The 55,284-nt window shown below is 62.2% G+C and carries 57 protein-coding genes, 1 other RNA gene and 2 pseudogenes (2 of these 60 only partly in view); 17 read left to right on the forward strand and 43 right to left on the reverse strand.

Features of this window, described 5'->3' with window-relative positions:
• From NKH60_RS00840 to NKH60_RS00850, 3 genes are all read right to left on the reverse strand, one after another.
• Positions 1–651: the 5' portion of a DUF3592 domain-containing protein gene (locus NKH60_RS00840; RefSeq protein ID WP_352831147.1), read on the reverse strand. 327 nt of this gene lie to the left of the window's left edge; the window shows 651 of its 978 coding nt (coding positions 1–651); it begins with the start codon at positions 649–651; its stop codon lies beyond the left edge, outside the window.
• A 257-nt stretch (positions 652–908) separates the two neighbouring features.
• Positions 909–1,928, reverse strand: a complete 1,020-nt coding sequence (ilvC, locus tag NKH60_RS00845) for a ketol-acid reductoisomerase (protein ID WP_352831149.1) — start codon at positions 1,926–1,928, stop codon at positions 909–911.
• Between the two features lie 23 nt (positions 1,929–1,951).
• Positions 1,952–2,605 (reverse strand): TetR/AcrR family transcriptional regulator, encoded by a 654-nt coding sequence (locus NKH60_RS00850; RefSeq protein WP_352539587.1) that lies wholly within the window; start codon positions 2,603–2,605, stop codon positions 1,952–1,954.
• Positions 2,606–2,761: 156 nt separating this feature from the next.
• On the opposite strand from NKH60_RS00850, the gene NKH60_RS00855 reads away from it, so the two are divergent.
• A complete protein-coding gene (locus NKH60_RS00855) occupies positions 2,762–3,190 on the forward strand; it encodes an anthrone oxygenase family protein (RefSeq protein ID WP_352768909.1) in 429 nt (142 codons plus the stop codon).
• A 38-nt stretch (positions 3,191–3,228) separates the two neighbouring features.
• Here the strand turns inward: NKH60_RS00855 and NKH60_RS00860 are convergent, their stop codons facing one another.
• Positions 3,229–3,681, reverse strand: coding sequence for a MarR family winged helix-turn-helix transcriptional regulator (locus NKH60_RS00860; RefSeq protein WP_352539585.1), 453 nt, complete (start codon positions 3,679–3,681; stop codon positions 3,229–3,231).
• A gap of 100 nt (positions 3,682–3,781) precedes the next feature.
• Here NKH60_RS00860 and NKH60_RS00865 point away from each other — a divergent pair, with 100 nt between their 5' ends.
• Both NKH60_RS00865 and NKH60_RS00870 read left to right on the forward strand, forming a co-directional pair.
• On the forward strand, positions 3,782–4,087 hold the full coding sequence (locus NKH60_RS00865; RefSeq protein WP_352470198.1) for a Rieske (2Fe-2S) protein: 306 nt from the start codon (positions 3,782–3,784) through the stop codon (positions 4,085–4,087).
• A 1-nt stretch (position 4,088) separates the two neighbouring features.
• Positions 4,089–4,814: a glutathione S-transferase family protein gene (locus NKH60_RS00870; RefSeq protein ID WP_352870873.1), complete on the forward strand. Its 726-nt coding sequence runs from the start codon at positions 4,089–4,091 to the stop codon at positions 4,812–4,814.
• Here the strand turns inward: NKH60_RS00870 and NKH60_RS00875 are convergent.
• Entirely contained in the window at positions 4,762–6,000 is a 1,239-nt protein-coding gene (locus tag NKH60_RS00875) for an FAD-dependent oxidoreductase (protein WP_352768915.1), read from the reverse strand. The genes NKH60_RS00870 and NKH60_RS00875 overlap by 53 nt on opposite strands.
• A 74-nt stretch (positions 6,001–6,074) precedes the next feature.
• Complete coding sequence (locus NKH60_RS00880; protein WP_352466906.1) at positions 6,075–6,485, reverse strand: winged helix-turn-helix transcriptional regulator; 411 nt, start codon at positions 6,483–6,485, stop codon at positions 6,075–6,077.
• A gap of 136 nt (positions 6,486–6,621) precedes the next feature.
• Between NKH60_RS00880 and NKH60_RS00885 the strand changes: the two genes are divergently transcribed.
• Positions 6,622–7,512, forward strand: coding sequence for an SDR family oxidoreductase (locus NKH60_RS00885; protein WP_352870876.1), 891 nt, complete (start codon positions 6,622–6,624; stop codon positions 7,510–7,512).
• 43 nt (positions 7,513–7,555) lie between these two features.
• Here NKH60_RS00885 and NKH60_RS00890 read toward each other — a convergent pair whose 3' ends face one another.
• The 3 genes from NKH60_RS00890 to NKH60_RS00900 all read right to left on the reverse strand — a co-directional run bounded on the left by NKH60_RS00890 (position 7,556) and on the right by NKH60_RS00900 (position 12,384).
• The gene (locus NKH60_RS00890; RefSeq protein ID WP_352450049.1) at positions 7,556–9,475 is read right to left on the reverse strand and encodes a potassium transporter Kup; all 1,920 of its coding nucleotides are present in this window, start codon (positions 9,473–9,475) and stop codon (positions 7,556–7,558) included.
• Positions 9,476–9,633: 158 nt separating this feature from the next.
• Entirely contained in the window at positions 9,634–11,547 is a 1,914-nt protein-coding gene (locus tag NKH60_RS00895; protein WP_352815360.1) for a potassium transporter Kup, read from the reverse strand.
• Between the two features lie 96 nt (positions 11,548–11,643).
• Complete coding sequence (locus NKH60_RS00900; protein WP_352471639.1) at positions 11,644–12,384, reverse strand: pyridoxine 5'-phosphate synthase; 741 nt, start codon at positions 12,382–12,384, stop codon at positions 11,644–11,646.
• Between the two features lie 115 nt (positions 12,385–12,499).
• Between NKH60_RS00900 and NKH60_RS00905 the strand changes: the two genes are divergently transcribed.
• Positions 12,500–12,904 carry a SpoIIAA family protein gene (locus NKH60_RS00905; RefSeq protein WP_352450052.1) on the forward strand — a complete coding sequence of 135 codons (405 nt, stop codon included), beginning with the start codon at positions 12,500–12,502 and terminating at the stop codon, positions 12,902–12,904.
• Positions 12,905–12,923: 19 nt separating this feature from the next.
• Here the strand turns inward: NKH60_RS00905 and NKH60_RS00910 are convergent, their stop codons facing one another.
• From NKH60_RS00910 to NKH60_RS00945, 8 genes and pseudogenes are all read right to left on the reverse strand, one after another.
• Positions 12,924–14,051 (reverse strand): ATP-dependent DNA helicase, encoded by a 1,128-nt coding sequence (locus NKH60_RS00910; RefSeq protein WP_023720791.1) that lies wholly within the window; start codon positions 14,049–14,051, stop codon positions 12,924–12,926.
• 148 nt (positions 14,052–14,199) lie between these two features.
• A complete protein-coding gene (locus NKH60_RS00915) occupies positions 14,200–14,532 on the reverse strand; it encodes a nitrile hydratase accessory protein (RefSeq protein WP_156937343.1) in 333 nt (110 codons plus the stop codon).
• A gap of 19 nt (positions 14,533–14,551) precedes the next feature.
• Complete coding sequence (nthB, locus tag NKH60_RS00920; protein ID WP_352767821.1) at positions 14,552–15,211, reverse strand: nitrile hydratase subunit beta; 660 nt, start codon at positions 15,209–15,211, stop codon at positions 14,552–14,554.
• Positions 15,208–15,813 (reverse strand): nitrile hydratase subunit alpha, encoded by a 606-nt coding sequence (gene nthA, locus NKH60_RS00925; RefSeq protein ID WP_352501008.1) that lies wholly within the window; start codon positions 15,811–15,813, stop codon positions 15,208–15,210. Before nthA ends, nthB begins: the two co-directional genes overlap by 4 nt.
• Positions 15,814–15,869: 56 nt before the next feature.
• Complete coding sequence (locus NKH60_RS00930; RefSeq protein WP_352831153.1) at positions 15,870–19,028, reverse strand: efflux RND transporter permease subunit; 3,159 nt, start codon at positions 19,026–19,028, stop codon at positions 15,870–15,872.
• Positions 19,025–20,192, reverse strand: a pseudogene (locus tag NKH60_RS00935) (efflux RND transporter periplasmic adaptor subunit). Before NKH60_RS00935 ends, NKH60_RS00930 begins: the two are co-directional and overlap by 4 nt.
• A gap of 168 nt (positions 20,193–20,360) precedes the next feature.
• Entirely contained in the window at positions 20,361–20,957 is a 597-nt protein-coding gene (locus NKH60_RS00940) for a LysE family translocator (protein ID WP_352539576.1), read from the reverse strand.
• 131 nt (positions 20,958–21,088) lie between these two features.
• A complete protein-coding gene (locus NKH60_RS00945) occupies positions 21,089–22,045 on the reverse strand; it encodes an acyl-CoA desaturase (protein WP_352870880.1) in 957 nt (318 codons plus the stop codon).
• A gap of 186 nt (positions 22,046–22,231) precedes the next feature.
• On the opposite strand from NKH60_RS00945, the gene NKH60_RS00950 reads away from it, so the two are divergent.
• Positions 22,232–22,636 (forward strand): metalloregulator ArsR/SmtB family transcription factor, encoded by a 405-nt coding sequence (locus NKH60_RS00950; protein ID WP_352539574.1) that lies wholly within the window; start codon positions 22,232–22,234, stop codon positions 22,634–22,636.
• Here the strand turns inward: NKH60_RS00950 and NKH60_RS00955 are convergent.
• The 7 genes from NKH60_RS00955 to NKH60_RS00985 all read right to left on the reverse strand — a co-directional run bounded on the left by NKH60_RS00955 (position 22,633) and on the right by NKH60_RS00985 (position 28,877).
• On the reverse strand, positions 22,633–22,782 hold the full coding sequence (locus NKH60_RS00955) for a hypothetical protein (RefSeq protein WP_352539573.1): 150 nt from the start codon (positions 22,780–22,782) through the stop codon (positions 22,633–22,635). The two genes, NKH60_RS00950 and NKH60_RS00955, sit on opposite strands and share 4 nt — an antisense overlap.
• Before the next feature lie 542 nt (positions 22,783–23,324).
• Complete coding sequence (gene ilvN / locus NKH60_RS00960; protein ID WP_023676680.1) at positions 23,325–23,897, reverse strand: acetolactate synthase small subunit; 573 nt, start codon at positions 23,895–23,897, stop codon at positions 23,325–23,327.
• A gap of 66 nt (positions 23,898–23,963) precedes the next feature.
• A complete protein-coding gene (locus tag NKH60_RS00965) occupies positions 23,964–25,715 on the reverse strand; it encodes an acetolactate synthase 3 large subunit (RefSeq protein ID WP_352471629.1) in 1,752 nt (583 codons plus the stop codon).
• A 352-nt stretch (positions 25,716–26,067) separates the two neighbouring features.
• Positions 26,068–27,228, reverse strand: coding sequence for a PcfJ domain-containing protein (locus tag NKH60_RS00970; protein WP_352539572.1), 1,161 nt, complete (start codon positions 27,226–27,228; stop codon positions 26,068–26,070).
• A gap of 219 nt (positions 27,229–27,447) precedes the next feature.
• Positions 27,448–27,975, reverse strand: coding sequence for a GNAT family N-acetyltransferase (locus NKH60_RS00975; RefSeq protein ID WP_352471627.1), 528 nt, complete (start codon positions 27,973–27,975; stop codon positions 27,448–27,450).
• Positions 27,976–27,997: 22 nt separating this feature from the next.
• A complete protein-coding gene (locus NKH60_RS00980) occupies positions 27,998–28,309 on the reverse strand; it encodes a hypothetical protein (RefSeq protein WP_352870884.1) in 312 nt (103 codons plus the stop codon).
• 1 nt (position 28,310) lies between these two features.
• Positions 28,311–28,877, reverse strand: a complete 567-nt coding sequence (locus NKH60_RS00985) for a helix-turn-helix domain-containing protein (protein ID WP_352768935.1) — start codon at positions 28,875–28,877, stop codon at positions 28,311–28,313.
• 151 nt (positions 28,878–29,028) lie between these two features.
• On the opposite strand from NKH60_RS00985, the gene NKH60_RS00990 reads away from it, so the two are divergent.
• Entirely contained in the window at positions 29,029–30,855 is a 1,827-nt protein-coding gene (locus NKH60_RS00990; RefSeq protein ID WP_352820447.1) for an ATP-binding protein, read from the forward strand.
• A 36-nt stretch (positions 30,856–30,891) separates the two neighbouring features.
• Here NKH60_RS00990 and NKH60_RS00995 read toward each other — a convergent pair whose 3' ends face one another.
• From NKH60_RS00995 to miaA, 3 genes are all read right to left on the reverse strand, one after another.
• A complete protein-coding gene (locus tag NKH60_RS00995) occupies positions 30,892–31,278 on the reverse strand; it encodes an ester cyclase (RefSeq protein WP_352539569.1) in 387 nt (128 codons plus the stop codon).
• Between the two features lie 131 nt (positions 31,279–31,409).
• A complete protein-coding gene (locus NKH60_RS01000; protein WP_352501016.1) occupies positions 31,410–32,204 on the reverse strand; it encodes a GGDEF domain-containing protein in 795 nt (264 codons plus the stop codon).
• Positions 32,205–32,308: 104 nt separating this feature from the next.
• Positions 32,309–33,277 carry a tRNA (adenosine(37)-N6)-dimethylallyltransferase MiaA gene (gene miaA, locus NKH60_RS01005; RefSeq protein WP_352831288.1) on the reverse strand — a complete coding sequence of 323 codons (969 nt, stop codon included), beginning with the start codon at positions 33,275–33,277 and terminating at the stop codon, positions 32,309–32,311.
• Here miaA and serB point away from each other — a divergent pair.
• Entirely contained in the window at positions 33,267–34,154 is an 888-nt protein-coding gene (serB, locus tag NKH60_RS01010) for a phosphoserine phosphatase SerB (protein ID WP_352820445.1), read from the forward strand. The genes miaA and serB overlap by 11 nt on opposite strands.
• Positions 34,151–34,723, forward strand: coding sequence for a GNAT family N-acetyltransferase (locus NKH60_RS01015; protein WP_352831160.1), 573 nt, complete (start codon positions 34,151–34,153; stop codon positions 34,721–34,723). Before serB ends, NKH60_RS01015 begins: the two co-directional genes overlap by 4 nt.
• 46 nt (positions 34,724–34,769) lie before the next feature.
• Here the strand turns inward: NKH60_RS01015 and NKH60_RS01020 are convergent, their stop codons facing one another.
• The 5 genes from NKH60_RS01020 to NKH60_RS01040 form a co-directional block, all read right to left on the reverse strand.
• A complete protein-coding gene (locus NKH60_RS01020) occupies positions 34,770–36,287 on the reverse strand; it encodes a DegQ family serine endoprotease (protein WP_352539566.1) in 1,518 nt (505 codons plus the stop codon).
• Positions 36,288–36,432: 145 nt separating this feature from the next.
• Positions 36,433–37,395: a protease modulator HflC gene (gene hflC / locus NKH60_RS01025; RefSeq protein ID WP_352471620.1), complete on the reverse strand. Its 963-nt coding sequence runs from the start codon at positions 37,393–37,395 to the stop codon at positions 36,433–36,435.
• Positions 37,395–38,489 (reverse strand): FtsH protease activity modulator HflK, encoded by a 1,095-nt coding sequence (hflK, locus tag NKH60_RS01030; protein WP_352471619.1) that lies wholly within the window; start codon positions 38,487–38,489, stop codon positions 37,395–37,397. The genes hflC and hflK overlap by 1 nt, the downstream gene beginning before the upstream one ends.
• Before the next feature lie 161 nt (positions 38,490–38,650).
• Positions 38,651–39,169 (reverse strand): dihydrofolate reductase, encoded by a 519-nt coding sequence (locus NKH60_RS01035; RefSeq protein WP_352471618.1) that lies wholly within the window; start codon positions 39,167–39,169, stop codon positions 38,651–38,653.
• Positions 39,169–40,179 (reverse strand): DUF4424 domain-containing protein, encoded by a 1,011-nt coding sequence (locus NKH60_RS01040; protein ID WP_352471617.1) that lies wholly within the window; start codon positions 40,177–40,179, stop codon positions 39,169–39,171. Before NKH60_RS01040 ends, NKH60_RS01035 begins: the two co-directional genes overlap by 1 nt.
• A 141-nt stretch (positions 40,180–40,320) precedes the next feature.
• Between NKH60_RS01040 and cobF the strand changes: the two genes are divergently transcribed.
• Positions 40,321–41,094, forward strand: coding sequence for a precorrin-6A synthase (deacetylating) (gene cobF / locus NKH60_RS01045; RefSeq protein WP_352539563.1), 774 nt, complete (start codon positions 40,321–40,323; stop codon positions 41,092–41,094).
• Between the two features lie 33 nt (positions 41,095–41,127).
• On the opposite strand, the gene NKH60_RS01050 is transcribed toward cobF, so the two are convergent.
• The 6 genes from NKH60_RS01050 to NKH60_RS01075 all read right to left on the reverse strand — a co-directional run bounded on the left by NKH60_RS01050 (position 41,128) and on the right by NKH60_RS01075 (position 45,676).
• Positions 41,128–41,469 (reverse strand): winged helix-turn-helix domain-containing protein, encoded by a 342-nt coding sequence (locus NKH60_RS01050; protein WP_023676697.1) that lies wholly within the window; start codon positions 41,467–41,469, stop codon positions 41,128–41,130.
• Positions 41,470–41,550: 81 nt separating this feature from the next.
• Positions 41,551–42,663, reverse strand: coding sequence for a molybdenum ABC transporter ATP-binding protein (gene modC / locus NKH60_RS01055; protein WP_352850177.1), 1,113 nt, complete (start codon positions 42,661–42,663; stop codon positions 41,551–41,553).
• Positions 42,660–43,364, reverse strand: coding sequence for a molybdate ABC transporter permease subunit (modB, locus tag NKH60_RS01060; protein ID WP_352831164.1), 705 nt, complete (start codon positions 43,362–43,364; stop codon positions 42,660–42,662). The genes modC and modB overlap by 4 nt, the downstream gene beginning before the upstream one ends.
• A gap of 15 nt (positions 43,365–43,379) precedes the next feature.
• Positions 43,380–44,171 carry a molybdate ABC transporter substrate-binding protein gene (modA, locus tag NKH60_RS01065; protein ID WP_352831166.1) on the reverse strand — a complete coding sequence of 264 codons (792 nt, stop codon included), beginning with the start codon at positions 44,169–44,171 and terminating at the stop codon, positions 43,380–43,382.
• Positions 44,172–44,456: 285 nt separating this feature from the next.
• Complete coding sequence (locus NKH60_RS01070) at positions 44,457–45,251, reverse strand: thymidylate synthase (protein WP_352471610.1); 795 nt, start codon at positions 45,249–45,251, stop codon at positions 44,457–44,459.
• 113 nt (positions 45,252–45,364) lie between these two features.
• Entirely contained in the window at positions 45,365–45,676 is a 312-nt protein-coding gene (locus NKH60_RS01075) for a DUF2853 family protein (RefSeq protein ID WP_023676702.1), read from the reverse strand.
• A 161-nt stretch (positions 45,677–45,837) separates the two neighbouring features.
• Here NKH60_RS01075 and ssrA point away from each other — a divergent pair.
• Positions 45,838–46,193: a transfer-messenger RNA gene (ssrA, locus tag NKH60_RS01080) on the forward strand.
• Between the two features lie 98 nt (positions 46,194–46,291).
• Here the strand turns inward: ssrA and NKH60_RS01085 are convergent.
• Positions 46,292–48,082: an acetolactate synthase 3 large subunit gene (locus NKH60_RS01085; RefSeq protein WP_352831168.1), complete on the reverse strand. Its 1,791-nt coding sequence runs from the start codon at positions 48,080–48,082 to the stop codon at positions 46,292–46,294.
• 405 nt (positions 48,083–48,487) lie between these two features.
• Here NKH60_RS01085 and NKH60_RS01090 point away from each other — a divergent pair, with 405 nt between their 5' ends.
• Positions 48,488–49,228, forward strand: a complete 741-nt coding sequence (locus tag NKH60_RS01090) for an SDR family oxidoreductase (RefSeq protein WP_352831170.1) — start codon at positions 48,488–48,490, stop codon at positions 49,226–49,228.
• Here NKH60_RS01090 and NKH60_RS01095 read toward each other — a convergent pair.
• Together NKH60_RS01095 and NKH60_RS01100 are read right to left on the reverse strand one after the other, a co-directional pair.
• Entirely contained in the window at positions 49,182–50,117 is a 936-nt protein-coding gene (locus tag NKH60_RS01095; protein ID WP_352831172.1) for a LysR family transcriptional regulator, read from the reverse strand. The two genes, NKH60_RS01090 and NKH60_RS01095, sit on opposite strands and share 47 nt — an antisense overlap.
• Before the next feature lie 101 nt (positions 50,118–50,218).
• Positions 50,219–51,424 (reverse strand): multidrug effflux MFS transporter, encoded by a 1,206-nt coding sequence (locus NKH60_RS01100; RefSeq protein WP_023676705.1) that lies wholly within the window; start codon positions 51,422–51,424, stop codon positions 50,219–50,221.
• A gap of 168 nt (positions 51,425–51,592) precedes the next feature.
• On the opposite strand from NKH60_RS01100, the gene NKH60_RS01105 reads away from it, so the two are divergent.
• From NKH60_RS01105 to NKH60_RS01120, 4 genes are all read left to right on the forward strand, one after another.
• Positions 51,593–52,282, forward strand: coding sequence for a TetR/AcrR family transcriptional regulator (locus NKH60_RS01105; RefSeq protein WP_352815396.1), 690 nt, complete (start codon positions 51,593–51,595; stop codon positions 52,280–52,282).
• Positions 52,283–52,416: 134 nt separating this feature from the next.
• Complete coding sequence (locus NKH60_RS01110) at positions 52,417–52,953, forward strand: SspB family protein (protein ID WP_023676707.1); 537 nt, start codon at positions 52,417–52,419, stop codon at positions 52,951–52,953.
• An 18-nt stretch (positions 52,954–52,971) separates the two neighbouring features.
• Positions 52,972–53,175, forward strand: coding sequence for a DUF4169 family protein (locus NKH60_RS01115; protein ID WP_023676708.1), 204 nt, complete (start codon positions 52,972–52,974; stop codon positions 53,173–53,175).
• A gap of 20 nt (positions 53,176–53,195) precedes the next feature.
• Entirely contained in the window at positions 53,196–53,417 is a 222-nt protein-coding gene (locus NKH60_RS01120; RefSeq protein WP_352450079.1) for a ribbon-helix-helix domain-containing protein, read from the forward strand.
• Between the two features lie 3 nt (positions 53,418–53,420).
• On the opposite strand, the gene NKH60_RS01125 is transcribed toward NKH60_RS01120, so the two are convergent.
• Complete coding sequence (locus NKH60_RS01125) at positions 53,421–53,825, reverse strand: hypothetical protein (RefSeq protein ID WP_352831174.1); 405 nt, start codon at positions 53,823–53,825, stop codon at positions 53,421–53,423.
• Here NKH60_RS01125 and NKH60_RS01130 point away from each other — a divergent pair.
• Positions 53,792–54,079, forward strand: a pseudogene (locus NKH60_RS01130) (MarR family winged helix-turn-helix transcriptional regulator); the annotation flags it as partial. The gene NKH60_RS01125 and the pseudogene NKH60_RS01130 overlap by 34 nt on opposite strands.
• A 29-nt stretch (positions 54,080–54,108) precedes the next feature.
• Here NKH60_RS01130 and NKH60_RS01135 read toward each other — a convergent pair.
• Positions 54,109–55,284, reverse strand: the end of a protein-coding gene (locus NKH60_RS01135) for an AsmA family protein (protein ID WP_352831176.1). 2,898 nt of this gene lie beyond the right edge of the window; the window shows 1,176 of its 4,074 coding nt (coding positions 2,899–4,074); its start codon lies off the right edge, out of view — the gene reads right to left on this strand; the stop codon is at positions 54,109–54,111.

Genomic DNA, 55,284 nt, shown 5'->3' on the forward strand with positions numbered 1-55,284 from the left:
CTGCAGGCCCGAAGCATCGATGCGTCCTGCCGTGATCGGCCATTTGGCCGCCTGTTCCGCAAGTGACTTCTGGGCAAAGCCCATGCGCAGGACAAACAATCCCATGAAAAGCAGCAGGGCAGCGGCGCCGAGGTTCTGCGGCCTGGGCAAAAACGGCCGGATCGCTTCGAGGACGCCGCCGACGGAGAAGACCAATACAAGCGCGCCGACCACCAGCCCGGCCGAAAGCTGGACCATGAACTTGAAGGAGCCGTCGGGCATGGTGCGTTCGATCACCGCCTTGGCTGGATCGGCCGGATTGTAGAAGACGGTTACGCCGGCCCCGTTTGGAAATTTCGCAAGGGTTTCCGCCACTGCAAAGTTTCCAAGGTTCTCCTGCACGCTGTAGTGCGAACTGCGAAATGTCTTGCCGTTCACCTTGTATTCGAAGGTGATTGCCGGGAAGTTGCGGATTTCGGTCGACCCTCTGCTGTCCGAACCGGATCCCGAACTGGTCACCTCGCGGGCCTCGACCCGCGACGAGATGATTTTTCCCGGCGTCGGAGACCAGCGGCTGACCGCCCTCACCTCCCACCATTTCAGCAAGGTGACGAGGGAGAGCATGCCGGCAACCGCGCAGGCAAACCCGATCAACAGAAATTTGAGTTCCAACTCTCACCCCCTTGGCACTTTTGTGCCATGCCCCGCACAGGCATATCACGGTGATGAGGATAGTGCGCCTGTCCAGAAGCCTGGAAACCACACGATCTTGATGCGAAAAGGCCGGCGGATCGCTCCGCCGGCCTTTCTTGATCGGCAATGAAATTGCGATCAGTTCTTGGCCTTGTCGACCAGCTTGTTCATGGAAATTCCCACGCGCCCGCAGGGCGAAGCCCGAGGACGGGTAACGAAACGAACGTGGACGTCCTTCAGTTCTTGGCCTTGTCAACCAGCTTGTTCTTCGAAATCCACGGCATCATCGCGCGCAGCTTGGCGCCGACTTCCTCGATCTGGTGGCTGTCGTTGTTGCGGCGGATGCCCTTGAAGCGCGACATGCCGGCGCGGTATTCCTGCATCCATTCCGAGGTGAACTTGCCGGTCTGGATATCCTTCAGCACGCGCTTCATCTCGGCCTTGGTCTCGGCGGTGATGATGCGCGGGCCCGAGACATATTCGCCCCATTCGGCGGTGTTCGAGATCGAGTAGTTCATGTTGGCAATGCCGCCTTCATAGATCAGGTCGACGATCAATTTGACCTCGTGCAGGCACTCGAAATAGGCCATTTCCGGCGCGTAGCCGGCTTCCACCAGTGTCTCGAAGCCGGCGCGGATCAATTCGACCAGGCCGCCGCACAGCACCACCTGCTCGCCGAACAGGTCGGTCTCGCACTCCTCGCGGAAATTGGTCTCGATAATACCCGAGCGGCCGCCGCCAACGCCGCAGGCATAGGAGAGCGCCAGGTCGAGCGCATTGCCCGAAGCGTCCTGGTTGACCGCGACCAGGCACGGCACACCACCGCCCTTCTGGTATTCGCCGCGCACCGTATGGCCAGGCCCCTTCGGCGCGATCATCACGACGTCAACCGAAGCTTTGGGCTCGATCAGGCCAAAATGCACGTTGAGGCCGTGGGCAAAGGCGATCGCTGCGCCATCGCGGATGTTCGGCGCGATCTCGGATTTGTAGATGTCGGCCTGCAGCTCGTCCGGCGTGGCCATCATCATCAGGTCGGCCCACTTGGCGGCATCGGCTACGCTCATCACCTTGAGCCCGTCGGCCTCGACCTTCTTGGCGGTCGCCGAGCCGGCTTTGAGGCCGACGGCGATGTCCTTGACGCCGGAATCCTTGAGGTTGAGCGCATGCGCCCTGCCTTGGCTGCCATAGCCGATGATGGCGACCTTCTTGCCCTTGATCAGGTTGAGATCGGCATCGCGATCGTAATAGACACGCATTTTTGTTCCTTCCCGTTTTGAATTCAGAGGCCTTGCGGCCCGGTTTTTGCCCCGTAAAGAGCGAGAAACTGCTGCGTCGCCCGGACGGCATCGCCGCCGATCGCCGCATCAGTCAATTCCAGCCGGTCGCCAAGCAGCAGGCGGATCTGCACGTCGCGGGCGACCAGCCCGAAAAAGGTGCGGAACGCCGTCTCCGCGTCGGAAAACTCGAGGAAACCAGCTTCCTTGCCTGCCTCCAGCACCGGTTTAAGGCGCCGGGCCAGTGCGAAGCGGCCGTTCTCCAGCACGATGGCGCCGAGATCGTCCTTCCCCGAACTAGCATGGCCGACCGCCACCCTGTTCAGCGCGATCGAGGTGTCGCTCGAAATTACCTTGAGCCAGTCCGAAGCGAAGCGTTCGAGGCTCGCCGTCAGCGAAGGGAGGTCGAGCCCCTTGCGGTCGACCGGCACTACCCGCACCTTAGACGCCTGCCATTGTACCGTTGCCGTCAACAGCCCGTCGCGATCGCCGAACCATTTGTAGAGCGTCTCCTTCGAGCAGCTCGCCCGCCGCGCCACGGCGGTCATGGTCAACTGATCGCCCTCTTCGACCAGCAGGCGAAGGGCGGCGTCGAGCACGTCCTTCTGCCGCTCCGTCAGCGCCTCGCTGGTTTCGATGTCGGTCACAGCGTGCAACACAGTTTTTCCTCAGGACGCGAACTCACCCGCAGTTCAGATACGAGCTCGATGGCGTACCGTACGTTACGGTTCGGCTTTATGGCGTATTGCCCGACCCGACGCAAGCCTTTATTTCTGTAGCTTGCTCCATGCGGGGCATCACGGGAGACACTGATCATGCTCGCCGGATTGCTTGCGTTGACCGTTACCGCAGTGTTCGCGGGTGCGGCTATCTACGTCAGCGTCGCCGAACAGCCGGCGAGGCTTCGCCTCGAGGACAAAGCATTGCTGCAGGAATGGCAGCCTTCCTACAAGCGCGGCGCCGCCATGCAGGCCTCGATCGCCGTCATCGCCTGTATTCTAGGCCTCGTCGCGTGGTGGCTGACCGGCAATCTCGCTTTTCTGGCCGGCGCTGTGCTGATCATCCTGCCTTGGCCATGGACGCTGCTGGTGATGATGCCGGCAAATAGGTTGCTGGAGGCGATGGACGCGAACTCCGTCAATCCTGAAGCTCGGACATTGATCGCCAAATGGGGCAATCTGCATCTGGTCCGCGTCGGGCTTGGCGTTCTGGCGACGTTGGCATTCCTCTTGGGCAGTGCCTGACCTCGCCAATCGGTCGCCATCTTCGTCATGAAGGCGTGTCACTCCAGGGCGGGCGGATCTCGCAGGCGCCCAAGCAGAGCTGACAGCGCGTCCAGTTCAACATTGGAAAGCCGGGAGCCGACCAACTCCGCGATCGACCGGCCGTAGACAGCCCACATGCGGCGGCGCGTCTCGCGTCCCTTGTCTGTGACGCGGACTGTTTGCCCGCGGCCGTCATCGGCAACTGGAAGCTTCTCGACCTGCCCGTCGGCTTCGAGCCGCGCCAGCAGCCGGGAGATGTTGTACTGCGCAAACAGGGTGCGCTCGGTGAGTTGGAACGGCCGCAATCCGCCCTCGCCCGCCTCGGCAAGCTCGTGCAGGATGTCGTACCAGGCAAGCGGCGGCAGGCCACTGTCCTTCAGCGCGTCCTCGGCTCTTTCCAACAACTGGCGCGAAACCCGCATCAGGCGGGCCCAGGCCTTGATGGCTGGAGGTGAAGGAATCCCGGTCATGATTGCATCGTAGGCGATAGATGCAATTGCATCAAGCTTGACGATCGATGCAAATGCATCTATATAGATGCAATCGCATCAATCACGAGAGGCAATTCCGATGAAGCATGAAATCTGCAAGATCGCCGACATTCCGGAAACAGGCAGCCTCATCGCTCCGTTTTTCGGCCGCGAGGTCCATGTCTACCGCAGCGGCGAGCGTATCCGCGCCGCCGCCAACGTCTGCCTGCATTTCGGTGGCCCGCTCGACTGCAAGGACGGGAAGCTCGTCTGCCAGTGGCACGGCGCCTCGTTCGACATGGCGAACGGTGATCGCCTCGAAGGCCCGGCGCCGAAGGGCTCCCGCCTGATGTTCCTCTCCACCCGCGTCGAGGACGGTGCTTTGAACTATGTCTGGGGGGAGTGAGATGACCGACAAGCTCACTCTCGTCAGCCATCATCTTTGCCCCTATGTGCAGCGCACGGCGATTTCGCTTCGCGAAAAGGGCGTGCCATTCGAGCGCATCACGGTCGATCTCGCCAACAAGCCTGCCTGGTTCAAGGCGATATCGCCGCTCGGCAAGGTGCCGCTGCTCCGCGTTGGGCATGACGGCCAGGAAACGGTGATCTTCGAATCGCTCGTCATCCTCGAATTCCTCGAGGAAACCCAGCCCAATCCGCTGCATCCCACCGACCCCTACGCCCGTGCCCGGCATCGCGCCTGGATCGAGTTCGGCTCGGCAATCCTCAATGCCATCGGCCGCTTCTATTCAGCTCTCACCGAAGCCGCCTTCATCGCCGAACGCGGGGCTCTGGCAGCAATGTTCGATCGCCTGGGAGTGGAACTGGCGAACGGCGCGGCTGGGCCATGCTTCGACGGCGAGCGCTTTTCACTGGTCGACGCGGTCTACGGCCCGATTTTTCGCTATTTCGACGTCTTCGACCGGATCGGCGATTTCGGCATCCTGGACGGAAAGCCGCATGTCCAGGTGTGGCGCGAGGCGTTGCGCAAACGCCCATCCGTGAAGGGCGCGGTCGCTCCCGATCATCCGCAACGCCTCCATGCATTCTTGCAGGCTAAGGGTTCGCACCTTTCGGAAATCATCCGCCAAGGCGATCCGGCCACAGCGCTTCCGCAAGCCCTATCGGCTTGAATGGATTGGGCACCGTTCCTGTAACCATGGAAGCAAGAAACTGCGGCGCCGGCGGGACTTTTGCCAGCGTCGCCACCAGCCTGTCGCGGACGAACGGCATCACAATCGAATCCGATTGATAAAACGGCGTCAGCACCAGCGACAGCGTCTGGAAGACCCGCACATGCCATCGCCGCGCCCGAACGTAAGCTTCCAGCGCAGTATCGATACGGTCCGTTCCTATGAGCGCGTAGTTGAGCGCGGCTGCATCGAGCAGCGCCATGTTCGCGCCCTGCCCGAGCTGCGGGCTTGTCGAATGGGCCGCGTCGCCGATAACGGCCAATCGCCGTCCGGCTGGCGTCTTCATCGTGTGATGGCCATAGCGCGCCAGCGAGAGCTGCTCGAAACTGTCGATCTGGTCGATGAAGGCCGCGCATTCAGGCCACAGCCCGACCAATCTCGCCTTCCATGCCTCGAGACCTGCCGCCCAGACGCGCTCGGCATCCGCCGGCTTGAGGCTCCAGAAGAATGCCGCCATCTTCTGGGCATCCGGCTCGGGCCGGCCGATTGGCAGCACGCCGATCATCACGCTCGCGCTGTCGTAGCGCTGCAGCAGCGCGTGCTCGTCGAAACCCTCGCCGCGCCAGCCAAGCGATGCCCAGAACGCGCCATAGGCGAGCGATCGCGGTTCGCCCGGATTGTTCACGCACCGCCGCAGTTTGGAGCGCGAACCGCTGGCATCCACTACCAGGTCGAACGACCCTATCCGTTGTCCGTTGCCGCAGATCAATGTTGCCCGCTCGCCGGTTTCCAGCGTCTCGAGCTCGATACCTGTCTCAATGGTGAGCGCCTGGCGCCGGGCGGCGCGGAAAAGCACGCCGAACAGAGCCGCGCGGTGCACCGCCAGCCCGAAGCGGCCGCCACTCCGGGCATCGTAGCGGACGTCGAGCACTGTGCGGCCGGTCTTGGCATCTGCACCATGCAGGCGGTCTATGCGGCTGCCCAGCGCCAGAATGTCATCGAGCAGGCCGAGATCGGCAAGCACCGTCAGCCCGGTCGGCTGCAGGATCAGCCCGGACCCGACCGGTTGTGGCTGGTCGAAGCGCTCGAAGATGGTGACCCTATGTCCGGCGCGCGTGAGATAGAGCGCGGCGGCAAGTCCAGCCGGCCCGGCGCCGGCAATCGCGATGTCCAGAGAATTGCCCATCTGCCCGCCCCAACCCAGGCCGGACAATCCTTCAGCACCGCCGCTAAATCAAGCCGCCGTCTCGGCCTGGAGGCTCAGCCTTCGGCAGCATCGAAAACCTTCCGTGCCTCGCGTACAGCGCCGTGATTGAGCTCGGCCCATTGGATCAGCTGATGCAAGGGTCCAAACATCGAGCGCCCGAGATCGGTGAGGCTGTATTCGACGCTCGGCGGTTTGGTCGGGAACACCTGGCGATGCACATAGCCGTCGCGCTGCAGATCGTGCAGCGTCTGGGTGAGCATGCGCTGTGAAATATCGGGCACCAGCCGCCGCAATTCGCCGAAGCGGTACGGCTTCTCGGCCAAGGCCTCCATCAACAGTGAACTCCATTTATTGCTTATGCCCTGGATCACGTCGCGAACCGGGCAATCCGCAAGGTTTCCGCCACCGCTGCCTGCTTTGTATATCTCGAGCTTCGATCTCAGATTGACGATCTTGCCGTCCATGGCTGGTTCCCTGGGTGTGCCTACCTCCCGCAAAACTGCCTTCTTTACGAGGATGGGTCAATTCCTATTTTAGTGCTGGTCTCTTTTTGAGACTAACATATGCACCCGCCGCTCCGGCGCAACGTCAGGACATCTCATGACCGACACCCTTCTCGTCACCGGCGCCTCCGGCCAGCTTGGCCGCGGCGTCATTAATCATCTGCTTGACACGCTCAAGGTCTCCCCTCAGCGCATCATCGCCGCCACCCGCAACCCGGAAAATCTGGCCGATCTGGCAGCCCGAGGCGTCACCATCCGGGCAGTCGACTTCGACGACGCCACGTCGTTGGCCAGTGCATTTACCGGTGCGGACAGGGTTCTGATCATTTCGACAAACGAGCTCGCCGTTCCGGGCAAGCGCCTGAAGCAACATGAGGCTGCGGTCGCCGCAGCAAAAAGCGCCGGCGTTTCGCATCTGCTCTACACGTCGATGCCCAGTCCGGAGCCAGGATCGCCGGTACTGTTTGCGCCTGATCACCACGGCACCGAGCAGGCGATCAAGGCGAGCGGTATCCCCTACACCATCTTCCGCAACGGCTGGTATCAGGAGAACCTGTTCATGGCGCTGCCGCACGCCATCGCGTCGGGGCAGTGGTACACATCCGCCGGAGACGGCCGCATTGCCCATGGCGCGCGCGACGACATGGCCGCGGCGATCGCCGCCAGCCTTGCTTCGAGCGGAACCGAAAGCACGACATACACGCTGACCGGCCCCAAGGCCCACACGATGGCCGAGATTGCAGCCCTCGTCACCGAAGTTACCGGCAAGCCGATCGAGGTCGTCCAGCTTTCGGACGAAGCGCTGACCGGGGGATTGAAGGCAGCCGGCGTCCCCGAAGGTTTCGCGCCTGTCATCGTTTCCTTCGACACCAACACACGCTCCGGCCGCATCAGCATGGTGACGGACGCGACCGAGACGCTGTCCGGCAGGAAGCCGCGGCCGCTGAAGCAATTTCTTGAAGCAAACAAGGCGGCTCTGGTGAGCTGAGCCTGACAAATGGCGGTGCCCTTCGAAGGGCACGGCCGTTTGCTCAGATAGCCACCTGCGTTCCGATCTCGACGACGCGTCCGGTCGGGATCTGGAAATATTCCGTCGCATCGGCCGCCGTGCGCGCCAGCCCGATGAACAGCTTGTCCTGCCAGACCGGCATGCCGGAATTGGGCGAGGCCTTGAGAGAGCGCCGCGACAGGAAGAAGGACGTCGTCATGATGTCGAACTTCCAGCCCTGTTTGCGGCAGATCGCCAGCGCACGCGGGATGTTGGGCTGCTCCATATAGCCGAAGGTCAGCGTCACCCGCATGAACAGCTCGTTGACCATTTCCATCTTGACGCGCTCGCTGTCGGGCACGACAGGCTGCGGCGCAGTCACCACCGAAAGGATGACGTTCTGCTCGTGCAGCACCTTGTAGTGCTTCAGGCTGTGCATCAGCGCGGTCGGCGCGCTCAGCGGATCGCTGGTCAGGAACACCGCGGTGCCCGACACCAGATGCGGCTTCTTCTTCAGCAGATTGCCGGCGAGGAAATCCAGCGGGATCTCGTTCCGGCGCGTCTTGTCGAACAAATAGCGGCTGCCGCGGATCCAGGTCCACATAGTCATCACGATAACTGCGGCGATGGCAAGCGATGCCCAGCCACCTTCAAACACCTTGACTATGTTGGCGGCAAAGAAGCCGGTATCGACGAAGGCGAACACGGCCATCAAGGCGATCGCGACGCCGAGCGGCCATTTCCAGATGCGCGTCATCACAACAAAAAGCAGCACATTCGTCACCAGCATGTTGCCGGTCACCGAAATGCCGTAGGCCGAGGCCAGGCGGCTGGATTCGCCGAAGCCGACCACCAGCAACATCACTACCAGCGCCAGCATCAGGTTGATGCGCGGCAGATAGATCTGGCCCGACTGTTTTTCCGACGTATGCTGGATAACGAAACGCGGCAGCATATTGAGCTGCACCGCCTGTCTGGTCAGCGAAAAAGCGCCGGAGATCACCGCCTGGCTGGCGATGACGGTCGCCGCCGTCGCCAGCACGACCATCGGAATAAGCGTCCAGCCCTGGTTCATCTCGAAGAATGGATGACCGACAACGCCGCCATTTGCCAGCACGAAGGCGCCTTGCCCGACATAGTTGAGCAACAGACAAGGAAACACGATTGCCAGCCAGGCGAGTACGATCGGCTTGCGGCCGAAATGGCCGAGGTCGGCATAGAGCGCCTCGGCGCCGGTGACGGCGAGGAAGACCGCACCAACCGTGACGAAGGCGACATCGGGCGAGTTGACCAGGAACGACACGATGTAATGCGGGCTGATCGCCAGCAGGATTTCCGGATCGGCGATGATGTGGTTAATGCCGGAAAGGCCGATGGCCAGGAACCACAGCGCGGTGACTGGCCCGAACACCAAACCTACGCCGCCGGTGCCGAATCGCTGTACCGCAAACAGGATCGCCAGGATGGCCAGTGTCAGTGGCACCACATAGGGCTGGAATGTCGGCGTGACGACGTTCATACCTTCGACCGCCGATAGCACCGAGATCGCCGGCGTGATGACTGCGTCGCCGAAAAAAAGCGCCGCGCCGACGATGCCGATGCCGAGGATCACCGCCGAGCGCGTCGGGAAGCTGTTGCGCGCCAGCGCCATCAGCGACAGCACCCCGCCCTCGCCTCGATTGTCGGCGCGGAGCACGAACATGATGTATTTGATGGTGACGGTGATCGTCAGCGACCAGATGATCAGCGACAACACACCGAGGATGTCGCCACGGTTGGCGACGTTGCCACCGGCCGATGCGTGCAACGCCTCGCGAAATGCATAGATCGGGCTGGTACCGATATCGCCGTAAACCACGCCGAGCGCGCCCAGCATCAGCACCTTGGTGCTGTGCTGCTCGACCTCAGAATGGCTGGATTGTTCGACAGGTTCTGCCTCGTTACCAGCATTGGTAAGGGCCATGGACGACACTCCGGTAAGCGGGCGGTGCTCTACGCTTGCTGCGCTGCAATATCAAGTGCCGTCACGTAATGGCTCCGTCCCGATATTGCGAGCCCTCCACGACTTGGCAGACTCAGTCCGATCGGCAGACCACCTGGAATGTCGCAACGGACACGTTTTTAAATAGCCACCTGCGTCCCGATCTCGACGACGCGTCCGGTCGGGATCTGGAAATATTCCGTTGCATCGGCCGCCGAGCGCGCCAGCCCGATGAACAGCTTGTCCTGCCAGACCGGCATGCCGGAATTGGGCGAGGCCTTGAGAGAGCGCCGCGACAGGAAGAAGGACGTCGTCATGATGTCGAACTTCCAGCCCTGTTTGCGGCAGATCGCCAGCGCACGCGGGATGTTGGGCTGCTCCATGTAGCCGAAGGTCAGCGTCACCCGCATGAACAGCTCGTTGACCATTTCCATCTTGACGCGCTCGCTGTCGGGCACAACCGGCTGCGGTGCCGTCACCACCGAAAGGATGACGTTCTGCTCGTGCAGCACCTTGTAGTGCTTCAGGCTGTGCATCAGCGCGGTCGGCGCGCTCAGCGGATCGCTGGTCAGGAACACCGCGGTGCCCGACACCAGATGCGGCTTCTTCTTCAGCAGATTGCCGGCGAGGAAATCCAGCGGGATCTCGTTCCGGCGCGTCTTGTCGAACAAATAGCGGGTGCCGCGTATCCATGTGGACATGATCAGCCCCATGCCGCAGGCGACCGTGATCGACACCCACCCGCCTTCGAGGATCTTGACGACGTTTGCGAGGAAAAATCCGGTATCGATCGTGCCGAACAGCAGTGTGAGCGCGGCCGCCAGTGCAAGCTGCCATTTCCACCGGAACCGCATCACCACGAACAGCAGGATGGTCGTCATAAGCATTTCGCCAGTCACCGAAATGCCATAGGCGGAAGCCAGCGCACTCGAACTGCCAAAGCCGACAACCAGCAACATCACGCCCAGCGCGACCACCAGATTGACCCGCGGCATGTAGATCTGGCCGGATTGCATCTCGGAAGTATGCTGCACCTCGATGCGCGGCAGCAGATTGAGCTGTACCGCCTGGCGAGTCAGCGAGAACGCGCCGGAGATCACCGCCTGGCTGGCGATCACCGTCGCTGCCGTCGCCAGGCCAACCATGGGCATCAGGGCCCAATCAGGCAGCATTTGGAAGAACGGATTGGTGGGTTTGCCGCCATTGGCCAGGACGAACGCCCCTTGTCCGAAATAGTTGAGGAGCAGACAAGGGAACACGACGGAGAACCACGCCAGCACTATTGGCCTGCGGCCGAAATGGCCGAGATCGACATAAAGGGCTTCGGCCCCGGTGACCGCCAGGAACACAGCCCCGACCGTGACGAACGCACCGGTGGGCGTATTGGCCAGATAAGCGACCGCGTAATAGGGATTGATCGCCAGCAGGACCGACGGGTCGTCCAGCAGATGGTAGACCCCGGCGGCACCGATCGCCAGGAACCACGCTGCCGTCACCGGTCCGAACACGGCCGCCACCCTGCCGGTGCCAAAGCGTTGCACGGCAAAAAGCATTGCCAGGATGATCAGCGTGATCGGAACAACATAAGTTTCCAGCGTCGGGGTCACCACTTCCAGGCCCTCGACCGCCGAAAGCACGGAGATGGCCGGCGTTATGATGGCGTCGCCGAAAAACAGCGCCGCGCCGCAAAGTCCGATCCCCAGAATGAACCGGGCTCCCTTTGGATAAGCGTTGCGCGCAAGCGCCATCAGCGACAGCGTGCCGCCCTCACCCTTGTTGTCGGCTCTGAGCACGAAAGCGACGTACTTTATCGTGACGATGATCGTCAGCGCCCAGACGATAAGCGACAGCACGCCAAGGACGTCGTTGCGCGCTACCGGTCCCGACGATGCGTGCAGCGCTTCCCGAAACGCGTAGATTGGGCTCGTGCCGATATCGCCGTAAACCACGCCCAACGCGCCCAGCATCAAAACTCTGGTGCTGTGCTGTTCGGCCTTGGAGTGGCTGGATTGTTCGATGGGTTCTGCCTCGCTACCGGCGTGGGCAAGAGCCATGGACGACACTCCCATAGACGTGCGGCGCTCGACGCTGCGGGATGGAAAGGACGCGCTGCCGTGCCCGGAACGCATGGCCTATCGGCTCGCCTTTCTCTACCAGCCACAAGCCTTCAGAAACCGCCTGACCGTTGCGGCCATGCCATACTCCAACGCATCGGCTGTCAACCCATGTCCGATCGACACTTCGGCCAATGCTGGGATGCGCCTGGCCAGCGCCGGCAAATTGCTCACCACAAGGTCGTGCCCGGCGTTGACCTGGAGCCCTGCCGCCAATGCGGCATCCGCCGTCTTTCCCAATTTCTCCAATTCCTTCGCCGCTTTTGCCGAATCGGAATGATAGCTGCCGTATGGACCCGTATAGAGTTCGATCCGATCGGCGCCGGTGTCGCGAGCGGCGTTCACGCCAGCGGGATCCGGATCCGAAAACAGCGACACGCGAAAGCCTCCCTTCTTCAGGCGCTTGACGACCGGTGTCAGGAACGCAGCCTCGGCGGCGAAGTTCCAGCCATGGTCGGAAGTCGCCTGCGCCGGGTCGTCGGGCACCAGCGTCACCTGCTCGGGCTGATGCTTTTCCACAAGCGCCAGGAACTCCTCGGTCGGATAGCCCTCGATGTTGAATTCCGCATTCGGGAACTCGTCGTCGATCAGCGCCCTGATCTCAGGCAGATCGGAATGCCTGGTGTGCCGCTCGTCGGGTCGCGGGTGCACCGTGAGCCCATGCGCGCCGGCGGCAAGGGCGATGCGTCCGAGCCCCGTCACGCTTGGCCACGGCAGGTCGCGCCGGTTGCGCAGCATGGCGATCGCATTGAGATTGACGGAAAGCTTTGCAGGCATTTGCACGGCTCCAGGCTGATCTTGGCGCGCATCTATACCGCCTTTAATGGGAACAGACAGAGGGTTTCAGGTGTTCCAAGGTGTGCGAAGGAAATCGAGCGCAAGGAGTTCCCTGTTGAATTTTCTCGAGGCCGTGCCGGCGGTTCGCCGCATCGACACCGATCGCGAAGACCTCTTCGCCATCGATGTCGTCGGCCATGTCGCAGCGGCTGACGCCGAAAACCTGTTCGGATTGCTGGAGGCGGCCTATGCGCTGCATCCGAAGATCGACGTGCTGGTGCGCCTGATCGACCATGAGGGTGTCGACTGGGCCGACGTATCGGACGAGACGATCGAACAGGGCATAGCTCATGCCGTGGAGCATATCGGCCGCTGCGCGGCGATCGGTGAGCCGAACTGGATACCGGAGGCAAGAGCCTTTTTGCCTGCCTCTTTGCCTATCGAACTCCGGCATTTCGAGGCCAAGGACGAAGCCGCCGCCTGGGAATGGCTTGACGCCAGACCGATCGCCCAGCGCTGATACGACGGACCTGACAGCCCTATCGGACGATCGTCAACCGTTCGGCCGCGCGCGTGATAGCGGTATAGAGCCAACGCTGGCGAGTTTCCTTGAATGCCCAGCTTTCGTCGAAAAGCACGATCTCGTTCCATTGCGACCCTTGCGCCTTGTGCACGGTCAGTGCATAGCCATAGTCGAAATCGTCGAAACGTTTCTTCTGCTGCCAGGGAATGTCGGCGTCCGGATCTTCGAATGCCGCCTTGAGCAGCTTGATCTTGGCGACGCCGCGATCCGGGTCGTCTTCCTCCGGCGAAACCAGCAGATTGATGCCAGGCTTGACCGTCTCGCGCGACGAGGTCATCACCTTCCACAACGAGCCGTTGAGCAGTCCCTTGGCCGGATCGTTGCGCAGGCAGACCAGCTTGTCGCCGGCTTGCGGATAATCGGCGTTGAACCCCTTCAGCTCGCGCAGCCGCTGGTTATAACGGCGGCGCGTACGGTTGGTACCGACCAGCACCTGGTCCGCCTTCAGCACCAATTCCTGGGTGACGTCTTCCTTGCCGATCACTTGCGCCGCGCCATAGTCGCCGCGCATGAACTCGCGGCCCTCGCGCACGTCAAGCGCCAGCCGGATGATCGGGTTGTCTCGCGCTTGGCGATGGATTTCGGTGAGCAGAATGTCCGGCTCATGGTCGGTGAAAAAGCCGCCGCCGGAGATTGGCGGCAACTGGCCGGGATCGCCGAGCACCAGGATCGGCGTGCCGAAGCTCATCAGGTCACGGCCGAGCTGCTCGTCGACCATCGAGCATTCGTCGATGACGACGAGCTTGGCTCGCGAGATCGGGCTCTGCCGGTTGAGCGAAAATGTCGGCGACATCGATGTCTTGCCGGTCACCTCGTCCGCTACCGATTCCTCGCCCTTCGGCCGGTAGATCAGCGAATGGATGGTGCGGGCATTGACCGCCCCCTTGGAACGCAGCACCTGCGCCGCCTTACCGGTAAACGCGGCGAACTGCACCTGGCCGTCGACATGCTCGGCGAAATAGCGCGCCAGCGTCGTCTTACCGGTGCCGGCATAGCCGAACAGCCGGAACAGCTGCGGCTTGCCTGCTTTCAGCCAGCCGGCCACCGCCTTCAGCGCCTCGTCTTGTTGAGGAGAGAATTCCATCAGCGCGACAGACCGGATTCGCGAGGGAAAGACAAGGTGACTGCCGTCACCGGCAAATTTTCATCGCCGGCAATCACGCCGCTGCGACAGGGTCAGGCTATCAGTGACGAACAGGAACGTAAAGAGAACAAGGCCGGGCGGCCGCAGCTTACCCGGCCCGCTGTGGATCGTTCTCCAGCTGGATCGGCTTGCCATGCGGCGTTGCGTGCGCGGCGCGTTCCCAGGCAGCGGCGAGCGCATCGACGTCGCGCTTTCCGGCAACGCCCTTGGCCAAAAGCAGCTTTTCCAGCGCTGCCAGCCAGTGCTCGTAGTAATCGTGACCGTCGCGCGCGGCGCCCGGCCGCTTCACCTCTGCCGACAAAGCATCCGCCCATTCGCTCCACGAAAACAGCCCGTTGTCGTGCAGTGCTACCGTCATGGCAAAGGCCTCTGCTTGCCACGGCTCGGCAAACACAGGCGCCTCGACACCGGCGGGCAGCATGGCGGCAACTGAGCCCGTCTCACGCCGGCTCAAGGTAGCTCTCCCAGGCGTCGATCGACACGACAAGTGTCGGATCGGCGCCCTCGCCCCAGATTTCGCCGCCGGTGAAGGCCACCGTATAGACCCATTGCGGGTTTTCGCCCTGGCCGTGCGCATTGGTGTCGGGAAAGACAAAGCCGTCGCGCACAGCCTCGACGACGCCTCGCTTGCCGCGTGCATAGCGCGGCAGTCTGGTGTGGCCGGTCGGATGAAAGTTCTTGGTTCGCACGGGGTCGCCCGCCTTGAACCGCGCAGGCGCGGCGACAGGCCGGTCGCAGTGCCCGCCCTTGGCCAGCACCGCCGGAACGTCCTTAGCCTTCAGCACCCGTTTGGGTGTCGCTGCCGGGTCGACTGCGTCGCCCGTAGTCAGGTCCCGGTCGCTGACGAAACCATGGCGTTTGAGCAGCACCTCCAGCGCCTTGATCCATATCTGGTAGTAGCTGGAGGCATAATAATCCGCTGGATGCAGCGATTCCCGCGCGTGCCGGCTCTCGTCGATGGTCCAGGCGCCCATGGCGCCGGCGCACAACGTCACGCCCAGCGCCCGCCTTTCCCAATCGGCATGGAAATAGGGTTCGTCAGGTTCGGGCGCGACCGGCCCGAAACCCATCTGGCCGCCGAGATCCTGCGGCCCGTTCATGCCGGTTCCCGCACCAACGCCGTGCCGATCATGGCATCGCGCGTCACCAGATCGGCGAGCCTTGCCTCATCCCAGCCCTCCGTACCCCGGGGGCGCATCGGCACCACCAGATAGCGCAGCTCGGCGGTCGAATCCCACACCCGGATTGTCGTCCTCGCCGGCAAGGTCAGACCGAATTCCTCGAGCACGCCGCGCGGATCGATCACTGCGCGCGAACGGTAGGGCGGCGCCTTGTACCAGACCGGCGGCAGGCCGAGCACCGACCACGGATAGCAGGAGCATAGCGTGCAGACGACGAGGTTGTGCGTGTCGGCCGTGTTGAACACCGCCTGCATGTGCTCGCCTTGCCGGCCGGTGTAGCCGAGCGATTCGATTGCCGCCGTCGCATCACGCTTCAGCCATGCGGCAAACCCGGGATCAACCCAGGCCTTCGCCACCACCTTTGCGCCGTTGCGCGGCCCGATCTTAGTCTCATAGGTGTCGACGATAACATCGATCGCCGCCGGATCGATCAGGCCTTTGCGGGTGAGAATCGTCTCCAGCGCGCGCACCCGCGCCGCAAAGGGATCAAGCTCGTTGTCGTGGTCGTGATTGTGCGGCATGGCGTCAAATTACGATCGCGGACCCCCGGCCGCAAGCACCACGGCTTGGGCCAGCGCTATTCGGCTGCCGCCTTTTGCGGCACCGGTTCTTCCTCCTCGTCGAACAGTGACGGCTGGTCGACCGCTTCGACCGGGCTCGGCTCGCCCCGGCGCCGCGCCCACAGCCTGACCAGCCAGCCGGAAAAATGCTCCATGTAGACGTAAATGACGGGTGTGACGAACAGCGTCAGTGCCTGCGAGGCGACAAGACCGCCGACCACCGCCACGCCGAGAGGCTGGCGCAATTCCGCGCTGGCGCCGGTGCCGAGCGCGATCGGGATGGTACCCATCAGCGCGGCAAGCGTGGTCATCATGATCGGCCGAAAGCGCATCAGGCAGGCCTTGTGGATGGATTCGACGGGCGACATCCCCTCGCGCCTGAGTTCCAGCGCCACGTCGATCATCATGATGCCGTTCTTCTTGACGATGCCGATCAGCATCAGGATGCCGATCACCGCGATCACCGACAGATCCATCCCCGCCAGCCGCAGTGCCACCAGCGCGCCGAGCACCGCCGATGGAAGCCCGGTCAGGATGGTGAGCGGGTGGATGAAGCTCTCATAGAGCATGCCGAGAACGATATAGATGGTCAGAATCGCGCCGCCGATCAGCAGCCCCTGGTTGGAAAGCGAATCCTGGAACGTCTTGGCCGTCCCCGAGAAGGCGGTCGAGATCGTCGGCGGCATGCCGATCTTGTCCTTCAGCGCGTTGATGTGGCTCACGCTGTCGCCGAGGGCCACGCCTTGCGGCAGATTGTAGGAGATGGTCACTGCCGGAAGTTGGCCGAGCTGGTTGACGGTCAAAGCACCGGCGGTCCGATCGACGCGGGCGAACGCACCGAGCGGCACTAGGCTGCCGCTCGCCGTTCTCACCTTGATGGCCAGCATCCGCTCGGGCGACCACTCGATCTTCGGATCGAGCTCCATGATCACGTCGTAGCTGTCGGCCGAACCGAAGATGGTCGACACCTGCTGGGTGCCGAAACCGCCGTAGAGACTGGAGCGCAGCGTGTCGGTATCGACGCCGAGGTTCGCCGCCTTGTCGCGGTCGATCACCAGCGTCGCCTGTAGCGCGTTGTTCTGCAGGTCATTGGTGACGTCGGTGAAGGCGGCATGATCGGCAGCCATCGCGTCCGTCAGCTTCTGCGCCCAGACGTTCGTCAGGCCGGTATCGAGGCCCTGAACGGCAAGCTGGTAGGCACTCGCCGAAGAACGCGCGCCGAGCCGCAGGTTCTGCACCGGCTGCATGTAGGTTTCGATGCCGGGCACATTGGCCAGCTGGCGCCGCAGGTCCGTAAGCACCTTGTCGATGTTCGGTCGGTGGTCCTTGTCTTTCAGCTGCACAAACAGCTGGCCCTGGTTGAGCGCATTATTTCCACTGCCCGCCGACCAGCCGACATGCGCGACGTAGGGCGAATGGGTGAAGACATCCGCCACTTGCCCCTGCAGCTTCACCATCGCGTCAAACGAAATGTCCTGGCGCGCGATGGTCGTCACCGAGACCTGGCCGATATCCTCCTGCGGGAAGAAGCCCTTCGGCGAAATCTGGATCAGCCACACCGACAGCCCGGCGGTCACGAGGAAGACAAGGAAGACAAGGAAATTGTGGCGCAGGCAGAATGTCAGCAGCCTGTCATAGCCCCGCATGAAGACGTTTTGTCTATGGCCTTCACCGTGCGCTGCTTTCTGCTCGGCTTTCGATAATGACAACAGCCGCGAGCACAGCATCGGCGTCAGCGTCAGCGAGACGAACATCGACGCCAGGATGGCGACCGTCACCACCACCGCGAATTCGTTGAAGATGCGCCCGATCACGCCGCCCATCAAAAGCACCGGAATGAACACGGCGACCAGCGAGATCGAGATCGAGATGATGGTGAAGCCGATCTCGCGCGCGCCCTTGAGTGACGCCTCGAGGGCCGAGAGCCCGTCCTCCTCCATATGGCGGAAAATGTTTTCGAGCATGACGATTGCATCGTCGACGACAAGGCCGACCGCCAGCGTCAGCCCCATCAATGAGACGTTGTCGATGGAAAAGCCGAACAGGTACATTACACCCAGCGTGGCGATGAGCGAAATCGGTACCGCCACCGCCGGAATGACCGTCGCCGTCACTCGGCGCAGGAACAGGAAGATCACCATCACCACCAGCGCGATGGTGAGCAGGAGCGTGAACTGCACGTCATCGACCGCCTCGCGGACCGATGTCGAGCGGTCGTTTAGCAACTGGATGCTCGCCGCTGCCGGCATCTGATCGTCGAAGGAAGGCAGCATCGCCTTGACGCGGTCGACGACGTCGACGGTATTGGCATCCGGCTGGCGCTGCACCGCCATAATGATGGCGCGGGTGCCGTCATACCAGCTTGCCGTCGTCGTGGTCTCGACCGAATCGATGACGCGGGTCACCTCGCCGAGCCGCACCGGATGGCCGTTCTTGGTGGCGATGATGATGTTGGAGAATCCCGCCGCATCGTTCAGCTGCGTGTTCGCGGTGATCGTCAGCTGCTGTTTGTTGTTCTTGAGCACGCCGAGCGGCGTGTTGCTGTTGGCTGAGGCAATGGCCGTCTGCAGCTGGTCGATCGAGATGCCGCGTGCGGCGAGCGCCGTCGGATCGATCTGGACGCGCACGGCATATTTCTGCTGCCCGTAGATCGACACCTGCGCAACGCCGTCAATCGTCGACAGCGACGGCGAAATCACATTCTCGGCAAACGCGTCGAGATCAGTCAGCGGAATTGTGTCGCTGACCAGCGACATCAGCAGGATCGGCGCGTCGGCTGGATTGACCTTGCGGTAGCTCGGCGGGCTGGTCATCTCCGGCGGCAATTGTCGTTGCGTACGTGCGATCGCTGCCTGCACGTCGGCGGCGGCTGCATCGATGTCGCGGTTGAGTACGAACTGAATGGCGATCGAGGTCGAGCCGAGCGAGTTGGTCGTCGAGATCGAATCGATGCCAGCGATAGTGGCAAACTGCTTGATCAGAGGCGTTGCCACCGAGGTCGCCATGGTTTCCGGCGAAGCCCCGGGCAGCGAGGCCGAGACGTTGACAACCGGAAATTCGGCGCTTGGCAGCGCCGCGACCGGCAGGAATTTGTAAGCAAATAGTCCGCCCAGAACCAGGGCGAACGACATGAGCAGCGTGGCGACGGGCCTGCGGATGCAGAATTCGGAAATCATGGCTGTGTTCCGCCCGTCCGGTCAGCCTCGGCAACCTTCGGAGCCGCCCGATCGCCTGTGCCGGTCGAAGCCTTGCCTTCGCGCACCGCCGCGCCGTTCTTCAGTTTGGTCTGACCCTCGACGACGACACGCTCGCCGCTTTTCAATCCTTGGCTGATTGCGGTGTTGGTGCCTTCTGTCAGCGCGACCTGCACGGGCCGCATTTCAACGGTGTTGTCCGGCTTGATTACATAGACGAACGGGCCCTTTTGGCTGGGCTGGACGGCGACCGTCGGAACGGACGTCATTTGTGGCATGATGCCGGCATCGAGCACGACGTTGACGTATTGGCCCGGCCATAGCGAAAGATCGGCGTTGGGCACACTGGCCCGCGTTGCGATCGTGCCGGACGCCGTGTTGCCGCGGCGCTGCCAGCGCCTTGTGCAGCAAGGCAAGATCGCTTTCGGGGAGATTGAAGTTCACCTGCAGCGGGTCGACCTGCGTGATCGTCACCAGTGGAGTCGACGTGCTGCTGCCGTTGCTGGTGGTGACGAGATCGCCGACGGCGACGCTGACTGCGCCAAGCCTGCCGGAGATCGGCGCCCTGATCGTGGCGAAGCCAAGCTGGATTTGGTCCGCATCGATCGTTGCCTTGTCGGCGTCGACGGTGGCCGCGGCGGATTTCTGTGCCGCGACGGCCTGATCGTAGGTCTGCTGTGTTCCGGCCTGCCTGGCGACGAGATTTTTGGCGCGCTGAAGATCGGCCGTGGCGCTGGCAAGCAGCGCCTGGTCTTTTGCGAGCGTCGCCTGATCGCGTGCCAGTTGCGCCTTCAACGAGCGATCGTCCAGCGAGAAAAGAAGGTCGCCGGCCTTCACCATCTGTCCGTCCTTGACCGCGATTGCGACGATCTGGCTCGAGACCCGCGCGTTGATGCTGACCACGGCAGGAGAGGACACAAAGCCGATGGCATAGCGCCGGACCGGGAAATCGGCCGTCGTAGCGGTGGCGGCAACCACCGAAGTCGTACGCGCGGCATTTGCCGCTGCAGCGGGCTTGTCCGCCGTCGCCGTCTGCTTCGCCGACAGCATCTGCTGAAGACCGCTCATTGCGCTGGGCGAAAGATAGAGCCACGCCGCGGCAACGCAGGCTGCAGCGATCACCGCTAATACGATCTTTCCGCGCATCGACAAAAGACCTCTCGATCCGACACGCCGCTATCCGGTGGCCGTAGTCTAGCTCAACTCGCAGCCTCTTGCCGCGCTTTTGCCAGATAATAGAGGATGCCGAAGGCGAAAAAGGGCCAAAACCCGTCATTACGAAGATTTAATGTGCAGTGCACAATAGAACGGCAGCTAACGCAGCATCGGCCACAGCGTCGCCGCAAGCATCACACCCATGACGATGTTGAACCATTTGAGCCGCACCGCATCCGCCAGAAAGCCGCGCAGCGCCATGCCGAAACCGGCCCAGGTCGAAATGCTCGGCAGCATGACGACGGCGAAAGCGGCTGCGATCAGCACCACCGACACAAACGGGCGTTCCGGACTGGTATAGACGGCCATGGCTGTAATCGCCATCACCCAGGCCTTGGGATTGACCCACTGGAATGCCGCAGCCTCGATGAAGCGCATCGGCTGGCCCTTCGTCTTGTCTTCGCCGCCGAGCGAGCGCGACATGGCGATCTTCGAGGCGAGATAAAGCAAGTAGAGGCCGCCGGCGATCTTCAACCCGGTATGCAGGACCGGAAAGGCCGTCAACACGGCGCCAAGCCCGAAGCCTACGGCAAGCAACAGCACGAGGAAGCCGATGCCGATGCCGAGCATGTGTGGCACGGTTTTGACCAAGCCGAAATTCACGCCCGAGGCCAAAAGCATGAAATTGTTCGGACCCGGCGTGATCGAGGTCACGAAGGCATAAACCAGCAGAGCAAGGAATGCATCGAAGGTCATGGAGGATCGCAAAGATCAATAATACTGAAATACTGACTTAAATCGATGAGGTGCTGAGTGCAATTGCAATTCGTTGGTCCACGCGCCCCAAGCGTTCCTTCATATCTTAGGCCAATATCCGCTGAGAACATCTATCTGCGGTAGGGCTGCACCGACCATAGATCTGAATTCGGGGCAGTTTCGCGCTGACGGCGCACGCGTCGCAGCCCTTTTCGTCTCGGCGTATTCTCCGGAATCTTGACGCTGTGCGCCAGACCCAGGATCGCCAGAACCTGAATGAATAGCCAGCCGAGATCGATCTGTCCGTGTTCCAGACCAAGCCGTGCAGACTCGGGAAACGCGTGATGGTTGCCGTGGAAACTCTCGCCGAACGTTACCAGCCCGAAACGCGGCAAATTGTATCCTTGCACGGCAACGTCGTCGACGCGCCATCCTTGCTCCCCATCTCGGTGCGCAAAATGCCCAACCAACCAATGCCCGGTAAGCGACACTGAAACGCGCACCGCGATTCCCCATACCACCCAATCCCAGCCGCCAAGCGCGAAAAAGAGGATCGCCCAGGGCAGTTGTTGCAGCATCCAGGTGCGCTCGACGAACTTGTAGAACCGGTCATTCGTGATCGAGTGTTCGATGACGAAGGTGGGTGGATTGCGCAAAGCGACCGCGCAATGCATCTGCCAGAAGGCATCGGTGAAAAATGGCCGACGATGGGCATGGAGATCGTGACATGCGGTCTGGCGCTGAGCCCAGTCACGAATATCGTGAGCATAGATCATCCCAAAAGGACCGGCCATGCCGACGAGCACGCCAAGGTAGACCAGCGCATGCTCGACCCAGATATGAACCTTGAACGACCGGTGGACGAGCAGACGGTGCATCCCCACCGAGTGTCCGGCGCAGATTGTCGCCGCCGTTGTCGCAACGAATAAGGCGAAGGCACTCCAGCTAAATGTCATCGGTCCCAACACAATGGCGGCGATCGTCATCGCCCCGACCCAGATCGACTTTGCCGGCACCCACACGACTTTGCCGTCTTCGGCGTCACTGTCCTGTTGGGAAATCATTCTGCCCGTGGATATGGTTTTCATCGGTACCCCTCCTCCTGCATGAACATTTCCGGACCACAGCCTTGCCTTCTGGCGCGTCGTCCGTTACTTAGGCAGTAAGCTAATCGTCTACTACTGTGAATTAGGTATTTAGGCAATAGTCTAAATGAAAATAAGAAAGGCGGACCGAGGCGCAGCCAACGCCTCGGCATCACAAGGTGGCAGACAGTGATCGAAGATGCAGAGCACGCAGCGGATGCCGAAACGGCTGCTCACGCAAATGGCGCGATACAGCGCGTGTTTGAAGCGCTATCTTCAGCGCCCCGGCGCAAGATCCTCGCCTATCTTGCGCACTCTTCCCTAACGGCGGGCGAGATCGCGGCGCGCTTCGAGATGTCGAAGCCGTCGATCTCGCAGCATTTGAGCATTCTGGAGACGGCCGGGCTCATCGCCAAGGAGCGGCACGGACAGTTCATCCACTATTCTCTGGTCCAGAACAATCTTGTGAACACGCTGAATGGATTTGTTCAGGATGTCTGCCCGGTATCGCGCCCTATCAAGAGAGAAAGCAAAGAACTTGGTCGAGGCGAGGCAGCGCAAAGATCGCAGTTGCGCAAATCTGAAAAGCCCTAGCGGCTTTGCATCGTTTTCATGAGCGCCTTGGCGTATCGGCAGGCGTCAAATTCCACAGCGATCTCGCAAGACTTTTTGTAAGCGGCCATCGCCTCGGCTTCGTCCGCAGAGACGCCTTCACCATGCTGAAGGGCGCTGCCATACATGGTGCAACCCCAGGCATCGCCCTCATTGCAGCTCAGCTTGAATGTGCGCGATAAGGGCAAGATTCATTGGCACTACCGGCGGCAAGCAGTTTGTTTAGCCCAAGCCGACCCAAGAGAATTCCCGCGCCGCGATTTGTGCAGCCGCCGATACTGCCAGTTGCGCAGGCCTGGGCGAACATCTCCTCGGTCCATTGCTTGTCTTCTGGCGAGTGCTCCTGGATGACCCTGGCCGTCTCGAAACAGGCTTCGCCCCTGCGTCCGTCGAAACACCGCCTGGCACAGGCCAAGACGTCTTTCTCACAACCTTGGTAATCTATTCCCGGCGTGGAAAAGAGCGCGTCATCGACGCCCGACGCCCTGCGCCAAATATCGGCCGGGCATTGTTGGAAATAATAGCTCGGTGTGCCCCTGCGGGTCGATTTCTTCAAACAATTTCGGCAGCACTGACTTGTCGAATACCGGCTCCTAGCTGGCCGCCGCCGTCGTGACCGCAAGAACGATTGCGCCGGCGCCTGCTAGAATTGCCGCCGCGAGCATCATGATCACATCCCTTGCGGGCCGCGGTTCATCGCCGCCACCCCGGTACGGCAGATCTCGACCAGCCCGAGCGGTTTCATGATGGCGATGAACTGATCGAGCTTGGAGCCCTTGCCGGTGATCTCGAAGATGAAATGCTCGGTGTTGGCATCGATGACGCTGGCGCGGAATGCATCGGCGAGCCGGAGCGCCTCGACGCGGGCTTCGCCGGTGCCGGCGACCTTGACCAGCGCGAGTTCCCGCTCCAATGGCCGCTCCTGTCCGAATTCCTGCGACCGCACGGTGAGATCGACGACGCGGTGCACCGGCACGATGCGCTCGAGCTGGTGCTTGATCTGCTCCAGCACGTGCGGCGTGCCGCGCGTCACGATGGTGATGCGCGACAGGTGCTTTTCGTGCTCGGTTTCCGAGACCGTCAGGCTCTCGATGTTGTAGCCACGTCCGGAAAACAGGCCGATGACCCGCGCAAGCACGCCCGGCTCGTTGTCGACCAGGACCGAAAGCGTGTGGTTCTCTGGTTTTTCCGTCTCCTTGGCGATGAAATAGGCGGAGCCGGTCGGTTGCAACTGTGCGTTCATGACATGAATCTCGATTTCAAACTTTTGCGCTAATCTGCTGTTTTCGCACAGCTTCCTTGAACCAGACTACACCAGTTCCCTACCCTTGGCGTCGATCGCGTTGGCGACAGCTTCGTCCGTCGCCTCGTCCGGCAACAGCATCTCGTTATGCGCCTTGCCGGACGGGATCATCGGGAAGCAGTTGGCGAGCGTCGCCACGCGGCAGTCGAACAGGACGGGCTTCTTGACCGCGATCATCTCCTTGATGGCATCATCGAGTTCGTCCGGCTTGTCGCAGCGAATGCCGTGGCCGCCATAGGCTTCGGCGAGCTTGACGAAATCCGGCATCGCCTCGGTGTAGGAGTGCGACAGCCGGTTGCCGTGTAGCAGCTGCTGCCACTGCCGCACCATGCCCATATACTGGTTGTTGAGGATGAAGATCTTGATCGGCGCCTCGTGCTGCACCGCCGCGCTCATTTCCTGCATCGTCATCTGCACCGAGGCATCGCCGGCGATATCGATGACCAGCGCATCCGGGTGCGCGATCTGCACGCCGAGTGCCGCCGGCAGGCCGTAGCCCATCGTGCCCAATCCGCCAGAGGTCATCCAGCGGTTCGGCTTCTCGAAATGATAGTGCTGCGCCGCCCACATCTGATGCTGGCCGACCTCGGTGGTGATGTAGGTGTCGAGGTCCTTGGTCAGCGCATAGAGCCGCTGGACGGCGTATTGCGGCATGATCACCTCGTGGTTCATCTTGTAGGCGAGCGAATCGCGCGCGCGCCATTTGGCAATCTGCTCCCACCACGGGTGAAGCGCTTTCTTGTCGGCCTTGGCGGTTGCCCGCCACAGCCGCACCAGATCCTCCAGCACACGCCCGACATCGCCGATGATCGGCACGTCGGTATGGACGTTCTTGTTGATCGACGACGGGTCGATGTCGATGTGGATCTTCTTCGAATTCGGCGAAAACGCCGTCAGCCGCCCGGTGATGCGGTCGTCGAAGCGCGCACCGATGCAGAGCATGACGTCGCAATCGTGCATCGCCATGTTCGCTTCATACGTGCCGTGCATGCCGAGCATGCCCATCCAGTTCTTGCCCGACGCCGGATAGGCGCCGAGGCCCATCAGCGTCGAGGTGATGGGAAAGCCGGTGAGGTCGACCAGCTCGCGCAGCAGATGGCTCGCCTCCGGGCCGGAATTGATGACGCCGCCGCCCGAATAGATGATCGGCTTTCGGGCAGCCCCCATCAGCTCGACCGCCGCCTTGATCTTTTCCAGATCGCCCTGGACCTTCGGTTGGTAGCTGGTGCGCGGCGCCGTCTGCGGCGGGACATAGATACCCCTGGCGAACTGCACGTCCTTCGGGATGTCGACGACGACCGGACCGGGGCGCCCTGTCGTTGCCACATGGAAGGCCTCGTGGATCGTTGCCGCGAGCTCGTTGACGTCCTTGACCAGCCAGTTGTGCTTGGTGCAGGGCCGCGTGATGCCGACCGTGTCGCACTCCTGGAACGCATCCGAGCCGATCAGCGAAGTCGGCACCTGGCCGGTCAGGCAGACCAGCGGGATCGAGTCCATCAGCGCGTCCTGCAATGGCGTCACCGCATTGGTGGCGCCCGGCCCTGAGGTCACCAGCATGACGCCGGCCTTGCCAGTCGAGCGCGCATAGCCTTCCGCCGCGTGGCCCGCGCCCTGCTCGTGGCGGACGAGGATGTGCTCGACCTCGTCCTGCTGGAAGATTTCATCGTAGATTGGCAGAACCGCGCCGCCCGGATAGCCGAAAACATGCTTGACGCCATTGTCCTTCAGCGCCTGCACCACCATTTCGGCACCCGTCATTTCGCTCCTTGGCATTTCAGTTCTTGGCATTTCGCGCCGCTCATTCTGTCCACTGCTCATCGTTCTGGTCCCGTACTGTTCGCCATCTGGCGATTGCTCGTCGTTTAGTCGTGTTTCGGGCAATAAAAAAGGCCCCCGAGGGAGCCTGTGTCTTGCGCATGGGAGGTCACCGCCCGGCGGTTACACCGCCTTGCCCACGCGCTTTCCTACGAGAATGAGTGCCTTTTTCATGGTGGCGGACAATAGAATTGGTTTGACGCCGCTGTCAACGGCGAATGTGCACTTGGCCCGACGTCGGCACATCCGCCCATTATGCACCCGCGCCGCCTTTCCGCCGCGCGGGTGTTCCGTTTCAGGCGCAGAGCACCACACCCCTCGCCTTGGCCCAGCGCTCGATGATCTTGCGCTCCTCGAGCGAGGCGAGACGATTGCCGAAACCGCGCACCTGCACCGCACGGTTTTGCGGGTCGAGTTCGATCGTCAGCAACCGCTCGATCTTGCCCAGCGCCGAGCGCCGCAGCACCCAGATCGAGGCATTGCCGGCGATGCATTTGGCCGCGTATATCGAGACGCAATGATGCATCGCCCGGCTCTCGGCGACCAGATCCTCGGCTGTCTTCAACTGACGGACGAAGAAACGCTCGCCATGCGCCTTTGCCTCCTTGGTCGACGGCTGCCAGTCCCAGTCGTCCAGGCACGAGCCGTCCCAGGCGCGACCCTGCGACTGCGTCCCGGCAGTACGCGTGGTCCGCCCGGCAGCGCGGCGGCGCATTGCCTCGATGCGTTCGATCGCGGCAATGTCTCGATGCCATTCCAGCATCTGCCGACGCAGCGAGGCAAGCGTGCGACCCTTCAGGCTGTACGCCGCATCGCGCTGGTGCACGGCGCCGATATAGTCGCAAAGATCGTCGATCTCCTCCTTCGACGCGGGTTGCCCGCAGAAGAACCGTGTCACCTCGCGCCAGAAGGCCAGATCGTTACGTGGCGTGCGCGCGATTTTCGACTTGGCAAGTCGGGCCGCCAACCCGGAATCATCCGTGTAGGACCGGGCGATCACCACCCAAAATGCCTCGTCGAACGTGAAATCGCCGGGCAAGTTCAAGAAGCAATGCACCTCCTTGCGAGACAGCCACGCACAGGCGCCCGCCTTGTAAAGCGAGTCACCACGCGCCACTGCGGTATACCAAGCCTTGCGAAGCGCAATCTCGCCGGCATTCAACCCCGAGCTGTCCAGCCAGATCCCCTCGAGCGCGGCTGTAACCGGGTAGCGCGCATAGAGATGGCGCGCCGCGGCCAGCCGCAGCCGCGCGGGGTCGCGCGTCTTCAGCTTTGGACGCCACAGCGCGCCGTCGCGGATCGCCATGCCGGCAAAGCCCCGACGTGCCTCGTCGAGCGCCCGCTCGAAATCCGGAGCGGGACGCGGGACAGGAAAAACCCGCCGCAGCGTTACGGCATATGCTTCAATGCGTTCGCGCTCGGCATCCTGCCTGCGCTGGATCATGGACTTTGCCATGGCCGTTCTTCCTGATTGGAACCCTGTCAGCCGCACGCAATTCCAGCGTCGGCACGGAATGTGTCGATCTGGATCGCCGGGTCATTGACAGGTCTCCTTTCAGGACGACGGATCAGAATGGGCGGCTTCTCTAAGCTCGCCGCCAATTTGACGCAAGAGCTATTCTTTCCACGCCCGCGATGGTCTGACGGGTGTTGCAAAGGTGCATCGTTGTCGCCATCAGCGTGTCCGGCCGACGCGTTTCCAGTAGATGAGGGTGCCTGTGAGCCCGCCATGCGGCTTCAGCGCATAATCCGGTATTTCGCCGGCCAGCGTGAAGCCGAGCTTTTCATAGAGCCCGGAAGCCCCCTCCTCTTTTGCCGTGTCGAGGACCAACAGCGTGCGGCCTTTCTCCACAGCAACGGCTTCCGCCGCCTCCATCAGGCGGGTTGCGATGCCCTTGCCGCGGTAATCGAGGCGGATCATCAGCTTGGCGATCTCGGCCCGGTGCGGCTGGTTGGGAGGGCAGTCGAGCAGCAAGGTGATGGTGCCGACCAGAGCCTCGCCGTTCCAGGCCCCAAGCACCGCCCTTTCGCCTCTGGCGGCCGCCTGAAGCGACTTGTTCCAGAAGGCCGCGGCCATCTCCGGCACCAACGGATGCATGAAGCTGACCGAGCCGCCGGCAGCGACTGTCCCGATCAGCAGTTCCGTCAGCATTTTTTGCGTTCCGTCAGCATTGCTGAGTGGCCTGATTTCGATCGAACTCATGTCGTTCCCCTGTCGCCGTCCGTCAGTCGAAACGACTGGTCCGCTTCCGCTTCCTGGCCCGCCGGATTTCCGCGATGCGATCGGCGTCTTCCTCTTGCAGATGTCGCCCGCGTTCCAGCAGTTCGAGCGTGTATTCCTCATAGGTCAGGCCCAGCCGCTCGGCCTTGTGCAGCCGCATCAGCAAGATCTCGCGGCTCGGCACTTTCCATGCCTGGGCATGGGCGGTCTGCCAGGCAAGAAACACATAGGGGTCGCCCTTGCCCCAGGGCGGACCGTCATAGTCGTCGAGCGGCGGACCGCCATTGTCGCAGCGTTTTGGACGGCGCGCCTTCACCTCAGCTCCTGGCCAACGCAACCAGATAGTCGGCGGCGTCCGGCCCCGGAGCGTGAAAGACGCAATCGGATGGCGCGCCGAGCGCCAGGCAGTCGCCCGGTTCGAGCCGGTGAACGATGTCTCCCTCTGTGAATTCCAGCCGCCCGGAGATCAGCCATATCTGTTGCCTGATGAAGGCATAAGACGCCGCCGGGAAACTTACCTTGGCGCCGGCCGGCAACTGGATCCGGATCAGTTCGAGGGGCATGTCCGAAACCGGCGAAAGATGCCGCCGCACATATCCCGTAGCCGGATCGCGCCAGAGCGGCTGGTCACGTTCGCGAAGCAGGCCACCGCCCTGCAATTCCGCCCTTGCGATCAATGTGGACAGCGTCATGCCGAAGGCGGCCGCAATACGCACAAGGAGTGCCGCCGTCGGGCTGGTCATGCCGCGTTCTACCGTGCTCAGCATGGCTTTCGAAACATCGGACCGCTCCGCCAGTTCTGCCAAGGACCAGCCTCGAGCCACTCTTTCGGTATGTATTCTTCTGCCGATGGTCGAGGAGATGTCGTTCGCTATATCATCCATTAATCCAATATATCGAAATTCTTCTACAGAGCAACGGCCGTTTCATCCAGTTTTCGCAAACTCCTTAATGTCCGCTAAACCATCCGGCCTCATCCCACCTTAACCCCGTTCGCCTAGGCTCATCGCTTGGGAAAAGGGGACCGGCGTATCCATGCTCGTTGAACGCGAAGCCTCCATTGGGGAACCGACTTTGCTGGAGCGCCGCAGGGCGGAGCAGAACGACAAGCGCATTCTGGGCAATGTCGTACAATGCGACGGCGCGCGCGCCACCATCAGCGCCTATGCCGACGATATCGAAGGCACGGTCACCGGCCTGTGGAGCGTCGGCAAGATGATCTCGATCAATCTCGGTACATCACGAACCGTCGGCCTGGTCTATGAAATCGGCAAGTCGGATCGTGCGTGGAGCAGCGAGGGCCAGAATCCGATCGAGGTCAGCATCGAATTGATCGGCGAGGTGCGCGACGGGGCCGAACCCGGCGCGAAGCCGATCTTCGACCGTGGCATCACAACCTACCCGCATATCGGCGCCATTGCCCATCGTATCCGCAGCCGCGACCTGCAGGCCGTCTACGATCTCGCAGGTCGTCATTCGATCACCATCGGCACGCTGTCGCAGGACGAGGCGATCGACGCCAATATCGCCATCGACGATACGCTGGCGCGGCATTTCGCCATTGTCGGCACCACCGGGGTCGGCAAATCGACCGCCGTGTCGCTGCTCTTGCGCAAGTCGATCGCCGCCCGGCCCGACCTGCGCGTGCTCATCCTCGATCCACACAACGAGTTCGCCGCGTCGTTGCCCGAATATTGCGTCAGGGTCGATTCGACGACGCTCGACCTGCCCTTCTGGATGTTCAAGCTAGAGGAATTTGCCGAGGTGCTGTTTCGCGGCCGCGAGACGGTCCCGGAAGAGGTCGACGCCTTGCGCGATCTCATCCCCGCGGCCAAGAACCTCTACCGCAATCCGAACTCCGGCAACTATCTACGGCGCAGCACCGATGCGCTGACCGCAGACGCGCCGGTGCCCTATCGCATTGCCGACCTCATCAAGCTGGTCGACGAGCGCATGGGGCTGCTGGAAAGCAAGAACGATCGCCCGACCCTCAGGTCACTGAAGACACGTATCGAATCGGCGGCATCCGATCCGCGCTACCGTTTCATGTTCAACTCGCGCCTGATCGAGGACACCATCCACGAGACGATCGGCAACATCTTCCGCGTGCCGCATCACGGCCGCCCGGTGACCTGCTTCGAAATGGCCGGCATGCCGTCCGAGGTGGTCAATTCCGTTTGCTCGGTCCTGGCGCGGCTGGCCTTCGACCTGGCGTTGTGGAGCGAAGGCCGCCTGCGGCTGCTCTTCCTGTGCGAGGAAGCGCATCGCTATATGCCGGCCGATCCGCGCCTCGGTTTCGCGCCGACGCGGCACGCGCTGTCGCGCATCGCCAAGGAAGGCCGCAAATATGGCTGTTATCTCGGCGTCGTCACCCAGCGCCCGGGCGAACTCGACCCGACCATCCTGTCGCAGTGCTCGACGTTCTTTGCCATGCGGCTCGCCAACGAGCAGGACCAGGCGATCATCCGCTCGGCGATCGCCGATTCCTCGGCTTCGACGCTCGCGTTCCTGTCTTCCATGGGCCAGCGCGAGGCTATCGCCTTCGGGGAAGGCGTGGCGACGACGATGCGGATGAAGTTCGAAAAGCTCTCCGAGGATTTGATCCCCGGCACCGCCAGACGCGAGAATGCCTTGCCGTCCGAAACCGGCGACGAGGTCGACCTCGTGGCAATCGTCGAACGGCTGCGCAACGTGCCGAAATCACAACAGGCAATGCCTTTCGCGGAAGTCGTCGATCCGGGCCGGCAGGCCGGCGATTCGGACTATCGCAAGCCGTCGGCCGCACGCACCCAGCGAAACGACGATTTCGACTTGCGCTACGGCCTCAAGCCGGCGACCTTCGGCCTGCGTCCCCCAGAATGATTGAGCCGAGCGACTTTTAGGCAGCGCTCGCAGATATCAAAGCTGAGTTTCGATGGCTGTCTTGTCTATAACTGACCACACCTGGCGAATTTTCCCTCTCTGAAGCTCATAAAATACGTTCTCGGCAAACGAAATTCTCTTCCCGCTTACATCGAGCCCAAGGAACGTTCCCCTTGGCGCGCAGTCGAAGCTTAGCCGGCTCGCTACATAAGGCGGATCGGCAACCAATAGCTGAATGTTGAAATAAAGGTCCGGAATTTCGTCGAAGTCTCTCACCAACATTTCGAGATAGCCGGACAATCCGAGCTTGCGACCGTTGTGGGTCACTTCATCATGAACAAACCTCCCCAGATTTGGCCAATCCTGCTTGTTCAGGCATGCAATATAGCCTCGGTAAAGACCGGAGAGATCGGATTTAGTCACGGCAACACCTCTATTTCCGGCAAGCCCCGCAAAGGCAGCATCTCAGCTTGACGGGGTGATGTCGGTCTGCGTGCACCGGAAACGAAGAAAACGATACCAGACGGCCGGAATCACGAATTCAATGACGGAATTCAGGCACAGACGCGGTTGCGCCCTTGCCTCTTCGCCTCATAGAGCTGGCGATCGGCGCGGCGATAGAACTCCTCGGCGGTTTCCTTGCGATCCCAGACGGCAAGCCCGACGCTGGTGGTGATTTTCAGTCGGACATTGCCCGTCAGCACCGACATGTTGGCGATCGCCTTGCGGATGCGCTCGGCGAATTTGGATAGCAGCTCGGCGTCCATATTGGGCGTGACCACCGCGAACTCCTCGCCGCCCAGGCGCGCCACCACGTCGTGATAGCGTGTCATGTCCTTGAGACAGTTGGCGACCGCCCGCAACACCTCGTCGCCGACATCGTGGCCGTGGCTGTCGTTGACCTGCTTGAAATGGTCGAGGTCGAGGATCATCAGCCCTACTGGTTTCTCGATGCGGCGGAACTCTTCGAGATATTCCTTCAGCGCATCGTCGAAATAACGCCGGTTCTGCATGCCGGTGAGGCTGTCGGTGAGCGCCGCATGCTCCAGCGTCTCCGAACGCGCGCTGAGCGAAACGGTCATGGCGCGCAGCTTGCCTTCTTCCGTCGCCTGCTTTCGGATCAGCGGGTAGATGAAGAAAATGCCGAAGAACAGCGCAGTCGCCAACAGCACGCCCGTCGCAAACAGCAGCTTGTTGAGATAGACGATTTCATCGAGTTTTGAAGGCGTATTGCTAATGTCGGCGGCCAGGGTTTGCAGGAGCCCATAGGCGTAAAGCGTCACCAGGCCGGCGGCCAGGATCACAAAAATAAAGACGAAAAAGGCTGATTCCGCCTTGTGGAAACGCATCTGCTCCCCGTTGGAAAGTTCGTAGCGATCTTATGGCATGCGGGAACTTACGGACAGTTAACCTGGACAACTTCAACGCGAAATGTCCCCTCGGTGTCGACTTTTCAGGTTGCGCTCGAAGGAGGGAGTGAGAGCATCGAGTCGATCCCCCCATCAGGACGCAATCTCTGCCATTCCGGGCCCAATTGGTGCCTGAACCAGGTCGCCTGCCGTTTGGCATATTGCCGCGTCGCGATTTTCGCGCGCTCGATGGCCTCGGGAAAACTGAAGGCGCCGGCCAGCGCGGCCTGAAGCTCGCGAACACCGATTGCTTTCATCGCCGGCAGGTCGGGATCGAGGCCGAGCGCTGAAAGCTGTTTCACCTCGTCCAGTGCCCCCTCATCCAGCATGCGGTCGAAGCGGGCATCGATCCGCTCCACCAGAGCCGCTCGCTCCGGCTCGATGACGAAAAAACGCGCGCTGCTCCCGTCGATCAACGGCCAGCCACGCGCGGCCTGCCAGTCCAGGATGGAACGGCCCGACGCGTCGAGCACCTCCAGCGCCCGCACGATGCGCTGGCCATCCGTCGGCTTCAGCATCATGCCGGCCGCAGAATCCTCGCGCAACAGGATGCGGTGCAATCTCACTGCGCCCTGTTCCTGGAGCTCGTAGCGCCAGCGGTCGCGGATCGACTTCGGAATGTCGGGCATCTCCGAGATACCTTCCGTGAGCGCCCGGAAATAAAGCCCGGTTCCGCCGACGAAAATCACTGGCCGCTCCGAAAGCGTGCCGTCGTCGATCAGCTTTATGACATCACGCAACCAGGCGCCGGTTGAATAGGCGGTGGACGGATCGACGTGTCCATAAAGAAAGTGGGGGACGCGGGCGAGTTCGGCAGGACCAGGCCGCGCCGTCAGCACGTCGAGCACCGAATAGCCTTGCATGGAATCGGTGTTGACGATGACACCGCCATTGCGCTCGGCGAGGTCGAGTGCGAGCGCCGACTTGCCGCTGGCGGTCGGCCCGGCTATCAGGATCGCGTTCTTCAGGCGGCCGCCGCCCGCCCGTCCGCTGGAATTTTCGATGCCGCTGATCGCCACGCTTCTATCCCATCCCGCCGGCCGCGCATTGACGCCGACGCTAGCGAATATGGCCTCGCGGTCGGTCGGCGCAAGCGCTGTTCGCTGGCTGGCCGAAGGCATCGCCTGCGAGCTCGACTTGCCGGAGACCGCCGACGCTTCCGAAATAACGGCGCGCCTGCGTGCCGCGCTGGCTTCCGAACCGATCGACGTGGCCGTCCAGCCGGCCGAGAACAGGCGCAAGAAGATCCTGATCGCCGACATGGATTCGACGATGATCGACCAGGAATGCATCGACGAGCTTGCCGACGAGATCGGCGTCAAGGATCGCGTCGCCGCCATCACGGCGCGATCGATGAACGGCGAGATCGCATTCGAGCCGGCCTTGCGCGAGCGCGTGGCGCTGCTCAAGGGTCTCGATGCCGCAATCATCGACCGCATCATCGACAATCGCCTGACGCTAGCCTCCGGCGGCCGCACGCTCGTCCAGACAATGGCGGCCAATGGCGCCTGGACGGCCCTGATCTCCGGTGGTTTCGACATCTTCACCACCCGCATCGCAGCATTGCTCGGCTTTCACGAAAATCGCGCCAACCGCCTGATCGAGCAGGATCGCCGCTTCACCGGCCTGGTCGCCGAACCGATCCTCGGCCGCGCCGCCAAGGCCGAAGCCCTTATCGAGATTTCCGCCGGCCTCGGCCTGACGCCTGCCGATGCCATTGCCGTCGGTGACGGCGCCAACGATCTCGACATGATCCGTCTTGCCGGGATCGGCGTCGCCTTGCATGCCAAGCCGGCCGTGGCAGCCGAGGCAAAGATCCGTATCGACCACGGCGACCTCACCGCCTTGCTTTATCTGCAGGGTTATCGCCGGAAGGAATTTGTCGAATGACGCCGATCCGCACCGAGCGCCTGATCCTGCGCAACTGGGGAGATCGTGACCGCGAGCTCTTCCATCGCATCAATTCCGACGAGTTGGTCATGGAATTCTTTCCGTTTCGCCGCGACCGCGCCCAGGCTGACGCCAAGATGGAGGAGTTGCGCGCGGCTATCGATCGCGACGGCTTCGGCTTCGCGGCCGCTGAGATCGCAGCCACAGGTGAATGCATCGGCTTCGTCGGCATAACCGGAACCGATCATTTGCCATTCCTGCCGCGCGGCACGATCGAGATCGGCTGGCGGCTGGCACCCGAATTCTGGGGCCGCGGCTATGTCACCGAAGCAGCCGAAGCCTGGCTCACCTATGGCTTTGAAAGACTTGGCCTCGACGAAATCGTGTCCTTCGCAGTCAAGGATAACAGCCGGTCCACTGGCGTCATGGAGCGCCTGGGCATGATCGCCGACCCCGCCTCCGATTTCGACCATCCCGGTGTTCCGGACAGCCACACCGCACTCAGGCGACATGTCTTCTACAGGCTGTCACGCACAGACTGGCAGGCAAGAAAAAAAGCGGCCCGCTAGCCGCCCTTTTCCTTTTAACATCAGAGCGTTGCAGGCTCTTCCGGACTCAATCCATCCGGATCGTAACGAACCGCAGCTCGCCGGTCTTCGACGCCAGCATCAAAAGCGCGTTCTTGCGCCCCTGCTCCTTCAGCGCGCCGATCCGGTCCATGACATCCTTGGGCGTGGCGACCGATTCCTGCGCGATCTCGGTGATCACCTCGCCCGGCTGGATGCCGCGTTCGGCAGCCGCCGAATCCTTGGAGACGTCGGTCACGACGACTCCGGAGACGTCGGCGGCGATGCCGAATTTCGTGCGCGTCTCCTCATTGAGCTCGCCGATCGTCATGCCGAGCACGGCAGCCGTCGAAACCGCAGGCGCCTTGTCGGCATCGTCCTGGTCGGCGTTGCCGTTTTCACCGCCGCTGGCAAGCTTTTCGCCGTCCTCGAGCCGGCCGAGCGTCACCTTGACGGTCTGCTCGACCCCTTTGCGCACGATGATCACGTCGACCGCCTTGCCGACCGGGCTCTCCGCCACGACGCGTGGCAGGTCGCGCATTTCATGGATGTCCTTGCCGTCGAACTTGATGATGACGTCGCCGGCCTGGATGGTGCCGTTGTCGACCGGCCCGCCCTTGATAACGCCGGCGACCAACGCGCCCTTGGCGGTCGCCATGCCCAGGCTTTCGGCAATGTCGTCGGTCACCGGCTGGATGCGCACGCCGAGCCAGCCGCGCCGCGTCTCGCCGAACTGGCGAAGCTGGTCGACGACGCCCGAGGCAAGCTGCGACGGGATCGAGAAGCCGATGCCGATCGAGCCGCCCGATGGCGAGATGATTGCCGTGTTGATGCCGATGACCTCGCCGCTGCTGTTGAACAGCGGTCCGCCGGAATTGCCGCGGTTGATCGCGGCATCGGTCTGGATGAAGTCGTCATACGGGCCGGAATTGATGTCGCGATTGCGTGCCGAGACGATGCCGACCGTCACCGTGCCGCCGAGACCGAACGGATTGCCGATCGCCATCACCCAGTCGCCGACACGCATCGTGTTGGAATCGCCGAACTTCACCGCCGTCAGCTTGTGCCCTTTCGGATCGACCTTCAGCACCGCGACATCGGTCTTGGTGTCGGTGCCGACCAGCGTCGCCTTGAGCGTCACCCCATCGGAGAAATTCACCTCGATGTCGTCGGCATCGGCAATGACGTGGTTGTTGGTCACCACGATGCCCTGCTCGGCGTCGACCACGAAGCCGGAGCCCAGCGACTGCACCTTTTGCCCGCCGCCGCCCTTGTCGCCGCCACGGTTCTTGAAGAAATCGTCGAAGAAGTCCTGGAAGGGCGAGCCCTCCGGCAGCTGCGGCATCGGCACTGCGCCCGGCCCCTCAGTGCCTTTAACAGTCTGCGACGTCGAGATGTTGACCACGGCGCCAAGCAGGCCGGCGGCGAGATCGGCAACCGAGGGCGGCCCGTCGGCTGCCATCGTCGGCGCCACGAACGACGGAACGGCAATGGCGCCGACCAGAAGCGCAGCGGCCCCGGCGATGAACGTCCGCCTCGCTGCACGCAGAAGGGTGGTGGATGTCATCGAAAGGCCTCCGGGTGTTCTGAAAAAAGCGCTTCGGCAAAAAACGCCGCGTCGCGTCATGTTGGCAAGAAATAAGGCACGTTTGCGGCTATGGCTACCGCCAGAGAATAAATCCTCTGTTACGCCGGCTATCCCTGCACCGGCCCTACTGGCCGGTGCTTGGCTGAGCCGCCGGTGGCGCGGGAGCGGCAGGTGCTGGCGGTGGTGCCGCCGGTGCCGCAGGCGTTTCCTTGCTGTCCGGGTCGCGGAAGAAGCGGAAGAACTCGGAATTCGGCGACAGCACCATCGTCGTTCCTGCGCTGTTCAGCGCCGTGCCATAGGCATTCATCGACCGGTAGAAATCGAAGAAGGCCGGATCGCGCTGATAGGCCCCGGCAAACGTCGCGCTGCGCTGGGCTTCACCTTCACCGCGCAGGATTTCAGACTCTTTCTGCGCTTCGGCGACGATTTCGACCACTTCGCGGTCGGCGCGAGCCCTGATCCGCTGCGCTGCCTCGTTGCCGCGCGCCCTCAGCCGCTCGGCTTCGGCGAGACGTTCGGCCTTCATGCGGTCGAAGGTCTGCTGCGAGACTTCGGCCGTGAGATCGGTGCGGCGGATGCGGACATCCTCGATCTGCAGGCCAAGCGAGGTGGCATCAGGCCTCAGCTGATCGCGCACCTCGCGCATCATCACGGCGCGCTCTTCCGAGAGTGCCGCCTCGAAGTCGCGCAGGCCGTAGACGCGGCGCAAGGCAGCGTCGAGACGCGTCCTCAGCCGGGCCTCGGCCAGTTCGATCTGACCGGAAACCGCGGCGCGGAACACACGCGGGTCCGAGATACGATAGGCGATAAAGGCATCGACCTCATAGAATTTGCCGCCCGAAACCTGGACACGGATGTTGTCGAGGTCGAAGCGCAGGACCCTGTTTTCGATCAGCTGGACGGTGTCGGCATCGAAGAAGGAGAATGGCGCCTTGAAATAGATGCCCGGCTGGTTCTTGACGTCGACGATTTCGCCGAACCTGAGCACCAGCGCCTGCTGGCGCGCATTGACGACGAAGACCGACGAATAGAGCAGGAACAGGATGACCGCGGCGATGACCGCAATGACGGGAAGACGGTTGGCCATCACTGGTTTCCTCCGGTGGCCGGTGCCGGCGCCTTCTGCTGCAATGCCGGCAGCGGCAGGTAGGGAACCACCCCTTGCCCGTTGCCTTGCTCGACGATGACCTTGCTCGAATCCTTCAGCACCCTCTCCATCGTCTCCAGGTAGAGCCGCTTGCGCGTCACTTCCGGCGCCTTTGCATATTCGTCATAGACCGAGATGAAGCGCTGCGCCTCGCCTTCGGCCTCCTGCACGACCCGGTTCTTGTAGGCGGCCGCGTCTTCGCGGATCTGTGCGGCCGCACCGCGCGCCTGGCCGAGCTTCTGATTGGAATACTGATTGGCCTGCTCGACGAACTTGTCCTCGTCCTGTTCGGCCCGCTGCACCTCGTCGAACGCGTCTGCCACCTCGCGCGGCGGCGCGGCGTCCTCGATGGAAATTGCGTTGACGTTGAGGCCGGCCTTGTAGCCGTCCAGCGTCGTCTGGATGATCTCACGCACCGACGCCGCAATGCCTTGCCGGTCGTCGCGGAAAATATCCTGCGCCGGGCGCCGGCCGACCGCTTCGCGCATCGCGCTTTCGGCGACCTGCTGCAGCATGCCGCCCGGGTCGGACACGTCGAACAGATAGGCCTTCGGGTCGGAAACCTGATAGGCCACCGAGAATTGCACGTTGACGATGTTCTGGTCGCCGGAAAGCATCAGGCCATCGCCGCTGGTGCTGCCGCCGCCGATGCTGACAAGCTGCTCGGCGATGTTAGCGGTCTCGACCGTTTCGATGGGCCACCAATGGAAATGCAGGCCCGGCTGCGACAGCTCCGCCTTCGGCTTGCCGAACCTGAGCTCCACCGCAACTTCATCTGGCTGGACGGTGTACACTGCCTTGAACGCCCATAGCACCACCAGCGCCGCGGCAATCAGCCCGAACACGGCAGGGCTCGCGCCACCGCCGCCCGGCAGCGCGCGCCGCAACCGGTCCTGCCCGCGCCGGATGATATCCTCGAGATCGGGAGGCGAGCCCTGCGGGCCGCTGGGTCCTTTTGGTCCCTGACCCCAAGGCCCCTGATTGTTGCCGCCGCCCCACGGGCCGCCGCCGCCGCTCTTGTCGTTCCAGGGCATGAATGTCCTTTCGCTTGGAATTCCCTCAAGCGCCGGCTCACCGGCGCAAAATCCAATATTATTCTTCTATAGGGATGCGACGGCACGCTTTCAACGCGATCGGCTGCCGCCACTGTCCGCCTTTGGGTCCATCTAGACCTGTCGCGACCCCTTTGTCGCCTTCAATGCACGTCGCGGCGCCGCTCGTAAACCGAATAGCGTGTCGCATGGCTGTCCTTTTCGCCAGCCTCCACCTCCTGCGAGCGGACGATCCGCCACAGCGCCGGATCGATCGGCGGGAAATGGGCATCGCCGTCGACCGCGGCCAGAACATGGGTCACGTGCAGCCGATCGGCCAACGGCAGCGCCTGAGCGTAGATTTCGCCGCCGCCGATGACGCAGATCTCGTCGGCGCCGGCCATGCAGCGCCCGCGCACCGTCGCCAGCGCGATTGCGTCCTCGATCGAGTGCGCGACTTCGACGCCCTCGGCGCGCCATGCCTTGTCTCGTGTCACCACGATGTTGAGCCTGCCCGGCAATGGGCGGCCGATGCCTTCATAGGTCTTGCGGCCCATGATGATGGGCTTGCCCATCGTATCGGCTTTGAACCGCTTGAGATCGGTGGACAGCCGCCACGGCAACCCACCCTCGCGCCCGATCACGCCGTTCTCGGCGATGGCGACATAAAGCGCGAGGTCCATCAGCCGCCGTTTCCGCCATCCGACGGCTCCAGCAGCAATATGTCGATGTCATGCTCGGGGTAGAAGTTCTGCGCCTTCATCTCGAACGTCGTCGGTCCGATCTTCCTGACGTTTTCGCCGCAAAACGAGACCAGGTTCTTCGCATCGCCCTTGTCGACGGTCAGCTTGAAACTGCCGATGTTTCCCGACGCCCAGTTGCCGCCCGTGGTCAGGATATAGGCGATGCGGTTCTCGAAATATTTGGGGTAGCCGTCGGGATCGTCCTTGGCTGCCTTGCGCACGGCATTCTCGAAGGCATCGTCCATGCAGTAGCGTGTCTTGTAGGCGGCATACTGACCCTGGAACTGGCCGTCATAGAAGAAGCTGACCGAGGAGGTGCCGCCGACGCTCGGCTTGTAGCGATGCGAGACATGGACCGCCTTGTTGGCCGGAAACGTCGAGCGCCACCAATAGGTCGAGCGCAATTGCCAGAACGGCGTATAGACGGTCTTCATGCCCGAACCGTCGTCAGCAGTGTCCTCGATGATGATGCCGCGGTTGACCCAGTCGTCGGCGACCGCTTGCGGCAGCTTTGCCAGCGCTGCCTTGGCCGCATCGCCGAACGGATAGAACGGCACGCCCTGCGCCTTCAGGTCAGCGCCGATGTCGATGCCGAGCGCGAACACCTTCTGCTCGAGCTGCGGCTTTGCCGGCTCCCCGTCGATCGTCACTTCGAAGCCGAGGAAATTGTCGCTCTGCGCCTCCGGAATCGCTGGTATTTCTTCGGGGTCGCCTTCGATGTCGGGCATCGGAAAGGCGACGATCGCATCGACATCCTTGTCGGTATTGTTGCGGAAGACGTAATCGACCATCACTTTTTCCGGCGAGATGTAGAGATCCTCGCTTTCCATCGCCACCGCATCGCTGCGCGAAAGAATCAGCCCACCGGTGCCGAGTTCGGCGACCGAATCATTGGCGAGCGCAGGCGTAGCCGAGAGCGCCAAGGCTGCGGTCAGGACGTAACGGAACATGGAAACTCCCCCGGCGAGAATGCCAACATGACTCTAGCTGTTCAATGTGGCGTTTCAAAGCCTTTCGGCAAATGCGCCGGCGCCTGCCGGCATGTCGTGTCGGTCTAGACACGCCGGTCCCGATCGGGCAGGAGTTCGCCCATGCGCAAGCTTCTCGTCATCGGCATCGGCGCCGGCAATCCGGAGCACATGACGGTCCAGGCCATTAACGGTCTCAATCGGGCCGACGTGCTGTTCATTCCCGACAAGGGCGCCAAGAAGAACGATCTCGCCGAATTGCGCCGCCAGATCTGCGACCGCTTCGTCATTAATCCGAACTCGCGCCGTGTCGAATTCGACGTGCCGGTGCGCGCCGAGCCGGCGCCTTCCTACCGCTCGACCGTCGACGACTGGCACGAGGCGATCGCCGCGATCTACGAAGGCCTGATCCGCGACGAACTCCCTGAAGATGGCTGCGGCGCCTTCCTGATCTGGGGCGATCCGTCGCTCTACGACAGTGCGCTGCGCATCCTCGAGCGCGTGCGCCTCAGAGGCAATGTAGCGTTCGAGCTGGAGGTCGTCCCTGGCATCACCGCCATCCAGGCACTCGCAGCCAGCCACAAAATGGCATTGAACCGGATCGGCGACGCCATTTTGATCACCACCGGCCGCCGGCTCGCCGAGGAAGGTCTGCCCGAAAACGCCGGCAGCACCATCGTCATGCTGGACGGCAAATGCGCCTTCAACACGCTGGACGACAACGACGTCACCGTTCACTGGGGCGCCTATCTCGGGACGCCTGACGAGATCGTCATCTCGGGCCGGATTGGCGACGTCGGCGACAAGATCGTGACCACCCGTGAGCAGGCCCGCCGGAAAAAAGGCTGGATCATGGACACCTATCTGCTGCGCAAGCCGGGCGAGCCTAAGAAGTAACAGGGATCACACGCGGCATGAATTCCGCCGGCGTCACGCTGCGTCGATCTCGGCCTGCAGCGCCTCCATATGCGCCGCCGCTGCTGAAGACGCAGCCCGCTCGATCGCGCGGAAGCGGCTGACCACAGCAAGCCCGACCGACGTCAACTGGGCGCCACCGCCTTTTTTGCCGCCCGTCTGTGCCGCAACCAGCGGCTTGCCGAACACGCGGTTCATGTCTTCGACCAGATCCCAGGCGTGCTTGTAGGACATCTCCATGCCGCGTGCCGCGGCCGAAATCGAGCCGAAGGCGGCGATCTGTTCCAGAAGCTCGATCTTGCCCGGTCCGATGCGGCCATCTGGATCGAGATTTATCCGCAAACTCAGCGACGGCATTTGCTCCTCCGCGGTCACGCTATTCTACAAGTTCCGCGGCGATACCGCTATTCCAAAACGATATAGCGAATCATCGGCCGTTCACTCATCCGCCTCGGCGGGCAGGCCGGCGCCGGTATTCGCCCGGTCGAAGCTCACCGTCTTGACCACGGCGAAGACCTGTCGACCAAGCCGAAGCTCCAGTGTCTGCCGCGACTGTTCGGTGATGCGGGCAAGCACGGTTGCGCCATTGCAGTCGATGCCGATCTCGACCGTGGGCCCTTCGCCCGGCTCTATCGCCACGATCGTGCCCGGCAATATGTTGAGCGCGCTGAGGCCAACCGGCTGCTCGGTGGCGATCATCACGTCGCGGGCACGGATGCGGACGCGCACCGGCGCACCGACTGGCGTTGCCAGAAGCGGCACCCGGATCTCGCCCGCCAATGAGCCTAGCACCGTCATGCCAAAGGCTTCGTCGTGGCGCAGAACCGCGGTATCCAGCACGCCACCGCCCTCGCCGCGCTCTTCGGCCGGCAATAGATCCAGACGCTGCATGATCGCACCGGTCGGACCGGAAGCGGCGACCTTTCCTTGCATCAGCACCACGACGTCGCTCGCCAGCCGCGCCACTTCGGCGATCGAGTGGCTGACATAGACGATCGGAATTTTCGTCTCGTCGCGCAGCCGCTCGATGTAAGGCAAGATCTCGGCCTTGCGCCGCTCATCGAGCGACGCCAGCGGCTCGTCCATCAGCAGCAATTTCGGACTGGCAAGCAGCGCCCTGCCGATTGCCACGCGCTGCTTCTCGCCACCGGAGAGTTTTGCCGGCCGCCGATCGAGCAAATGGCCGATCCCGAGCAGTTCGACCACAGCATTGATATCGGCGTAACGCTCGGCAGCCGGCGTGAACCAGCGGCCATAGCGCAGATTGCTCGCCACGCTCATATGCGGAAACAGCCGCGCATCCTGGAACACCATGCCGATCCGCCGTTTGTGCTTCGGCACGAACAGACCGGCATCGCTATCAACCAGCACGCGGCCCTCGGCCGCGATGCGACCTTTGTCGGGGCGGATCAGCCCGGCAATCAAATTGATCAGCGTCGTCTTTCCGGAGCCGGAAGGCCCGAACAGCGCAGTCAGCCGCCCGGCGCTTTCGAAACGGGCATTGACGATGAAATCGCCAAGCCGGTGGCTGATGTCGACCTGAACCGTCATTCGATGTCCATCCGCCGGCCGACACGCCGCGCCAGCACTTCCGAGGCAACAAGTGCCGCCATCGAGATGACGATCGAGATCAGCGTCAGCCTGAGCGCGCCGGCGTCGCCGCCGGGAACCTGCGTGAAAGTGTAGATCGCCGACGGTAGCGTCTGCGTCTCGTTCGGAATGTTGGAGACAAAGGTGATCGTCGCGCCGAATTCGCCCATCGCCTTGGCGAAGGAGAGGATCGCACCGGCGATCAGCCCGGGCAGGATCAGCGGCAGCGTGATCGTGCCGAATACCCATAGCGGATTGGCGCCGAGCGTGCCGGCGGCCGCCTCGATTTTGCGGTCGACGGCCTCGATCGACAGCCGGATGGCCCGCACCATCAGCGGAAAGCCCATCACGCCGCAGGCGAGCGCGGCGCCAGTCCAGCGGAAGGAAAAAACGATCCCGAAATGTTCGGCCAGGAAAGCGCCGGCCGGACCACGCTTGCCGAAAGTCAACAGCAGCAAATAGCCGGTCACCACCGGCGGCACGATCAGCGGCAGATGCACCAGACCATTGAGCAGCGTCTTGCCCCAGAACTGGCCGCGGGCAAGCACAAGAGCGATCAGGATGCCTGGCGGCAGGCTGGCAATCATCGCCACGGTCGCCACCTTGATCGACAGCTGGACCGCATTCCATTCGTCGGGAGCGAGATCCAGCAGCCAGTTCATGTGCGGTGCCGTACGTCAGTTGCTCGGCGCGAGGATTGTAAAACCTTGCGCCTTGAAGAGTTCGCCAGCCTTGGCGGATTGCAGGCATTTCAGGAATGCCGGAGTATCCCTGCTCTTCGAATCCGCAAGCTGGGCGACTGGATAGATGATCGGCGGATGGGTACCCGCGGGGAAAGTGCCGACCACCTTCACGCCAGGCTCCGCATGCGCATCCGTGGCGTAGACGATGCCGAGTGCTGCCTCGCCGGTCGACACCAGCTTTAGGGCGGCGCGGACATTCTCGGCCTGCGCCACCTTGCCTTCGACCGAAGACCAGGCACCGAGCGATTCGAGGGCTGCCTTGCCGTATTTGCCTGCCGGCACAGCTTTGACATCGCCCATGGCAAGTTTGCCGTCACCGACGAGCTTGGCAAGATCGAAACCCTTTTCGATCCTGGTTTCAACCTTGGAATCCCGTGGCGCAACCAGAACGATCTGGTTACCGAGCAGTTTCACTTCGGTTTCGGGCTTGGTCAGCTTCCTGTCGGCAAGATATTTCATCCAGTCGAGATCGGCCGAGATGAACAGGTCTGCTGGCGCGCCGCTTTCAATCTGCCTGGCCAGCGCCGAGCTCGCCGCGTAGGAAATGGTCGCCGCCTCGCCGACATCGGCCTCGCAGGCCTTGTTGACGGCATCGAGCCCGTCCTTCAGGCTCGCCGCGGCAAACACGACCACCTTGTCATCGGCATGGGCCGCCGGCACCGCGGCCATCAGCATGGCGGCGAGACCCGCGATGGCAATCGTCGTCGAACCTTTGCGCGCCAGCATGAAACTCTCCTCGTCTCGGAACGCCCGAAGCCGTCCATCGATATATCCATGTGAACATAACAAGGAAAGGCTCTTTACCGCCTACGGCATTCTGAGCTGAGGTTTTCCCGGCCTGCGATAATCTTCGTTGGATACAGCGGCACCGAGGCCGAAGGAAATATTCACATGAAAATCAGCGACCCGGATTGCGCGTCAAGTCGACGTCGGCCGATCGAGATTGATGCTGACAAGGCCCGAAGGCGCAGCCGCAGTAGGCAATTTCGATATGGATGGTCAGGTATGGTGCTAGACCGCGATCGGCGCCTTGATCGTCGCGTCGGCGAAATAGTTCTCGAGCTGGAAATCCTCGAAGCGGAAGGCAAAGAGATCCTTCACCTCGGGATTGATCCACAGCGTCGGCAACGCCTTGGGCGTGCGCCGCAATTGTTCGCGCGCCTGCTCGAAATGGTTCGAGTAAAGATGCGCGTCGCCGAGCGTGTGGATGAAATCGCCGGGTTTCAATCCGGTCACCTGCGCCACCATCAGCGTCAGCAACGCATAGGAAGCGATGTTGAACGGCACACCGAGAAAGATATCGCCCGAACGCTGGTAGAGCTGGCAGGAAAGCTTGCCTTCCGAAACATAGAACTGGAACAGGCAGTGGCAGGGCGGCAAGGCCATGGCCTCCACCTCGGCCGGGTTCCACGCCGAAACGATCAGCCGCCGCGAATTAGGATTTTTGCGTATCTCCTTCAGAAGATTCGCAATCTGGTCGATAGCGCCGCCATGGCCGTCCGGCCACGACCGCCATTGTTTGCCATAGACCGGGCCGAGATCGCCGTTCTCGTCGGCCCACTCATCCCAGATCGAGACGCCGTGATCGTTGAGATATTTGATGTTGGTGTCGCCGGCCAGGAACCACAAAAGTTCGTGGATGATCGACTTCAGGTGCAGCTTCTTGGTGGTGGTGACCGGAAAGCCGCGGGCCAGGTCGAAGCGCATCTGGTAGCCGAATACCGAGCGCGTTCCGGTGCCCGTGCGGTCGCCGCGATCAGCGCCGTTTTCCAGCACATGCTTCAGAAGGTCGAGATACTGGCGCATCGGCTCCGGTCCGATTCGGGTTGTCAGCCATCATAGCCGAATGACCGTCGGCCGAACACAGCAAAGCGAGACGATTCCAGCAGAAGTCTCACCAGCACCGGCGGCGAGGTTGCTCAGAGCGAGCCGAGCATGCCCAGATCCTTGGCGACGAGGTAATAGAATGTCACCCGGCTCTTGCTGTTGTCGGCCGCCATAGCCTTGCAGGTCTTTTCGATAGCCGCATCCGCCTTGGCACCGTCGGTGACGCCGAGCTTGCCGGCGACCCAGCTGTTCCTGACGCGCTTCAGTTCCTCCGGGTCGGTGCAGGACACTAGCGAGGAATCGCGGTTCCTGAGCGCGATGCCCAGATGCTTGACGATCTTGGCGACCGCGTCGGCATCCGCCGCCGCATCATACTTCTTTACGTCTGCGAGATAATCGGCCATCGAAATTCCCCTCGTCGGCGCCACGGGATCCGGTCGATGAGGATTGTGGCGCGCTGCCGCAAGTATGCGCTAGGTCTCCTCACCGCCACAAAGCTTCGGTTGAGACCGGCTGCAAGTCAACCCTTCATGATCCACTTTGGCACGGACGAAAGTGGCATTCCGGCCTTTCATTTTCCACCGCCAGTCTCTATATTCGCTTCGTCGGCTCGACCGACTATGGCGATAAACAGGCGATGAAATAAGCCGTTCGGACCCGGGGGCGGTACCCGGCGCCTCCACCAAAAACCGCTGCTCAGGAGCGGCTTTTGCTGGGGGCGAAATAGGATCGACGAAGGTGTAAAGATCGTACTTTTGCCCGGCATTGTACCACCGTTATCGGGCTAAACTTATAGTTGCCAACGACAACTATGCGGAAGCACGTCTCGCCGCGTAAGCGGTGCGATAGCTTCAATTCAAGCCCTAGTGGTTCGCACTTCTAGGCGGGGTTCGGAGGTACCTGGCAACAGAAACCTCCATTTCTCCCCCTTTTTGATATGCGCAGCCGCAGGCTCGCCCGATATGTGCAGCTGCGGGCCTGGGCTTTTTACGCCCTGATACGCCCTGGCGCCGCTGCGTTCATACCAGTCCCTGGCTGATCGTTTCGATCGCGCTGCCAAAGGTCTCGTCGGCAGCCTCATGTGACATCTCATTGTGCGCCCTGCCCGTCCTGATCATCGGAAAACAATTGGCGAGCTTGGCAACACGACAGTCAAGGAGCACCGGCCGGTCCACATCGATCATTTCCTGGATCGCATCATCAAGGTCGGCTGGTTTGTCGCAGCGCAGGCCGACCGCTCCGAACGCCTCGGCCAATTTGATAAAATCGGGCAAAGCCTCGGAATAGGAATGCGCGAGGCGGTTGCCGTGGAGAATTTGCTGCCACTGGCGAACCATGCCCATATATCCGTTGTTCAGGATGAAGACCTTGATCGGCGCGTCGTACTGGACTGCCGTCGACATCTCTTTCATGGTCATCTGAACCGATGCGTCGCCGGCGATATCGATGACGAGGCTGTCCGGATGTGCGATCTGCACGCCCAGCGCCGCCGGCAGGCCGTAGCCCATCGTCCCGAGGCCGCCCGAACTCATCCAGCGGTTCGGCTTTTCCAAGCCGTAGAATTGGGCCGCCCACATCTGATGCTGGCCCACTTCAGTGGTGATGTATGTGTCGCGATCCTTCGTCAGCGCGTAGAGACGCTGCACCGCGTATTGCGGCATGATCACATCCTTGTTCATCTCGTAGGAGAATGAATTGCGTGCGCGCCAGCCGGCGATCCTTCTCCACCAGTCCTGGAGGCGGCCTCCATCCGGTTTCTGAGACAATGCGCGCCATAGACGAACCATGTCATCCAGAACATTGCCGACATCGCCTTGTATGCCGATATCGACGTGGACGTTCTTGTTGATCGAGGACGGATCTATATCGATATGGATCTTGCTGGAGTTCGGCGAAAAAGCGTCCACACGCGAGGTCACGCGGTCATCGAAGCGCGCGCCGACACAGATCATGACGTCGCAATCGTGCATCGCCATGTTCGCCTCATAGGAACCATGCAGACCGACCATTTTGAGCCAGTTCTTGCCGGAGGCGGGGTAAGCCCCAAGGCCCATAAGCGTCGAGGTGATCGGAAAGTCGGTCAGTTGAACCAACTCCCGCAGCAATCTCGATGCTTCCGGGCCGGAATTGACGATGCCGCCGCCGGCATAAATAACGGGACGGCTGGCATTGGCCATCAATTCTATCGCCTGGCCGATCTTGCCGATATCGCCCTGCAGCTTCGGTCGATGGTTCTTCAGCGCGACAACGTCTGATGGCGGCGTGTACACGCCGGACGCAAACAGAACGTCCTTTGGCATGTCGACGAGAACAGGCCCCGGTCGCCCCGACCGGGCGATGTGGAACGCCCTATGGATTGCTGACGCCAGGTCATTGACGTCTTTGACCAAAGAGTTGTGCTTGGTGCAGGATCGCGTGATGCCAATCGTGTCACATTCCTGAAAGGCATCGGAGCCGATCAATGTTGTCGGCACTTGTCCGGACAGACAGACGATCGGTACTGAATCCATCAACGCGTCCTGCAGGGGCGTCACGGCATTCGTCGTGCCTGGGCCTGATGTGACCAACATCACGCCGACCTTGCCCGTGGACCGGGCATAACCCTCCGCGGCATGGCCGGCGCCCTGTTCGTGGCGCACGAGGATATGCTTGATGTCGTCCTGCTGGAATATCTCGTCGTAGATCGGCAATATGGCCGCGCCGGGATAGCCGAAAATATGCTCCACACCATTGTCTTTGAGTGCGCGGAGAACGATCTCCGCTCCTGTCATGCGGTTGCTCGTATGCTGAATGGAATTATCGCTTGTCATGGTTCTGTCCCGTAGCGTGATGAGGATGGGTTGACGGGGCGTCGCCGAAATCGGGCGTAAGAAGAATTTCGGGCATAAAAAAAGGCCCCGTCGGGAGCCTGTTTGTCGCGCACGGGTGGCTGTCGCCGGATGGTTACACCATCCTGCCCGTGCGCTTTCCTACCACTGCAAGAACCATTGCGATCTTCATGATGATCGCTGCTACACAGAAAATCGCGCATCGTCAACGTCTCAGGCTGAGGCGTCTCAGGCTGAGGCGAAAGCCCAAGGGCCTCCCATCATCGGAACCTCCGATGGCAGTATTCGCTTCTTCCCGTTTCCCTTCTTCCACGCCTTTGCGGGACAAGGCCTCAGTTTCTCGCCGCGTGTGGTCATGCCCGGCGAGCTGCCTCATGGAGAGATAAGATGAACCAGGAAACCACACCAAAACACGAACGCATCCTGATCGTTGGCGGCAGTTCCGGTATGGGGCTGTCGCTTGCCGAACAGCAGCTTGCCGCCGGCGCCGAGGTTACGATCGTCGGCCGCTCCGAGGACCGGTTGTCGGCCGCACGGCAGCGCTTGCCTCACCCGGAAAGGCTGAGGACGATCGCAGCCGACGTCACAAGCGAGGACGAGGTCCAGCGCCTGTTCCAGGATGTCGGCACGCTCGACCACATCGTCTCGACCGCCGCCGACGTTACCGGCGTCTATGTGTTGCTTCCCGAGATGGATATCTCGGTGGCGCGGAAAGTGATGGATTCCAAAGTCGTCGGACCGCTTCTTCTTGCCAAACATGGCGCGCCTCGTCTGACGCCCGGGGGATCGATCACGCTGACCTCGGGCATCGCCGCCTATCGTCCGGCGGTGAAAGGCTCGGTGGTGGCAGCCGTTAATGGGGCACTTGGCTCACTCGCCTACGCGCTTGCCGTCGAACTGGCGCCGATCCGCGTCAACGTCGTTTCGCCCGGCTGGGTCGACACGCCGATTTGGGATGCCGTCGTCGGCAGCGGAAAGACAGCCGCGCTGGACGCCATGGCAAAGCGTCTGCTCGTCGGCCGGATCGGCCAGGCAGCCGACATTGCCCAAGCCATCACGTCCCTCATGCACAACGGCTTCATCACCGGAACCGTGCTTCATGTCGATGGTGGCCAGCGACTGGTCTAGCGATGGCCAAAATTTCGCGGACCATTGCAAGGAACAGCCGCAGCACCGGCGCTTGAATGCGCCGGTGGCGCCATACCATGGTGACCGGCGTCACCGGGCTGCTTCCGACCCAAGGCAGCACGACGATATTGGCGTCAGCCGCGGAAGCCACCAGACGCGGGACCAGCGCGCATCCAAGACCGCCTTCAACAAGGCTCCGTATCGCGCCCATGCTGGCGAACTCGCCAACGAGTTTTGGACGGTCAGGCAATGTTGCGGCAAACGTTTCGTCGAACATCCGCCTATAGACGCAACCGGGCTGGGTGACGAGGAAGGCCTCGTCGGCCAGATCGTCGGGCGTTATGGCAGAATATCCGGCCAATCGGTGATTTGCCGGCATTATGGTGACGAGCTCTTCTAATGCCACTTGCTCGCTTCGCAGCTCCGGCGCCGCCGCCGGGACGGCTCCGAAATGGAAAGATACGTCCAGCGCCCCGCTTGTCACGCCGGCACGCAACCCACTGCTATCGTCCGCCCTGAGGTTCAGTTCCACATCGGGATGGCGCCAATGGAATTCCGCCAGCACAGCTGGCAAGCGTGTCGAGCAAAGCGTCTCCAGGCCGCCGACAGTCAGGCGACCGGCAACCGTGCCGCTCGCGTCGGCGACTGCGGAACGGGCTTCGTCCGCGAGGTCGAGGAGATCGTTTGCATAGTCCAGCAGGCGTTGTCCCGCCGCCGTCAGCTTCAAGCCACGCCGTGATCTGTCGAACAGCGACGTGCCTAGATCGCTTTCCAGCGCCTGGATCTGTTCGGTCACGCTCGATTGGGCAAGATGAACCCGCTCGGAGGCGCGTGTGATGTTCAAAGTGGTGGCGACCGCTACGAAGGTTTTGAGATGTCGAAGCTGCATGTCCTGAACCCGTCATATAGGCATAGACTGCTTTGAACCGGGACCGCAAACGTGAAAAGGCCGGGAACATCGGCCGGCCTTTTTGTCTCGATAAGCGAAGTTTACTCCGCCGGCGCTTCCGCGACGTCCCGGCTGCGGCCGAGCGTTATTTTGGCCAGTGTGAAGGAGATCGCCGCGCAGAGCGTGATGCCCGCCACCATCGGCAGCGGCGTGCCGTCGAAAAACACGCCGGCGACGCCCATAGCGACCGCGCCGATGGCGAAGTGCAGCGTGCCCATCAGCGCCGACGCGGTACCGGCGATCTCGCCATGCTCTTCCATGGCCAGCACCGACGTCGTCGGGATGACCAGGCCGAGAAAGCCGTAGCCGATGAACAGCAGCGCCGCCATCACGTCGAGCCGGTCGACACCCGATGCCATCACCGCGAACAGCACCACCATCGTCGTCGCATAGCCGGTCACCGCGACGCGCACCACGCGCTGCAGCCCGAACCGCTCCGACAGCAACCCGGTCAGCTGCGACATGCCGATAAAGGCAACCGCATTGATCGAGAAGAACACGCTGTAGACCGAAGGCGACAGGCCATAATGGTCGATCAGGATGAAGGACGAGCTCGACAGATAGACGAAGAAGCTCGCAATGCCGAAGCCGGCGATGGCCGTCAGGCCAAGGAAGTTGCGGTCGCCCATCAGGAAGCGGTAGCCGGAAAGTGCCGTCCCGAAGGACGACCCGGCGCGCTCCTCGACCGGCCGTGTCTCCTTGAGCGAGGTCGCCAGCAGGATGGTGGCGAGCACGGCCGCGCCCGTCACCGTCCAGAACACGGCGCGCCAGCCGAAATTCTCGATGATCTGGCTACCGGTCAGCGGTGCCAGGATCGGCGACACCGAAAACACAAGCATCAGCAGCGACATCAGCTTGGCGGCCTCGGTGCCGGTATGCAGATCGCGCACGATCGCGCGCGGCACGGCCATGCCGGCGCTGGCGCCGAGCCCTTGCAGGAAGCGGAAGGCGATCAGCCATTCGATCGAGGGAGCCAGCGCCGAGCCGACGCCGCCGACCATGAACAGCGCCAGGCCGCCGTAGAGTGGCAGCTTGCGGCCGACCATGTCGGAGATCGGTCCGACGACGATCTGGCCGAAGCCCATGGAAAGAAAGAAGATCAGCAGGCTCATCTGCACCGCGGCAGTGCCGGCATGCAGATCTTCGCCGATTGAAGGCAGGGCCGGAAGATACATGTCGATGGCAAACGGGCCGATCGCGGACAATAGGCCGAGCACGACCGCAATGCGGAGGAATTTGGCGTTCATGATAGCAGGCTCTTTCGAATTCTGGTTGCCGCCGAGGACCGACGTGTAACCCTAGGACGTTCCATCCCGTGGAGTTCCGACTCTTCTGCGGAACGAAACCCCCTTCGTGCAAGTCCACAAATTTAGACAGGCTTGTCTAATTCGTCAACCACCTCTATATAGTTTTGCATGAAGGCCAACGTCTCTCCTGACATTTTCCCGCCGCGAGGCCACGAGGCCAAGCGCATATCGATTGTCGATGCCGCCGCCTCGGTCTTCTGCCGCGAAAGCTTTGCCGGTGCCAATATCGACATGATTGCCGCCGAGGCCGGCGTCTCCCGCCAGACCATCTACAATCATCACGGCGACAAGGAAAAACTCTTCGTTGCCATCGTCCGCGACCTCACCGAACGTTGCAATGCCGGCATCTTTGCCACGATTTCCACTTTTCCCGATCAGCCGAAGGATCTCGAGGCCGACCTCATCGCCTTTGCTGTGCGGATGAACCACAACTGCATCTGCAACCGCGACGGCAAATTCCTGCGCAAGCTGATCCAGACCGAGGGCGGGCGCTATCCCGAGTTGTTCGCCGAATGGCGCGAAGAGGGACCGGGCAGGACATGGCCGGCGATCGCCGCCCGCTTCGCCCGCCTCGCTCATGCGGGCTTCCTTGATATCGACGATCCCGATGTCGCAGCGCGCCAGTTCATGGCGCTTGCCAATGCCGAGTTGCAGACGACATTCATGCTCGGCGGTACACCGACCGAGGACGAGGTGGTGCAGTCGGCGACAAATGGCGTGCGCACCTTCCTGCGCGCCTTCGGCAAGCGGCAGCCTATGGCCCGGGCGAGCAAACAGGGCGCGCTCGCCAGCGCTTGACGATCAAAGCCGTTTGACGATCAAATCGTCGCCAATGGGCTTCGCTTCCGCACGCCGGCGATCTATATCCGGTTTACGCCGCGCTCAAGCTTGATTACAGCTATCAGGACGATTCAACGGAACCCGACAGCCACATGGCCGACGACCACATCCGCTACGACATTCTGGCCCAGGAGGCGTTGCGCGGCGTCATGCGCAAGGTCCTGGCCGAAGTCGCGCGCACCGGTCTCCCGGGCAACCATCATTTCTTCATCACCTTTCTCACCGGCGCGCCGGGCGTGCGCGTGTCGTCGCGGCTGCGCGAGCGCTATCCCGAACAGATGACCATCGTCATCCAGTTCCAGTATTGGGACCTGAAGGTGAGCGACACCGGCTTTGAGGTCGGGCTGTCGTTTTCCGACGTGCCGGAGAAACTGGAAATCCCGTTCTCGGCCGTACGCGGCTTTTACGACCCGTCCGTCAACTTCGAGCTCGAATTCGACGTCAAGACCGATACGCCGGCGGAACAGGAGACAAAGGCCAAGCCTGCTCCCGAACCGCTGGCCATCGTCGCCGAGAAAAAGCCCGAGACGAAGAAGAAAACCGCCGAGGCGGAAAAGAAGCCTGCCGCGGCCGACGCCGGCGCCAAGGGCGCCGACGTGGTGTCGCTTGACGCCTTCCGCAAGAAGTGACCCGACGGGCGGCGTGACATGGCCGAGATCGTCAATCTCCGTCAGGCACGCAAGCAGAAGGCGCGAGCCGAGAAGGAGCGCCTGGCCGAACAGAACCGGGCGCTGCATGGCCGTTCCAAACCCAGCCGGGATCGCGACCGCCTGATCGCCGACAAGGCCGATAAATTCGTCGCCGGCCATCGCCGCGAAAATTCGGGCGATTCGGACAAATCCGATGCTTGAAGTGTGAGTAGGATCGTCTCGTGAGCCCGGTGGAAAAGCGCTCGGTCACCATTCGCGGCCACCGCACCAGCTATTCGCTCGAAAAGCCTTTTTACGACGACCTGGTCGCCATCGCGGCCGTGCGAAAACTGACGCTCGCCGCCCTTGTCGCCGAAATCGACGAGAGCCGCCCGCGGGATGCCAATCTCTCCTCGGCGCTCCGGCTCTATGTGCTGGATTGGGCCAAGCGCGGCAAGTTGTAGCCTTCAGGCAACGCTATCCTGTCTCCTGCGCCGGATACGGAAGCCCAGCAAAGCCGAGCGGTCGCGTTCTTCGGCCTGCCAAGCAGCGTATCCTGCGGTTTCAGGTCGGCGAGCGTGAACTGGCCAAAAATAGGCGATGTTCGTGGCAAGCCGGATCAGCTTCAAGAGGGCAATGCCGGCAAACAACCCCGCCGTCGCAACCACCACCGCTATGCCGGCAATGAGCAGCACCCGGGCATCGGTGGTAAAATCGCGCAGATGGCTGGGGTTGGCGTGATCGGACTTCATTTGCAGACCTTGCTTTCTGGCGGCGTGCCGACTTGCGGATGGGTCGCCGGCCGTGCCACCGAGGATGGCGGGCACGAGCGATGTTGGTGACACCACGCCAGCATCAGGCCCTGCTTGCAATCAAAGGGTTCCCCGGCGGAGGGCCAGTGACCATTGGCGACCTCGCGGAGCGCCTGCGCATCCGCCATCACAGCGCAGTGGAATTGGTCAACCGTCTTTGCGAAGCCGAGCTCGTCGCGAGGGACCACGACGAGGAGGACCACCGCCGCGTGCTGCTGCGGCTGACCGAGCGCGCCGACGACAGTCTCGCCGATCTGTCAGCCGCTCATCTCGACGAACTCGGGCGGATCGAGCCGATGCTGAAGCGCTTGCTTGCTGGACGCGACACATATGGGATGCGCCGTCACCCGCCATTCAACGATTTCAGCAGATCGTCGATCGACGAGGGATCGAGCTTGAGCTTTGGCGGGGGCTGCACTGGCGGTGGCACGTTGTTTGCGGCCGGTGGCGCCCGTTCCGCGCGCTCCGCCGCGGCCTTGCGTTCGGCGTCGAGCCTTGCCTTCTCTTCCGAGGCGATCCGCAACGCCTCTTCCGCCCTCTGGCGTTGCTGTTCTTCGGCCTGCGCTGCTTCCTCGGCAGCCTGTTGCGCCGCCTTGGCTTTGGCTTCGGCATCCGCTGCGGCCTTTGCAGCCGCCTCGGCTTTCGCCCTGGCCTCGGCTTCGGCTTTCGCCGCTGCATCCGCCTTTGCCTTGGCTTCAGCCTGCGCCCTGGCCTCCGCTTCGGCTTGGGCCTGCGCCTCAGCTTCGGCCTTTGCCTTGGCGTCCGCTTCAGCTTTCGCTTTGGCCTCAGCCTGCGCCCTCGCCTCCGCATCCGCCTGTGCCTTGGCGTCCGCTTCAGCCTTCGCCTCGGCTTCGGCCTTTGCCTTGGCGTCGGCCTCGGCCTTCAGCCGCGCTGCTTCCTGTTGCCTGCGCAGTTCCTCCGCCGCTCTTTCACGCTCGGTTTGCAGCGCAGCGTAGTAGCGCACCTCACGCCGCAGCCTTTGTTTCTCGAGCAGTGCGGCTTGCATGGCTTCGACCCGCTGCTGCTCCTTTTCCAGCGCACGCTGGGTCAGGAACTGTGCCAGCGGCTCGCTGTCGAACTGCCGTTTGGTGGCGCCAAACGGCCCGTCGACGCTGAAATTCAAAATCGGTTCGGAGCCGACCAGCGCCTCATTGCCGGGCCGGTAGGCGATCTCGCCCTTGGCATCGACGGTGCTGGTGTTCAGATCGGCGGTGATGTCGGCGGACAGCGTCGCGCCCGGGCTTTCGAATTTGACCGGCGGCGCCCTTAGCGTGCCGCCGGCGATGGTGAAGGCAATATCGGTGTCCTGCGCCGGAAAACTGCCCGCCGCGGCGATCTGCGGCACAAAGCCGGCGGTCTTCGACGCGTCGATATCGCGCCCTATCGCGTCGGCCTTGGCAATGAATGCGCCAAAGGCATCGGGATTGAAGCCGGCAATAGTCATGCCCTTCAGCGTCGCCGTGCCGGAACCGGACAGCGCCGCAACCATCGCGTCGACCGATTTGCCGCTGGTCGAAAG

The sequence above is a fragment of the Mesorhizobium sp. M1006 genome (assembly GCF_040318825.1).
In the GTDB taxonomy this organism is placed as follows: domain Bacteria; phylum Pseudomonadota; class Alphaproteobacteria; order Rhizobiales; family Rhizobiaceae; genus Mesorhizobium.

Excerpts from the sequence above, each read along its gene's own strand:
- modB (WP_352831164.1), bottom strand. The coding sequence starts at position 43,364 with ATGAACTGGCTGCTGGATCTCGCTCCCGACGAATGGAATGCGGTCCAG.
- NKH60_RS01040 (WP_352471617.1), bottom strand. The coding sequence starts at position 40,179 with ATGTTCCGTTACGTCCTGACCGCAGCCTTGGCGCTCTCGGCTACGCCT.
- NKH60_RS00880 (WP_352466906.1), bottom strand. The coding sequence starts at position 6,485 with ATGGACGGCAAGATCGTCAATCTGAGATCGAAGCTCGAGATATACAAA.
- cobF (WP_352539563.1), top strand. The coding sequence starts at position 40,321 with ATGCGCAAGCTTCTCGTCATCGGCATCGGCGCCGGCAATCCGGAGCAC.
- ilvC (WP_352831149.1), bottom strand. The coding sequence starts at position 1,928 with ATGCGTGTCTATTACGATCGCGATGCCGATCTCAACCTGATCAAGGGC.
- ilvN (WP_023676680.1), bottom strand. The coding sequence starts at position 23,897 with ATGAACGCACAGTTGCAACCGACCGGCTCCGCCTATTTCATCGCCAAG.
- serB (WP_352820445.1), top strand. The coding sequence starts at position 33,267 with ATGCCGCTGATCGCCACGCTTCTATCCCATCCCGCCGGCCGCGCATTG.
- hflC (WP_352471620.1), bottom strand. The coding sequence starts at position 37,395 with ATGGCCAACCGTCTTCCCGTCATTGCGGTCATCGCCGCGGTCATCCTG.
- modC (WP_352850177.1), bottom strand. The coding sequence starts at position 42,663 with ATGACGGTTCAGGTCGACATCAGCCACCGGCTTGGCGATTTCATCGTC.
- NKH60_RS00945 (WP_352870880.1), bottom strand. The coding sequence starts at position 22,045 with ATGAAAACCATATCCACGGGCAGAATGATTTCCCAACAGGACAGTGAC.
- nthA (WP_352501008.1), bottom strand. The coding sequence starts at position 15,813 with ATGCCGCACAATCACGACCACGACAACGAGCTTGATCCCTTTGCGGCG.
- NKH60_RS00915 (WP_156937343.1), bottom strand. The coding sequence starts at position 14,532 with ATGCTGCCCGCCGGTGTCGAGGCGCCTGTGTTTGCCGAGCCGTGGCAA.
- NKH60_RS00870 (WP_352870873.1), top strand. The coding sequence starts at position 4,089 with ATGACCGACAAGCTCACTCTCGTCAGCCATCATCTTTGCCCCTATGTG.
- NKH60_RS01090 (WP_352831170.1), top strand. The coding sequence starts at position 48,488 with ATGAACCAGGAAACCACACCAAAACACGAACGCATCCTGATCGTTGGC.
- NKH60_RS00940 (WP_352539576.1), bottom strand. The coding sequence starts at position 20,957 with ATGACCTTCGATGCATTCCTTGCTCTGCTGGTTTATGCCTTCGTGACC.
- nthB (WP_352767821.1), bottom strand. The coding sequence starts at position 15,211 with ATGAACGGGCCGCAGGATCTCGGCGGCCAGATGGGTTTCGGGCCGGTC.
- NKH60_RS00930 (WP_352831153.1), bottom strand. The coding sequence starts at position 19,028 with ATGATTTCCGAATTCTGCATCCGCAGGCCCGTCGCCACGCTGCTCATG.
- NKH60_RS00885 (WP_352870876.1), top strand. The coding sequence starts at position 6,622 with ATGACCGACACCCTTCTCGTCACCGGCGCCTCCGGCCAGCTTGGCCGC.
- NKH60_RS01035 (WP_352471618.1), bottom strand. The coding sequence starts at position 39,169 with ATGGACCTCGCGCTTTATGTCGCCATCGCCGAGAACGGCGTGATCGGG.
- NKH60_RS01105 (WP_352815396.1), top strand. The coding sequence starts at position 51,593 with ATGAAGGCCAACGTCTCTCCTGACATTTTCCCGCCGCGAGGCCACGAG.
- NKH60_RS00975 (WP_352471627.1), bottom strand. The coding sequence starts at position 27,975 with ATGAGTTCGATCGAAATCAGGCCACTCAGCAATGCTGACGGAACGCAA.
- NKH60_RS01015 (WP_352831160.1), top strand. The coding sequence starts at position 34,151 with ATGACGCCGATCCGCACCGAGCGCCTGATCCTGCGCAACTGGGGAGAT.
- NKH60_RS01095 (WP_352831172.1), bottom strand. The coding sequence starts at position 50,117 with ATGCAGCTTCGACATCTCAAAACCTTCGTAGCGGTCGCCACCACTTTG.
- NKH60_RS00985 (WP_352768935.1), bottom strand. The coding sequence starts at position 28,877 with ATGGATGATATAGCGAACGACATCTCCTCGACCATCGGCAGAAGAATA.
- NKH60_RS00990 (WP_352820447.1), top strand. The coding sequence starts at position 29,029 with ATGCTCGTTGAACGCGAAGCCTCCATTGGGGAACCGACTTTGCTGGAG.
- NKH60_RS00910 (WP_023720791.1), bottom strand. The coding sequence starts at position 14,051 with ATGGAATTCTCTCCTCAACAAGACGAGGCGCTGAAGGCGGTGGCCGGC.
- NKH60_RS00860 (WP_352539585.1), bottom strand. The coding sequence starts at position 3,681 with ATGACCGGGATTCCTTCACCTCCAGCCATCAAGGCCTGGGCCCGCCTG.
- NKH60_RS01070 (WP_352471610.1), bottom strand. The coding sequence starts at position 45,251 with ATGCGCCAGTATCTCGACCTTCTGAAGCATGTGCTGGAAAACGGCGCT.
- NKH60_RS00900 (WP_352471639.1), bottom strand. The coding sequence starts at position 12,384 with ATGCCTGCAAAGCTTTCCGTCAATCTCAATGCGATCGCCATGCTGCGC.
- modA (WP_352831166.1), bottom strand. The coding sequence starts at position 44,171 with ATGCTGGCGCGCAAAGGTTCGACGACGATTGCCATCGCGGGTCTCGCC.
- NKH60_RS00890 (WP_352450049.1), bottom strand. The coding sequence starts at position 9,475 with ATGGCCCTTACCAATGCTGGTAACGAGGCAGAACCTGTCGAACAATCC.
- NKH60_RS00970 (WP_352539572.1), bottom strand. The coding sequence starts at position 27,228 with ATGGCAAAGTCCATGATCCAGCGCAGGCAGGATGCCGAGCGCGAACGC.
- NKH60_RS01000 (WP_352501016.1), bottom strand. The coding sequence starts at position 32,204 with ATGCGTTTCCACAAGGCGGAATCAGCCTTTTTCGTCTTTATTTTTGTG.
- NKH60_RS00865 (WP_352470198.1), top strand. The coding sequence starts at position 3,782 with ATGAAGCATGAAATCTGCAAGATCGCCGACATTCCGGAAACAGGCAGC.
- NKH60_RS00965 (WP_352471629.1), bottom strand. The coding sequence starts at position 25,715 with ATGACGGGTGCCGAAATGGTGGTGCAGGCGCTGAAGGACAATGGCGTC.
- NKH60_RS01075 (WP_023676702.1), bottom strand. The coding sequence starts at position 45,676 with ATGGCCGATTATCTCGCAGACGTAAAGAAGTATGATGCGGCGGCGGAT.
- NKH60_RS00895 (WP_352815360.1), bottom strand. The coding sequence starts at position 11,547 with ATGGCTCTTGCCCACGCCGGTAGCGAGGCAGAACCCATCGAACAATCC.
- NKH60_RS01085 (WP_352831168.1), bottom strand. The coding sequence starts at position 48,082 with ATGACAAGCGATAATTCCATTCAGCATACGAGCAACCGCATGACAGGA.
- NKH60_RS01110 (WP_023676707.1), top strand. The coding sequence starts at position 52,417 with ATGGCCGACGACCACATCCGCTACGACATTCTGGCCCAGGAGGCGTTG.
- NKH60_RS01050 (WP_023676697.1), bottom strand. The coding sequence starts at position 41,469 with ATGCCGTCGCTGAGTTTGCGGATAAATCTCGATCCAGATGGCCGCATC.
- NKH60_RS00875 (WP_352768915.1), bottom strand. The coding sequence starts at position 6,000 with ATGGGCAATTCTCTGGACATCGCGATTGCCGGCGCCGGGCCGGCTGGA.
- NKH60_RS00855 (WP_352768909.1), top strand. The coding sequence starts at position 2,762 with ATGCTCGCCGGATTGCTTGCGTTGACCGTTACCGCAGTGTTCGCGGGT.
- NKH60_RS01100 (WP_023676705.1), bottom strand. The coding sequence starts at position 51,424 with ATGAACGCCAAATTCCTCCGCATTGCGGTCGTGCTCGGCCTATTGTCC.
- NKH60_RS01115 (WP_023676708.1), top strand. The coding sequence starts at position 52,972 with ATGGCCGAGATCGTCAATCTCCGTCAGGCACGCAAGCAGAAGGCGCGA.
- NKH60_RS01020 (WP_352539566.1), bottom strand. The coding sequence starts at position 36,287 with ATGACATCCACCACCCTTCTGCGTGCAGCGAGGCGGACGTTCATCGCC.
- hflK (WP_352471619.1), bottom strand. The coding sequence starts at position 38,489 with ATGCCCTGGAACGACAAGAGCGGCGGCGGCGGCCCGTGGGGCGGCGGC.
- NKH60_RS00955 (WP_352539573.1), bottom strand. The coding sequence starts at position 22,782 with ATGTATGGCAGCGCCCTTCAGCATGGTGAAGGCGTCTCTGCGGACGAA.